The 50,226-nt window shown below is 50.1% G+C and carries 54 protein-coding genes; 24 read left to right on the top strand and 30 right to left on the bottom strand.

Features of this window, described 5'->3' with window-relative positions; genetic code table 11:
- Positions 1 to 125: 125 nt before the first annotated feature.
- A complete protein-coding gene (locus FTO68_RS11925; RefSeq protein ID WP_255332042.1) occupies positions 126 to 1,238 on the top strand; it encodes a cache domain-containing protein in 1,113 nt (370 codons plus the stop codon).
- An 84-nt stretch (positions 1,239 to 1,322) separates the two neighbouring features.
- Complete coding sequence (locus FTO68_RS03790; RefSeq protein ID WP_255332041.1) at positions 1,323 to 1,889, top strand: hypothetical protein; 567 nt, start codon at positions 1,323 to 1,325, stop codon at positions 1,887 to 1,889.
- A 47-nt stretch (positions 1,890 to 1,936) separates the two neighbouring features.
- Here the strand turns inward: FTO68_RS03790 and FTO68_RS03785 are convergent, their stop codons facing one another.
- The 4 genes from FTO68_RS03785 to FTO68_RS03770 form a co-directional block, all read right to left on the bottom strand.
- Positions 1,937 to 2,824: a DMT family transporter gene (locus FTO68_RS03785; RefSeq protein ID WP_255332040.1), complete on the bottom strand. Its 888-nt coding sequence runs from the start codon at positions 2,822 to 2,824 to the stop codon at positions 1,937 to 1,939.
- A 231-nt stretch (positions 2,825 to 3,055) separates the two neighbouring features.
- Positions 3,056 to 3,229, bottom strand: coding sequence for a hypothetical protein (locus FTO68_RS03780; protein ID WP_255332039.1), 174 nt, complete (start codon positions 3,227 to 3,229; stop codon positions 3,056 to 3,058).
- Positions 3,216 to 3,509: a hypothetical protein gene (locus FTO68_RS03775; protein WP_255332038.1), complete on the bottom strand. Its 294-nt coding sequence runs from the start codon at positions 3,507 to 3,509 to the stop codon at positions 3,216 to 3,218. Before FTO68_RS03775 ends, FTO68_RS03780 begins: the two co-directional genes overlap by 14 nt.
- A 204-nt stretch (positions 3,510 to 3,713) precedes the next feature.
- The gene (locus FTO68_RS03770) at positions 3,714 to 3,845 is read right to left on the bottom strand and encodes a hypothetical protein (protein WP_255332037.1); all 132 of its coding nucleotides are present in this window, start codon (positions 3,843 to 3,845) and stop codon (positions 3,714 to 3,716) included.
- Positions 3,846 to 4,038: 193 nt separating this feature from the next.
- Here FTO68_RS03770 and FTO68_RS03765 point away from each other — a divergent pair, with 193 nt between their 5' ends.
- Positions 4,039 to 5,715 carry a sensor histidine kinase gene (locus tag FTO68_RS03765; protein ID WP_255332036.1) on the top strand — a complete coding sequence of 559 codons (1,677 nt, stop codon included), beginning with the start codon at positions 4,039 to 4,041 and terminating at the stop codon, positions 5,713 to 5,715.
- A 4-nt stretch (positions 5,716 to 5,719) separates the two neighbouring features.
- Here the strand turns inward: FTO68_RS03765 and FTO68_RS03760 are convergent, their stop codons facing one another.
- Both FTO68_RS03760 and FTO68_RS03755 read right to left on the bottom strand, forming a co-directional pair.
- On the bottom strand, positions 5,720 to 6,535 hold the full coding sequence (locus FTO68_RS03760) for a potassium channel family protein (protein WP_255332035.1): 816 nt from the start codon (positions 6,533 to 6,535) through the stop codon (positions 5,720 to 5,722).
- A 21-nt stretch (positions 6,536 to 6,556) separates the two neighbouring features.
- On the bottom strand, positions 6,557 to 7,759 hold the full coding sequence (locus FTO68_RS03755) for an NAD(P)-dependent malic enzyme (RefSeq protein ID WP_255332034.1): 1,203 nt from the start codon (positions 7,757 to 7,759) through the stop codon (positions 6,557 to 6,559).
- Between the two features lie 86 nt (positions 7,760 to 7,845).
- On the opposite strand from FTO68_RS03755, the gene FTO68_RS03750 reads away from it, so the two are divergent.
- Positions 7,846 to 9,930 (top strand): SpoIIE family protein phosphatase, encoded by a 2,085-nt coding sequence (locus FTO68_RS03750; RefSeq protein ID WP_255332033.1) that lies wholly within the window; start codon positions 7,846 to 7,848, stop codon positions 9,928 to 9,930.
- Between the two features lie 2 nt (positions 9,931 to 9,932).
- Entirely contained in the window at positions 9,933 to 10,097 is a 165-nt protein-coding gene (locus tag FTO68_RS03745) for a hypothetical protein (protein ID WP_255332032.1), read from the top strand.
- Here FTO68_RS03745 and FTO68_RS03740 read toward each other — a convergent pair whose 3' ends face one another.
- From FTO68_RS03740 to FTO68_RS03710, 7 genes are all read right to left on the bottom strand, one after another.
- Positions 10,098 to 10,766, bottom strand: coding sequence for an amino acid ABC transporter permease (locus tag FTO68_RS03740; RefSeq protein WP_255332031.1), 669 nt, complete (start codon positions 10,764 to 10,766; stop codon positions 10,098 to 10,100).
- A gap of 10 nt (positions 10,767 to 10,776) precedes the next feature.
- Positions 10,777 to 11,523: an amino acid ABC transporter ATP-binding protein gene (locus FTO68_RS03735; protein WP_255332050.1), complete on the bottom strand. Its 747-nt coding sequence runs from the start codon at positions 11,521 to 11,523 to the stop codon at positions 10,777 to 10,779.
- Between the two features lies 1 nt (position 11,524).
- A complete protein-coding gene (locus FTO68_RS03730) occupies positions 11,525 to 12,202 on the bottom strand; it encodes an amino acid ABC transporter permease (protein ID WP_255332030.1) in 678 nt (225 codons plus the stop codon).
- 128 nt (positions 12,203 to 12,330) lie between these two features.
- Positions 12,331 to 13,107 carry an ABC transporter substrate-binding protein gene (locus tag FTO68_RS03725; protein WP_255332029.1) on the bottom strand — a complete coding sequence of 259 codons (777 nt, stop codon included), beginning with the start codon at positions 13,105 to 13,107 and terminating at the stop codon, positions 12,331 to 12,333.
- A gap of 147 nt (positions 13,108 to 13,254) precedes the next feature.
- Positions 13,255 to 13,623, bottom strand: a complete 369-nt coding sequence (locus FTO68_RS03720) for a response regulator (RefSeq protein ID WP_255332028.1) — start codon at positions 13,621 to 13,623, stop codon at positions 13,255 to 13,257.
- Positions 13,620 to 16,112 carry a PAS domain-containing protein gene (locus tag FTO68_RS03715; protein WP_255332027.1) on the bottom strand — a complete coding sequence of 831 codons (2,493 nt, stop codon included), beginning with the start codon at positions 16,110 to 16,112 and terminating at the stop codon, positions 13,620 to 13,622. The genes FTO68_RS03720 and FTO68_RS03715 overlap by 4 nt, the downstream gene beginning before the upstream one ends.
- 75 nt (positions 16,113 to 16,187) lie before the next feature.
- Positions 16,188 to 17,159 carry an EF-Tu/IF-2/RF-3 family GTPase gene (locus FTO68_RS03710; protein ID WP_255332026.1) on the bottom strand — a complete coding sequence of 324 codons (972 nt, stop codon included), beginning with the start codon at positions 17,157 to 17,159 and terminating at the stop codon, positions 16,188 to 16,190.
- Positions 17,160 to 17,254: 95 nt separating this feature from the next.
- Here FTO68_RS03710 and FTO68_RS03705 point away from each other — a divergent pair, with 95 nt between their 5' ends.
- Positions 17,255 to 17,932 carry a 2,5-diamino-6-(ribosylamino)-4(3H)-pyrimidinone 5'-phosphate reductase gene (locus FTO68_RS03705; RefSeq protein WP_255332025.1) on the top strand — a complete coding sequence of 226 codons (678 nt, stop codon included), beginning with the start codon at positions 17,255 to 17,257 and terminating at the stop codon, positions 17,930 to 17,932.
- A gap of 2 nt (positions 17,933 to 17,934) precedes the next feature.
- Here FTO68_RS03705 and FTO68_RS03700 read toward each other — a convergent pair whose 3' ends face one another.
- Positions 17,935 to 18,411 (bottom strand): hypothetical protein, encoded by a 477-nt coding sequence (locus FTO68_RS03700; RefSeq protein WP_255332024.1) that lies wholly within the window; start codon positions 18,409 to 18,411, stop codon positions 17,935 to 17,937.
- 126 nt (positions 18,412 to 18,537) lie between these two features.
- Here FTO68_RS03700 and FTO68_RS03695 point away from each other — a divergent pair, with 126 nt between their 5' ends.
- The gene (locus tag FTO68_RS03695) at positions 18,538 to 19,737 is read left to right on the top strand and encodes an SLC13 family permease (protein ID WP_255332023.1); all 1,200 of its coding nucleotides are present in this window, start codon (positions 18,538 to 18,540) and stop codon (positions 19,735 to 19,737) included.
- A 58-nt stretch (positions 19,738 to 19,795) separates the two neighbouring features.
- On the top strand, positions 19,796 to 20,542 hold the full coding sequence (locus tag FTO68_RS03690) for an MJ1433 family protein (protein ID WP_255332022.1): 747 nt from the start codon (positions 19,796 to 19,798) through the stop codon (positions 20,540 to 20,542).
- Positions 20,543 to 20,663: 121 nt separating this feature from the next.
- On the opposite strand, the gene FTO68_RS03685 is transcribed toward FTO68_RS03690, so the two are convergent.
- Positions 20,664 to 21,446: a response regulator gene (locus tag FTO68_RS03685; RefSeq protein WP_255332021.1), complete on the bottom strand. Its 783-nt coding sequence runs from the start codon at positions 21,444 to 21,446 to the stop codon at positions 20,664 to 20,666.
- 318 nt (positions 21,447 to 21,764) lie between these two features.
- On the opposite strand from FTO68_RS03685, the gene FTO68_RS03680 reads away from it, so the two are divergent.
- Genes FTO68_RS03680 through FTO68_RS03665 form a run of 4 tightly spaced genes read left to right on the top strand, consistent with a single transcriptional unit; the run spans position 21,765 to position 24,853 of the window.
- A complete protein-coding gene (locus FTO68_RS03680) occupies positions 21,765 to 23,264 on the top strand; it encodes a DUF2193 domain-containing protein (RefSeq protein ID WP_255332020.1) in 1,500 nt (499 codons plus the stop codon).
- A 16-nt stretch (positions 23,265 to 23,280) separates the two neighbouring features.
- Positions 23,281 to 23,487, top strand: a complete 207-nt coding sequence (locus FTO68_RS03675) for a DUF2180 family protein (RefSeq protein ID WP_255332019.1) — start codon at positions 23,281 to 23,283, stop codon at positions 23,485 to 23,487.
- Positions 23,488 to 23,503: 16 nt separating this feature from the next.
- The gene (locus FTO68_RS03670; RefSeq protein WP_255332018.1) at positions 23,504 to 24,247 is read left to right on the top strand and encodes an MIP/aquaporin family protein; all 744 of its coding nucleotides are present in this window, start codon (positions 23,504 to 23,506) and stop codon (positions 24,245 to 24,247) included.
- Positions 24,248 to 24,283: 36 nt separating this feature from the next.
- Complete coding sequence (locus FTO68_RS03665) at positions 24,284 to 24,853, top strand: flavodoxin family protein (RefSeq protein ID WP_255332017.1); 570 nt, start codon at positions 24,284 to 24,286, stop codon at positions 24,851 to 24,853.
- Positions 24,854 to 24,861: 8 nt separating this feature from the next.
- Here the strand turns inward: FTO68_RS03665 and FTO68_RS03660 are convergent, their stop codons facing one another.
- Positions 24,862 to 25,254 carry a DUF473 domain-containing protein gene (locus FTO68_RS03660; protein ID WP_255332016.1) on the bottom strand — a complete coding sequence of 131 codons (393 nt, stop codon included), beginning with the start codon at positions 25,252 to 25,254 and terminating at the stop codon, positions 24,862 to 24,864.
- A gap of 5 nt (positions 25,255 to 25,259) precedes the next feature.
- A complete protein-coding gene (locus FTO68_RS03655) occupies positions 25,260 to 25,988 on the bottom strand; it encodes a proteasome assembly chaperone family protein (protein WP_255332015.1) in 729 nt (242 codons plus the stop codon).
- 35 nt (positions 25,989 to 26,023) lie between these two features.
- On the opposite strand from FTO68_RS03655, the gene FTO68_RS03650 reads away from it, so the two are divergent.
- Positions 26,024 to 26,338, top strand: coding sequence for a DUF5611 family protein (locus FTO68_RS03650; RefSeq protein ID WP_255332014.1), 315 nt, complete (start codon positions 26,024 to 26,026; stop codon positions 26,336 to 26,338).
- A 6-nt stretch (positions 26,339 to 26,344) separates the two neighbouring features.
- Here the strand turns inward: FTO68_RS03650 and leuS are convergent, their stop codons facing one another.
- The 4 genes from leuS to FTO68_RS03630 form a co-directional block, all read right to left on the bottom strand.
- Positions 26,345 to 29,131, bottom strand: a complete 2,787-nt coding sequence (leuS, locus tag FTO68_RS03645; protein ID WP_255332013.1) for a leucine--tRNA ligase — start codon at positions 29,129 to 29,131, stop codon at positions 26,345 to 26,347.
- A gap of 27 nt (positions 29,132 to 29,158) precedes the next feature.
- The gene (locus FTO68_RS03640) at positions 29,159 to 31,069 is read right to left on the bottom strand and encodes a PINc/VapC family ATPase (RefSeq protein WP_255332012.1); all 1,911 of its coding nucleotides are present in this window, start codon (positions 31,067 to 31,069) and stop codon (positions 29,159 to 29,161) included.
- 421 nt (positions 31,070 to 31,490) lie between these two features.
- A complete protein-coding gene (hisI, locus tag FTO68_RS03635) occupies positions 31,491 to 31,844 on the bottom strand; it encodes a phosphoribosyl-AMP cyclohydrolase (protein WP_255332049.1) in 354 nt (117 codons plus the stop codon).
- Between the two features lie 8 nt (positions 31,845 to 31,852).
- Complete coding sequence (locus tag FTO68_RS03630; protein WP_255332011.1) at positions 31,853 to 32,635, bottom strand: A24 family peptidase C-terminal domain-containing protein; 783 nt, start codon at positions 32,633 to 32,635, stop codon at positions 31,853 to 31,855.
- 110 nt (positions 32,636 to 32,745) lie between these two features.
- Between FTO68_RS03630 and FTO68_RS03625 the strand changes: the two genes are divergently transcribed.
- Genes FTO68_RS03625 through FTO68_RS03610 form a run of 4 tightly spaced genes read left to right on the top strand, consistent with a single transcriptional unit; the run spans position 32,746 to position 37,690 of the window.
- On the top strand, positions 32,746 to 33,360 hold the full coding sequence (locus FTO68_RS03625; protein WP_255332010.1) for a hypothetical protein: 615 nt from the start codon (positions 32,746 to 32,748) through the stop codon (positions 33,358 to 33,360).
- A gap of 8 nt (positions 33,361 to 33,368) precedes the next feature.
- Complete coding sequence (locus FTO68_RS03620; protein WP_255332009.1) at positions 33,369 to 35,795, top strand: type II/IV secretion system ATPase subunit; 2,427 nt, start codon at positions 33,369 to 33,371, stop codon at positions 35,793 to 35,795.
- Positions 35,782 to 36,705, top strand: a complete 924-nt coding sequence (locus FTO68_RS03615) for a type II secretion system F family protein (protein WP_255332008.1) — start codon at positions 35,782 to 35,784, stop codon at positions 36,703 to 36,705. The genes FTO68_RS03620 and FTO68_RS03615 overlap by 14 nt, the downstream gene beginning before the upstream one ends.
- A 1-nt stretch (position 36,706) precedes the next feature.
- A complete protein-coding gene (locus FTO68_RS03610) occupies positions 36,707 to 37,690 on the top strand; it encodes a type II secretion system F family protein (RefSeq protein WP_255332007.1) in 984 nt (327 codons plus the stop codon).
- A 54-nt stretch (positions 37,691 to 37,744) separates the two neighbouring features.
- Here the strand turns inward: FTO68_RS03610 and yciH are convergent, their stop codons facing one another.
- A complete protein-coding gene (gene yciH / locus FTO68_RS03605; RefSeq protein ID WP_255332006.1) occupies positions 37,745 to 38,050 on the bottom strand; it encodes a stress response translation initiation inhibitor YciH in 306 nt (101 codons plus the stop codon).
- 121 nt (positions 38,051 to 38,171) lie between these two features.
- Here yciH and FTO68_RS03600 point away from each other — a divergent pair, with 121 nt between their 5' ends.
- Together FTO68_RS03600 and FTO68_RS03595 are read left to right on the top strand one after the other, a co-directional pair.
- On the top strand, positions 38,172 to 39,638 hold the full coding sequence (locus FTO68_RS03600) for a cobyric acid synthase (protein ID WP_255332005.1): 1,467 nt from the start codon (positions 38,172 to 38,174) through the stop codon (positions 39,636 to 39,638).
- Between the two features lie 23 nt (positions 39,639 to 39,661).
- The gene (locus tag FTO68_RS03595) at positions 39,662 to 40,006 is read left to right on the top strand and encodes a type II secretion system protein E (protein ID WP_255332004.1); all 345 of its coding nucleotides are present in this window, start codon (positions 39,662 to 39,664) and stop codon (positions 40,004 to 40,006) included.
- A 7-nt stretch (positions 40,007 to 40,013) separates the two neighbouring features.
- On the opposite strand, the gene FTO68_RS03590 is transcribed toward FTO68_RS03595, so the two are convergent.
- Complete coding sequence (locus tag FTO68_RS03590) at positions 40,014 to 40,280, bottom strand: hypothetical protein (protein WP_255332003.1); 267 nt, start codon at positions 40,278 to 40,280, stop codon at positions 40,014 to 40,016.
- Complete coding sequence (locus FTO68_RS03585) at positions 40,273 to 40,758, bottom strand: YkgJ family cysteine cluster protein (RefSeq protein ID WP_255332002.1); 486 nt, start codon at positions 40,756 to 40,758, stop codon at positions 40,273 to 40,275. The genes FTO68_RS03590 and FTO68_RS03585 overlap by 8 nt, the downstream gene beginning before the upstream one ends.
- 87 nt (positions 40,759 to 40,845) lie before the next feature.
- Here FTO68_RS03585 and FTO68_RS03580 point away from each other — a divergent pair, with 87 nt between their 5' ends.
- A complete protein-coding gene (locus FTO68_RS03580; RefSeq protein ID WP_255332001.1) occupies positions 40,846 to 42,024 on the top strand; it encodes a nucleotidyltransferase family protein in 1,179 nt (392 codons plus the stop codon).
- A gap of 78 nt (positions 42,025 to 42,102) precedes the next feature.
- Here the strand turns inward: FTO68_RS03580 and FTO68_RS03575 are convergent, their stop codons facing one another.
- The 3 genes from FTO68_RS03575 to FTO68_RS03565 form a co-directional block, all read right to left on the bottom strand.
- Positions 42,103 to 42,861, bottom strand: coding sequence for a CBS domain-containing ParB/RepB/Spo0J family partition protein (locus FTO68_RS03575; RefSeq protein ID WP_255332048.1), 759 nt, complete (start codon positions 42,859 to 42,861; stop codon positions 42,103 to 42,105).
- 340 nt (positions 42,862 to 43,201) lie between these two features.
- Entirely contained in the window at positions 43,202 to 43,690 is a 489-nt protein-coding gene (locus tag FTO68_RS03570) for an Hsp20/alpha crystallin family protein (protein ID WP_255332000.1), read from the bottom strand.
- Between the two features lie 77 nt (positions 43,691 to 43,767).
- Positions 43,768 to 44,220 carry a nitrogen regulation protein NR(II) gene (locus tag FTO68_RS03565; RefSeq protein WP_255331999.1) on the bottom strand — a complete coding sequence of 151 codons (453 nt, stop codon included), beginning with the start codon at positions 44,218 to 44,220 and terminating at the stop codon, positions 43,768 to 43,770.
- A gap of 112 nt (positions 44,221 to 44,332) precedes the next feature.
- On the opposite strand from FTO68_RS03565, the gene FTO68_RS03560 reads away from it, so the two are divergent.
- The 4 genes from FTO68_RS03560 to FTO68_RS03545 all read left to right on the top strand — a co-directional run bounded on the left by FTO68_RS03560 (position 44,333) and on the right by FTO68_RS03545 (position 47,340).
- The gene (locus FTO68_RS03560) at positions 44,333 to 44,590 is read left to right on the top strand and encodes a zinc ribbon domain-containing protein (protein WP_255331998.1); all 258 of its coding nucleotides are present in this window, start codon (positions 44,333 to 44,335) and stop codon (positions 44,588 to 44,590) included.
- A gap of 83 nt (positions 44,591 to 44,673) precedes the next feature.
- Positions 44,674 to 45,012, top strand: coding sequence for an STAS domain-containing protein (locus FTO68_RS03555; protein WP_255331997.1), 339 nt, complete (start codon positions 44,674 to 44,676; stop codon positions 45,010 to 45,012).
- 3 nt (positions 45,013 to 45,015) lie between these two features.
- Positions 45,016 to 46,632 (top strand): MBL fold metallo-hydrolase, encoded by a 1,617-nt coding sequence (locus FTO68_RS03550; RefSeq protein WP_255331996.1) that lies wholly within the window; start codon positions 45,016 to 45,018, stop codon positions 46,630 to 46,632.
- A 24-nt stretch (positions 46,633 to 46,656) separates the two neighbouring features.
- Positions 46,657 to 47,340 (top strand): PEGA domain-containing protein, encoded by a 684-nt coding sequence (locus FTO68_RS03545; protein ID WP_255331995.1) that lies wholly within the window; start codon positions 46,657 to 46,659, stop codon positions 47,338 to 47,340.
- Here FTO68_RS03545 and FTO68_RS03540 read toward each other — a convergent pair.
- From FTO68_RS03540 to FTO68_RS03530, 3 genes are read right to left on the bottom strand one after another with little or no spacing between them, the layout of a single operon-like run.
- Positions 47,324 to 48,442 carry a 3-isopropylmalate dehydrogenase gene (locus FTO68_RS03540; RefSeq protein WP_255332047.1) on the bottom strand — a complete coding sequence of 373 codons (1,119 nt, stop codon included), beginning with the start codon at positions 48,440 to 48,442 and terminating at the stop codon, positions 47,324 to 47,326. The two genes, FTO68_RS03545 and FTO68_RS03540, sit on opposite strands and share 17 nt — an antisense overlap.
- Entirely contained in the window at positions 48,430 to 48,918 is a 489-nt protein-coding gene (locus FTO68_RS03535) for a 3-isopropylmalate dehydratase small subunit (RefSeq protein WP_304364195.1), read from the bottom strand. Before FTO68_RS03535 ends, FTO68_RS03540 begins: the two co-directional genes overlap by 13 nt.
- 3 nt (positions 48,919 to 48,921) lie before the next feature.
- Entirely contained in the window at positions 48,922 to 50,178 is a 1,257-nt protein-coding gene (locus FTO68_RS03530) for a 3-isopropylmalate dehydratase large subunit (protein WP_255331994.1), read from the bottom strand.
- Positions 50,179 to 50,226: the final 48 nt, after the last annotated feature.

The raw sequence follows: 50,226 nt of genomic DNA, 5'->3' as shown, positions 1-50,226 counted from the left end.
TACATGAATTTTTGATAGGAAAATCATCAACTGTCAAATACTGTTTCCTGATGAAATTCTGGAAAAAATAGATCACGGTAGTGAATGCTGTCACTGGGTGGCTGAACCCAAAGTGGCAAACTTAGGTGACAGAAAACTATCCCCCCTTCAATTATTTGGAGGACGGCGTGGCAAAGGGCATCTCAGTAGATCTGCTGTACGCAGCATATGAGGAGATGAAAGATCCTATCCGATCAGACCAGATCGAGGTACGGTTATGGGCATATGCCTATGATAAAGCGTTATCAGAGAAGAATACCGTCATCTTCGGCACAATCCGTCTTCCAGAGAGGGAAGATGATTTCAAATGGGCAGGACCAATTATCTCAGAACAGAAAGTGATCTTTGCTGTGCAGGGAGAAACGCGTACGATCTCCGCTCCAGAGGATTTGAACAACTATCAGATTGGAGTTATTCAGGGAGATGCAGCATATGAACAGCTTCTTGCAATTGGTGTAAATCCGGATAATATCTATCCCACAGGAGATGTAGAAGGCCTTATTCTGATGACACAGGAAGGGATAATTGACTTCTGGTGTTATGGTGAGCTTGCCGGGCGACACTTCATCCAGGAGATAACCGGCAGCACGGACTCATATAAAGCCATATACACACTCAACTCCCATGACCTCTACTATGCCTTCAATAAAGAGACACCCGATACTGTCGTGGATGCATTCCAGGCTGCGCTTGACACCGTCAGGTATGCACCAGATGAGACTGGTGTAACCGAATACCAGCGTATACTGTACAGATATGCCGGAGTTTCATCCATACAGGATCCACCTGTAACTACAGAAGAAGTGACAGAACTGGTGGAGTTTACTGCTGGCGAGATAGAGAGGGATACGCCCGGCACAATCACCCGGATCAATGCTGGTGAACACCCGTTCTGGGACAGTGAGAACAGGGCACTCTATGTCTTTGTCTATGATACCGGTCTTACAATTGTTGCTGAAGCAGATAACCCGCTCCTTATCGGGGTGAACAGAAAAGGAAAGACCGACATTGCAGGCACACCGTACCGTGATCAGATCCAACAAATCGCCCTTACAGATGGTTCAGGCTGGGTGGATTACATCTGGATGATCCCCGAAAAAACAGGCATATACCAAAAATCAGCGTACTTCAGGCTTGTTGAGGGGAGCGATGGCAACCAGTACATCGTTGTGAGCGGGTTGTATACCCCCGGCCTGTGAGCAGGCAGGATGGGAACTGACTCAATTCACAAATTACCAGCACTTTTTTTATGCATGCAGAGACAGAGAGAGACTGGATGTAAGATGACTTCCCCGGTACTCTCCCAAAAGACATGCATAGGGAGAAGAGATGCGCTTATCCTTATGTTCATCTGCCTCTTTCTGGCATCCACAGGCTCAGCAGCCGACAATGGTACTCAAATGGATACCTACACGACGGGAGAGATGATCCAGATCTCCGGGACGACAAATCTGGCTGCCGGGAATGAACTGACCATCACAATTGTATCCCTCTCATTCCAACCAACTGCCAAAGAAAGACCATCCGGGTTCTCCGGAACCTCCGGTGTGGCGACCGTCGTCGAAGAGGGGGGCAGAAATATCTGGTCATTTACCTTTGACTCATCCGGATTTATGCCTGATGAGTACCTGGTCACAATCGAGTCGGTAGAGACCGGCCAGCAGATGCAGATGCAGTTTTTGCTCCTGGAAGAGGCACAGATAATCCCTGATACATCCACGAAAATCCCTTCTTCCATTCCCCTTTCATCAAGAGATGAGGAAGTTCAAAAGACACCTGGTGCACCGGGATTTGGGTGGATTCTGGTCATCACAGGGCTTGCTCTGGCTCTGATCTGCGCAAGAAGGTGATCTGCCATAGGAATATGCATATCACTTGAGCAAATTTTTTTCTCGATTTATCCAAACACTGCGATCATTCCGGCACCGGCTACCATGATGATCGCCCCCAGTATTCTTCCCCAGCTGAATTCTTCATGAAAGATCAGGAGACCAAACAGTACCGAGAAGACAATCGCAAGCCGCTTGACACTGATCACATACGGAACAATTGCCATTGTGTAGGCGAGGTTGATTAAGACAATCTCCCATACAAGCACAAACCCTACCGCCGGATAGGCGAGGAGGAGACGAAGAGGCGTTGCAGGTACAGCATCCTTCCTCCTTCTCCTGTCAAGGGCGGAAAGAGATAAAAACGCCAGAGCAAGCAGGAGGAAGACGAGCACCGATCCGAAGAAGGGATCGGAGTTCTCGACAACCTGCTTGTCAAAGTTCACCGAGATTGAGAAGAGGAAGGCGACACCGAGCATCGACTGCACCCCCCGGTCCGAAAAGAGCCTGCGAAATGGTGTTGCAAGCGCAGCAGGTCCTCTCTCAACCGGATCGAGATGAAGGATATATGCCCCGGCTGCAACGAGTACCATCCCGATGGCACCAGCAGGTTGTGGGACTTCCCCAAGGATCAAAAAAGATGTTACGAGGAGGAAAACCGGGGTGAATGCCAGCATAGGGACACAGAGAGAGAGATCGCTTCTGGTGAGTGCCCGGTAGAGCAGAATGGTTGCGATGATGTTGATGAATACGGTTCCAAGGACCGCAGGAGCAAGACCCGCCCCCGTTACCGGAATGCCCACAAAAAGGACGATTGCGAAGAGAAAAAAAGAGGCAGAGAGGAACGAATAGCCTGCCAGCGGATAGATCTGCTTCTCTGTGAGCAGACGTTTCACCATGCCGGCATAGGCTGCCTGGGAGACGGCACCCCCGAGTGCGAAGAGGAACCAGAACATACGAAAACCTGGATATACTCCTCTTCTCCCCTGAGAGGATGAATGTACCTGTTATTGCAGGGTGAACATTATCCGGGAAGGGAGGCCAGAGGCACCTCTTCCCAGTCCGCCTACTCACAGGCATGCAGCCAGATAGTCTTTTGTCTTTGGAACCGCAACAACCTGAAACACGGTTCCGGCATGATATGCACCGCCTTCTTCTATCGGAACCACCAGGTATTCCTGCATCAGTTACTGAGTGAAATGGCCCCTAAACGCTGTGGACTCTGCAAGAGCAAGCATATTGCCGTATCTCGGATCATCTTCTGCGGTTCGTGGCGGCCGAATCCAGGTGCTCCATTCCGGCGGATAGGGAGGAATGAAATGGTTGACCGCAATAATGAGCCCCTCGTCATCCGGATCCAAGACTCTGGCATCGAAAGTCCCCGCTCAAGCGAGACTGCTTTTGCGTGATCTGCAATATGGAGGTGTACGACAGATCCGCCGGGATACCCTGCAGCATCAGAACCACTTCGTCGACATCACGGTATTCTCTCAATACATCTATAAGCACAGAGGCTGTGTTCTGGCGATCCATATAATCAGTCGGATTCGAATGCACTCCATTATTCAGTTCGATGAAGAGACCGTAGTCGTTCATTCCGGTCTCAAGATAGACATTTCCCAGCGGATGAGGGGATTGCATTCGTCATTGAGCCATATGGTCAGCAGAAACGGCTCTCCACAGAAGGAACGGTCGGGATCTATTACTGGTAGTACCAGATATCAAAGAGAGAGGATGGATCTTCTCTCCCGGATAACAGATGGTTGGTCGTTCACATTATGCATACGCGACGAGCACGACACCCATCTTCTTTTCGATTGCACGGAGTTCTTCCAGATCCGCTGGTCAGAGTGACGCAACTGGCGTCTGCTTCTCGTGGGCAAGGAGGATAACCCCGAGTTCATCTTCAAGCTGTTCAATCTTTGCAACCTTTGCCGGTTCCAGGCGGGCATATTCAGAACAGGACATAGCGTTCACCACTCCCTACTTAACACAGCAGGAATATATATCTATTCCACCATTAAATTTATTTAATAAAAGTAATATTAATCTTACTATACTGAATTCATCTTTTCTCAGGAATCGCTAAAATCCCCTTCTCATTCAACTGCAAAGAAGGAAATACGAAGAACCTTTTTATTTATAAACATCAATCAGACAAAACAGAGTTATGATCCTCCAGTTCTCCATCCTCACCCCGGTTCTCCTGATCATTGCCATCATATGTGCCATATCGGCATATCATCTTCGTCTGACATGGAACGAGCAGCTGAGAGGACCTGTTACGCTTTTTATGGTACTTGCATCCATCTGGGCCTTTGGGGATGCCTGCATCTATATGGCAGCTGATCCGGGATCACAGCTTGTGATCACCACCATCTCATTCATCGGATTATCAGGGATCCCGGTCACATTCTTCCTCATAGCCTGCGCCTTTACCGGCATCCGGTGGTTTGCAACCACACAGAGGGCCGCGATACTCTTCATCATCCCGATCATAAACATCATCCTCGTCGGTACAAACAGCATCCACGGCCTCTTCTACTCCGGAGTTACTGAACAGTTTGAGCTTGGTACAATCGTCTGGGAAGTCACATACGGCCCGCTCTATCCGCTGCATACCCTATACTCCTACTTTCTGATCGCATGCTCAATCTGCATCCTGATCTACCGGTACACCGCAAGCACGCCCCGGGTCCGCGAGCAGCTATTTCTCCTGTTCATCGGAATCATCGTCCCCATTGTGTTCAATCTGCTGTACCTTTTTCGGCTCGACCCGTTTCCCGGCATTGATCTGACGCCGTTTGCACTCCTTCTCACAATCTCCCTGCTCATTATCAGTGGCAATACAAACCTGGGCCTCTTCAGAATCGTTCCTCTTGCACGGAAAACGGTCATCGAAACGATGAGTGACGGTTTAATTGTCCTTGACGGGAACAACCGGGTTGTTGATATGAACCGTGCTGCCACAATCGTCGTCGGCAGTACATTAGCAGAGATTGAAGGAACTGATGGCATGAATATTCTCAAGCGGTGGGGGATGCATGATATGGAACATTCCCACCTCATCCATCGTGATGATGGGGACGAGATATATGAGGTACGAACAGAGCCACTTACCAGTAAGAATGGGACAACAATCGGCACCACCATCTTCATCAGGGATATAACGGACTTATACAGGGCACGCAGGAGCCTTGAGGCAGCAAACAAAAAGCTCAATCTCCTCTCTTCGATCACAAGGCATGATATCTTAAACCAGATCACCGCCATCCTCGGCTATGGATCCATTATTCAGGAGGAGATTTCCAATGATCCTGAGATTCTGACCTACATGGGAAAACTAACTGATGCTGTCAGGACTATTCAGAGACAGATCACCTTCACAGCAGATTATCAGAATCTCGGTGCCCAGGAACCTGCCTGGCAACATGTTGAAACGACAGCACGGTGGGCCGAACAGGACATTATTACCGGGGAGATCACTCTTGTGGTGGGGACCGGCGATCTTGAGATCTATGCAGATCCTCTTCTCCTGAAGGTCTTTTCAAACCTCTTCCATAATACTATTATTCACGGGGAGAGGGCAACACGAATAACCATCTCATTTCACGAGGCTCAAGAATACGGAGTGCTGACTGTTGAGGATGACGGTATTGGTATTCCAGATGATATGAAAGAACGGATCTTCTCGCATATTAGGGGAAGCAAGATGGGGCTTGGGCTCTATCTGATCCGCGAGATACTCTCAATTACAGGAATGACGATCAGCGAAACCGGTACCTACAAGGAAGGGGCACGCTTTGAGATTATGATCCCAAAGAACGCGTACCGCTATCATCCCTGAATACTCATTCAATCTCGGCAGATGCATCCGGATCAAACGGATTTGTCCTTACTGAGAGTGAGAAGAGATATGGATAATGATCCTTTAGGTACTCCATATGCTCAAGCCACCCGGTCAAGAGCTGGCAATATGCCCGTTCGCAATCGCGTGACAGATGAGCGGCATCGTTTTTGGAGAGATGCACCAGATCCCGCCGTGCCGAGAGTTCCTCCTGAAGATGCGAGATCGCGGCGATCATATCCGAGAATGGCTCATCATCAAAGAGCATCGGATGCTGGAGGAGCTGTATCATAAAGCCACGCTTTTCTGAAAGGAAACAACCCAGGGCAACCCGATCAATCTTCATCAGATCAACGTTACAGGAACAGCCGGAAAGGCTCTTCCGTGCGGCAAGAAACTGTTTTTTGTCCCAGCCATCCTTCACAAGGAGCTCGTCATTATGCAGAAAAGATGGAGCACCCGGTTTGAAGAGTTGAATCATCGGAACACCGACTTCCGAGAAGAAGACCCCAATGATCATCCTAACCTTCCTCTGCCTGGATCTGAGATCATTTCTTGCGATCATCTGCTCAATTATGTAGGCAACAACCGTTAGAAATGTCCCAACCCCCGCAAGGATGATCACCATCACCAGAAAACGGCCCCCATCTGTTGTGGGGACAATATCACCATACCCGACTGTTGCCACCGTTACGATGATGAAGTAGATTGCATCAACAAATGAGAGGCCTTCAAGGATTGCAAGGCCGACAGATCCGATGATGAATACCAGCACCAGAACCAGAAGATTCAGAGGGAACTGTTTATTGCCGGTTTTCATGCTATAGAAAAATGGTTCTGATTAGATAAAAGCTTCCCTCGTACAGGAGACAGTCCAGGCTTCAGCAACCGCCGCTGCCACAGCCCGGCTCACACCACGATCAATGACCGAGGGGAGGATGTACTCCCTTGTAGGATGCGGAATATATGCAGCTATTGCATGGGCGGCTGCTATTTTCATCTCGTCGGTGATCCGAGCTGCCCGGACGTCCAGTGCCCCACGGAAGATGCCCGGAAATGCCAGGACATTATTAATCTGGTTATGATAATCGCTCCTGCCTGTCCCGATGATCCCCGCACCCGCAGCCTTCGCCTCCCCGGGCATGATCTCCGGCACAGGATTTGCCATCGCAAAGATGATTGGATGCTTCGCCATCGATTTGACCATCTCCTGCGTGACGAGAGCAGGTCCGGATACCCCGATGAACGCATCGGCACCAGCCAGCGCCTCGGCAAGCCCCCCTGTACGGTTGCCCTCGTTTGTCTCATGGGCAATGAGATACTTATGCGGAATAGAAAGGATATCACGCCGTCCCCTGTGGATGATCCCCTGCCGATCGCAGACGATGATATCCCGGACTGAGATACAGGTGGTATCGCTTACACCGACACATTTGAGAAGGCGGGCGATGGCGGTACCTGCAGCACCGGCTCCGCTGATCACGATCCTCAATTCGGCAAGGCTCTTCTTCTGCACCCTGCATGCATTGATCAATGCAGCAAGCACAACAACCGCAGTCCCATGCTGGTCATCATGCATCACAGGTATGCCGATATCCTGGAGGGCAGCCTCAATCGCAAAACAACGGGGGGCTGCGATATCCTCCAGGTTGATCCCGCCAAAAACCGGAGCGATATTCCTGATATGCGCCACGAGATCAACGTTTTTGGAATCAAAACAGATCGGAAACGCATCGATCCCTGCAAATTCTCTAAATAGGAGGGCTTTTCCCTCCATCACAGGAATCGCCGCATAACCTCCAACATCTCCAAGACCGAGCACCGCTGATCCATCGCTGACAACAGCCACGGTATTTGCTTTCAGTGTATACCGGTACGCAGATTCCGGGTCGGCAGCTATCTTCCGGGCCACCTCAGCAACACCTGGAGTATAGGCAACGCTTAGATCATGCCGGTTCTTCACCGGCACCTTGCCACGCACCTCGATCTTTCCCCGATGCAGCTCGTGGAGAAGGAGGGCCTCATCATAGATACTCTGACCCATATGAAAGAGAAGTGGTATCAGAAGATGATAAATTCAGTGCACTGCGAAGAAAGCACTTATATTCCATCCAGATGACTCTTATGAGGATGAACCTGCCGATCCCGCCGATGGCCGTCAGAACAAAGATTCTCCTGGCATTCCTCACCATTTCAGTTATATCTCTCCTTATCGCCGGGGGAATTGCATCCTCGGCAATCACCACCCTCGGCGGAACAGCCATCGAGCAAAGCGAGAAACTCGGCAGCCAGGCGGTTGAAGAGAGCACTGCGGCACTCATCGAGGATGCCGAAGAGTACCTCCTCAAAATGGCAGTCGATCAGGCAGAATACACCTCTCTTTATTTTGAGGATACTGAAAAGGCGATCCGGGCAGTTGCCATCTATACAGAAGACATTCAACCAGATACCATCTCCATCGCCTCTACCAGAACAAAAGAGGTGATCGCACCTGGCGCCAGCCCCGACATACAGGAACGGAGGGAGCTTGCAGCCCTTGAAAGGATCATGATCCCTGCACAGACCGCACATACAGACATCACCTGGATCTATATAGGAACCGGATCCGGGATCTTCAGATTGTACCCGCACGCAGATGATCTGCCACCTGAATTTGATCCCAGGATCCGGGAATGGTACCAAAACGCACTCAACCAGGATGGGATTGTCTGGTCACGCCCCTATGTCGATGCAGGGAAAACAGGCCTTACCGTCACCTGTTCTTACCAGATACCTGATCCGACAAAGGAATGGGTTATCGGTGCGGATGTCACCATCGAGACGATAAACCAGATGATCCTCGATACATCATTTGGGGGAGACGGGTATGGCATGCTGATTGGATCAGATGGCCATATCATCACGCGCCCCGGACTCACTGCCGAGGATCAGCTCTGGGATGAGTCTTTTACCACCGAAAACCTCCTTGAAGCGCCAAACCGTGAGATCAAATATGTCGCGCAGAAAATGGTACGAGGCGAGACCGGTATCAGCAGGATCTCTCTTGACAGAAAGGATGTCTTCGTCGCATATGCCCCTGTGAAAACGACAGGATGGAGCATCGCGATTGTCATGCCGGTCGAAACGGTCATCGAACCCGCTGTACTGACTGGTGAGAAACTCAGCCACCAGACGGCAGTTACTGCGGATCAGATCGACCAGCAGATCACCCAGTCAATGCATCTCTTCATCGTTACGATGCTCATCCTCATTGGAGGTGCAATCGCCGGTTCCGCACTCTTTTCACAGGTGATAACCCGTCCCCTGAAAAGGCTCTCCGAAGGGGCAGATGCCATCGGGAGAGGCGATCTGGCATTCCGTGTCCATACTGGAACAGAGGATGAGTTTGGCGAACTTGCAGGCAATTTTAATAAGATGGCAGAGGATCTCAGCGCGATGATAGCCGATCTGGAGAAGACGACTGCTGAGCGGGAGCGGCTCTCACGCGAGCTTGAGATCGCACGCAGCATCCAGGAAAGCTTCCTTCCGGACCGTGCCCCGATCATTAAGGGATTCGATCTTGCAGCAAAGAGCATACCAGCTCTCTTTGTCGGGGGGGACTTCTATGACTTCATTCCAATCGGCGAAGGCCGTTTCGGCCTTGTGATTGCAGATGTTTCTGGAAAAGGCGTCTCAGCCGCACTCTTCATGGCACTCTCGCGAACCCTTGTGAGGGCAAGCACAGCAGATGAACCATCACCCGCTGTGGCGATCACCCAGGCAAACAGGCTGATCTGTGAGGACTCAAAGACAAGCATGTTTGTAACCCTCTTCTACGCGATCCTGGATGCAAACGAGAAGACGCTCACCTATGTAAACGCCGGACATAACCCCCCGGTCTTTCTGCGTGGGGACGATCATTCCATCACACTCCTCAAGGCAGAAGGAATTGCACTCGGCGTGATTGAGGATATTGAACTTGAAACCGTTGAGTTACCCCTCCATGAGAACGATCTCCTCGTCCTCTATACAGACGGTGTCACCGAAGCCGAGAATGAGAACGAGGAGCTCTACGGGGAGGAGCGGCTTGAGGCAGTACTTAAAACCATCCAGAATAAAACAGCAGCTGCAATCATTTCCTCAATCGTCGAGGACATCAGTGCATTTGCAGGAGACCATCCACAGTCTGATGACATCACCCTGCTGGTGATGAAGACACTTGGGAAAGAGGACTAAGGATGGAAGACTGGTTCTGTCCCCATTGTGAGAACACCTTTGTTGTACTGGATACCTGTGCAACCTGCGGACCTGCCTGCAGGGATACGGCTGTCTGCCCCCGCTGCGGGGCAGTCCTCAGGCGGCCCCCAAAAATGGTCTTCTTTGCAGGAATGGAAGATGAATAATTACACTCCGCCGAACCCGGGGATTGCTATCTTCTTCTCTATCCTCGCAATGACCTGCCCGGCAATGGTGACAAGCGCCAGGTAGAAGATACCTATGATGATGAATACCTCAAAGAATGCGAAGTATTTCGCGGCAAAGATCTTCCCTGCACCAGTGATCTCAATCACCGTGATCATATAGGCAAGCGACGAGTACTTGATCAGATAAATGAACTCATTCGCAAGGCCTGGAAGCGATTTTCTCAAAGCCTGAGGGAGAATAATACTCCTGATCGCCTGCATCCCCGACATGCCGAGTGAAAGTGCGGCAGTCATCTGCCCTCTTGATACCGATTGTATGCCGCCCCGGATGTACTCTGAGTTGTATGCACCATTACAGAGGATGAAGCCTATTACAGCTGAAGTAAACGCAGTGAATGTGATCCCAACAGACGGGAGGCCGAAATAGATGATAAAGAGAAGGAGAAGGAGCGGACATCCTTTAAAGAAGAGGACGTACCCGTGGCAAAGCTTTGATACAAATCGGTTTCCATAAACCCTTCCAAGCGCAATTGCAATCCCGTTTAAAAAACCAAAGGGTGCCGAAACCAGGATGAGGGCAAGTGTTACAAGCGCCCCCTGGTAGAGGACAGGTAACAGGAGATCGAAATCAAACTGGAGTTGTATCATATGCGCCTACTCAATCATCATGGAATGTGCCAAGGAACTGCCGTGTACGGGCAAATGCGGGGCTCGTCTGAATATCGGACGGGGATCCCTGCTCCACGATCTTCCCATGCTCCATAAAGAGGATCTCATTTGCCACCGAGAGGGCAAATCCCATCTCATGCGTGACGACAAGCATCGTCATGCCAGCCCGTGCCAGCCTCCTCATCACCTCAAGTACTTCGCGGGTCAGCTCGGGATCAAGCGAAGAGGTCGGTTCATCAAAGAGTATCACCTCGGGATCCATCGCAAGAGCACGCGCTATTGAGAGGCGCTGGGCCTGGCCGCCGGAAAGTTCAGCCGGATAGGCATTTGCCTTATCCAGTAGACCAACCTGGCTTAGTTCAAGAAGAGCCTTCTTCCTCGCATCAGCTTTGTTCATCCCTTTCACCCGGATAAGGGCAATCTCGACATTCCCGACGGCTGTCAAATGATCGAAGAGGTTGAAGTTCTGGAAGACCATCCCGATCTTCTGGCGGAACTGGTTGATCAGGGGACCTGAATGGGTCACCTCCTCATCATTCAGCCATATGGATCCACTATCTGGAACGGTCAGCTGGTTAATGCACCGGAGCAGCGTGCTCTTGCCGGTTCCGGACGGGCCAATAAATACCTTTGTCTCACCGCAGCGGACATTGAATGAGACGCCATTCAGCACCTCGGTCTCGCCATAACACTTGTGGATATCCTCCACCCTGAGAATGATCTCGCTATCTGTCATCTCATGCATCACCATGCCCATATCCAGGTATTGTATACCGGTTCTCGATCCTGCCGAAGATCCACTGCCCACCATAATTCAAGAGGATGAAAAGGATTGCGACGATTATGTATACTGTCATCGGATCTCCGATTCGTGCCACGATCTGGTTGCCCCTTGTCAGGAGTTCGGCAACCCCGATTGCATAACAGACTGACGAGTCTGTGAGGAGGATAGGGTATTCATTTGTCCAGCCGGGGAGCGCCCGCCTCAGTGCCTGCGGGAGGATCACCGTGCGTATCGCGCAGAAACGTGACATACCAAGAGATCGTGCCGCCAGCATCTGCCCCTCACTGATAGACTGGATAGCACCGCGGAAGATCTCTGACTGGTACGCTGCAGTCCGGAATCCAAGTACAACCGCAGCAATCCAGAAAGGACCGACATCTGGTGCAAACATCGGGAATATACCGAAGTAGAAGAGGAATAGAAGGACAAGGATCGGAAGGCCGCGGAAGATCCAGATATATGTCCGGATACAATACTCAAGCGGCCTCGGACCATAGACCTGGATGAGCGACATAGGAATTCCCATCATAAGACCAAGCCCTAGCGCCAGGATCACAAGCCCGAGGGTTATGAAGATACCTGAGAAGAGGTAGGGGAGAGAATCAATGATGGCGGGGGAGAGAATGCTCAAACAGGATCACCACAGAAAGCCGGCCTGCATCTCGGGGATTTTGAGATCAGTTACCAATTGTATTGTTCCTGCGATCAGAAAAAGGTAGGGGAATGAATGTATCGGATGGAATACTGATCCGGATCCGTTTACTCAAGACCATACTTCTGTTTCAGCTCATCCCATTTTGGTGATGCCTGAAGGCGATCGATACCTTCGTTGATCGTGGCAAGGAGCTCGGTATCCTCTTTCCGGATTGCTACACCATATTCTTCATCAGTTTCAACAAGACCCACTTTCCTGAGACCTTTTTCCTGAATAAATTCATTGACGACCGGTACATCGAACATTACTGCATCGACACGCTCGTTCTCAAGATCGGCTACTGCAAGCGAGAAGCCGGTATATAGTTTGAAGTCATTTTCAGAAAGGAGACCTTTATCAACCAGATTTGTCTGGATATAATCTGCCGCAGTGCTACCACGCTGTGCACCCATAATTACCTTGCCTGCAAGCACATCCTCGATAGTCATACTGGAATCTGCACGTGCTGCAACTGCCTGGTTTACAATCCAGTAGGGATTTGAGAAACTGACACGCTCCTGCCGCTCCGGGGTGATCGTCATGCCTGAATAGACCATGTCAATCTTCTTTGTGACAAGGCTTGTGATGATGCCGTCCCATGCCATCGGCTGGATCTTCACATCAAATCCCATCTCTTCTCCAATCCACTGGATGGACTCAACATCAAAGCCAGCTGCCGAACCGTCAGATTCGATATAGCTGAATGGCTTGTAATCACCATCAATACCAACAATGTACTGTGGCCGGTCTGCTGGAGCGGGGGTTTCCCCACCCATGCAACCGGCTGCTAGCAATGATAACACAACTGCCGCAATGAGAGCGGCACACACCTTAGCGTTCATGAAATAGAGATTACGTTGAAGATCATATTTAGCCCTTATGAAATGAAACGGAGCGGCAGGGTTGCTGAGAAAAATATCAGGAGGAAACAATCCGGACTGCCTGTCAGGAAAAATGAATTAACGGAGATGGAAGAGACAGCAGAAGTATTACACGGCACTGAAGAACTCGTTCAGAGTCGCTTCGAGCTCCTTGAAGGAGACAGGTTTCTGAAGAATGAGGGTTATCTCACCCTTATAAGGTTCAATCTCCTCATCCTTGATATATTTCGCGGTAAAGAGCATCACTGCAAGCCCCTGCAATCCTTCTTTCCGTACCTCATCAAGAAACTGCCATCCATCTATCGGGGTCATCATCAGATCGAGGAGGATAAGATCCGGCCTCTCATTCTTTATCGCCGCGAGAGCATCCCACCCATTATTGTACGTAACCGGAGTGTATCCCAGTTTCTTTAAGAGAAGTCCCATCACCGTAAGGTTGGGGATATCATCATCGACCACCATCACCGTCTTTGTCATCGTACTATCCTCATGGGTATTCGTATGGTAAAAATACTCCCCTCACCAGGGACGCTTGTGACGGTGATCTCACCGCCATGAACCTGGACATAACGTTGTGCAATTGAAAGGCCAAGCCCCAGACGATTATACTCTCTCTTTAATTTTTTGAGATCTGCTATATGAAATGGTTTGAATATATTTTCCAGGGATGCAGCATCAATCCCCACACCATTATCGATAATTCTGATATAATGATCAGTCTCATCACTTTTATATTCAACAGATACTTCACGGGGGGGTTCATTGTACCTGACTGCATTGAGGATCATGCTGTTGAAGACATGGTAAAGAAGGTCAGGATCGCCCTTCAGGATAATGGATGGCGGCACTTCATTCCTCACCACAGCATCAGCACGGCAATTATACTCAATGATAAGATCCTCAATCATATTCCGAAGCGATATCTCCTGTACATGAGGCATGATCTTGCCGGAGTCAACAAGTGATAAAGCGATCATCCGATCGATGATCTTCCGTTCATGATCAATATGCTTCTGGCAGAGGGTCAGCATATCCACCACTTCAGACGAGAGTGTAAAGGCATCCGGGTCTGAGAGGATCAGATCCAGATACCCTACCACAGGCTGAAGAGGCGTTCGCAATTCATGGGAGGCAACCATAACAAAGTCGGATCTCCGCTCGATCTCACCCCTGAGGATCTCTTCAAGATGCTTCTGAAGCGAAATATCAATGAGAATCCCAAGATTGACCGGCTCACCATCTGAGGTAAATGCCCTCAGCTCCACGGTTCCATGAGACATCTGGCCATCTTTTCGCGAGAAGACAATCTCTGCCTGAGTGTTTTTTTGAGGAAGCTGATCCGCTTTTGAGAAGATTATTGAGATCGGCTCGCCCAGGAGTTCCTCCTCTGCATATCCGGTGATCTGGCAGAATGTAGGATTGACGAAGTTGAGTATACCATTCCCAAAGGTGAATATCCCAACCGGCACATGGCGTATCAGCTGAAGATAATTCGCCTCCTGCTCAAGTATCATATCGAGCATACGCTGTTCTTCAGTGATGTCAATGATTGAAACAACCCTGTGCCGGGTATCAGGTATCGGCGCTGTCAGGAGCATGCAATCACGCTCTTCACCCTGAGCATCTATGATCTTTACTTCATATTCCTCATGAGATTCATGGACGGAATCGGTCTGGAGACAGGCATGGATGATCGGATGAGCATTCTTTGGGAAGAGAAGCTGAACAAGATGCTTCCCATGAAGCTCCTCTTTCTCGTAGCCTGTCAGCGTGCAGAACTCATCATTGACAGATGTTATCGCACCGGCTTCATCGATGATGAGGATACCGGCACCGGCATTTTCAAAGATTGTCCGGTTTGCCGATTCGGATTTGCGCCATAATGCCTCATTATTCTTCTTTTCAGTGATATCGTTGATGATCACAATTGCAGACCCGCTATTGTGGCCTCGCCTGATTGGATTGATATGGATAGTATACCACTTCTTCACCCCGGACTCTTCAAAGAATACCTCCTTTTTGATCGAATTTCCCTTTGAAAAGACCATATCATGAAGATGAGGATCAGTTAGGATACGTGTACAGGGGAAGAAATCCACGATCTCTTTTCCGATTAAATCCACCACTCCCCTGATCTTTTGAGCCTGCCTGAGTGCTGTTCGGTTATTCAGAAGAATGTGGTGATCCGGCCCGATGACAATGATCGGATCATCTATCGAGTCAAGAGTCTCCTTATATTCGATGCGTGTATTCTGGCATGCCATCTCGGCATTACGCAACGGGGTAATATCAACAGCAGAGATCAATACAGACTCCTCATCGAGAAGCGAGCCGGACAAACGGACAACACGTTCAATTCCATCCCGTCCGATGAGCACCTCCTCATGATCGGTGACTGATACGGATCGCTCAATCTCATCAAGAAGGGCATCTGCCCTGTCATGATCACGCCAGAGGCTCTGCATCCCTGCTCCATGAAGCGAGTGGGGAAGATAGTCCAGCAAGCTGACACAGAGAGGGTTAATATCAATGATCCTTCGTGTCTTTCTATCCACAATCCAGTTGCATGACTCAGAGCACTCGAGCAATTTTGAGAATTGTCCGGTTTTTGTCCGGACATGATCCGCAATAACAGCAACAAATACCCCAAATGCTATGAAGACGATGAAATTCACAGTCGATGCATAAATTATCGATGCATTGTTCCCGGCAAGTGAAAAGACAAGTGCGAAATATCCAAGTGCAATAGCAACCGCAATGATCGTCTCACGTTTTGGGAAGAGAAATGGAGTAAAGACAATCGGAATGAGAAATAGCGCTGGATAAACATCATGAATACCATGCTGGATGCCATGATAAGTGATGAGATATGCAGTCACCGTTAAGGCGGAAAAAACCCATAACCGGATGAATAACGATGAATGCGCTCCCTTTCCACTATAAGAAAGGGTTTTCGTATCTCCCATACAATTATATATTGATCCTATAGAGCATTTAAAACTTCGCCTCATTTAACCCCCAAAATCCGCTTAAACGCGCATTCAGGGAAGTTTAAGGGAGCCAACGATACGGAGTTTTCCACCTTCGAGATAGTGAAGTACCACAATATCGCCGGGAAGATAGACAAGGGGCTTATCCAGCCTGATTGTCAGCCGCGGATGCCGGAAATCCCCGGCAGATTCAGCTGCGGTCACTTTTCCGGAGATAAACTGCATCCAGTGGCCGGAATAGAGCACCATCCCCTCGTGAATGTGCGATGGCCAGTACTTCACAAGTGTTGCATCAGCCTGAATTTCTTCAGTAACCACAACAGCCGGATCTGTTGTCAGCACGAACCCGCGATCCATATCCTCGGCGTCGATATTCTTCAGGGCAAGACCGACACGATCGTCCTTTACAGCATACCCCGAGTCATCATCATGTTTCTGGATAGACCGGAGCTGTGCAGTTCTCTCACCGGGAAGTACCTTTAACTGATCGTGCTTTCTTAAGCAGCCGTTGACAACACCCCCAAGCACAACGGTTCCGATGCCTTTGACATTGAAATGGTGATCAATTGCCATTGTGCCATGCGAAATTGACCCTGACGATGGCTCGCCGGATTCAACAAGAGCCGCACGTTTCAGGAGGAGTTCCTTCAGCTCAATCCAGTTCTCATCACAATACTCATACTCTTCAAGTACTGTCCCTGCAAAAAGCGGTTTTACCTGATCCTTCTGAAGATAATTCCGGAGCACAATGAAACCTTCTGATACTCCTGCTGAATCCAGCATCAGGATACATTCCCCCAGCTGCGGGGTTATCTCGTCGATTACAAGGATAGCAGCTTTTGCCATCGATACCGAGAAGAAGAGGGAAGCGAGCCTTTCGGGATACCGTGATGGCTCGATCAGGGTTATCGTATCTGTCTCCCGCTTGATATTATAAAAAGTAATATCCGATGAAGTGCCCTTCTTTCCAAGTTCACGCAGAATATCCGGGGGTGCAATCGCCGCAACTGTCAGATTTCCCATGATCATAATGTGCTGGGTTCAGGGAAAAATTCAACCCCCTGCTGATACGGTATGAGCAGGCTTTTATCATGCTTCATCCTCAAACAATCTTCCACATGCGACCATATATCATCATCAACGCCGCCATGAGTGCCGATGGTAAACTGTCAACACGGGAGCGGCGCCAGGTACGAATATCAGGTGCCGATGATTTTGCCAGGGTTGATCGGATGCGTGCAGACTGCGACGCAATTCTGGTCGGCATCGGAACCGTACAATCCGATGATCCATCCCTAACAGTAAAGTCACCTGCGCTCCGGGAGGAGCGTTTAGCACGATCGGGAGAAGAAAATCCAGTACGGATCGTACTTGATTCAAAGGCAGAAACCCCGGTCACTGCAGATATCCTCAGAAAGGGCGGAGGCGTACGGATCATCGCAGTCTCTGAAGAGGCTGATTTGGAAAAAGTCCGGGCACTCAGTGAGTATGCCGATATCATCACCTGCGGCAGGGACTCTGTCGATCTTCAGCACCTCATGGAAGAGCTTGGAAGAAGAGGGATCTCACTGCTCATGGTTGAAGGGGGAGGAACAGTCATCTGGTCTTTCCTGAGCCAGGGGCTCTTTGATGAACTGAATGTCTATATAGGATCGATGATAATCGGCGGGAAAACCGCCCCGACACTTGCAGACGGGGAGGGGTTTGTTGATGATACGATCTTCCCAAGGCTCATCCTCGATTATGCCGGGCAAATGGATGACGGGCTGCTCGTCAGGTGGAAAAGAAGAGAATAGAGTTATTTGGCAAATGCCTCTTCTCTCTGATATACTTTATCGCTAATAACAATTACCTCTCCGGTATTGTAATACGCAAGGATCTTCACCCGATCAGGAGCACCCCGTGTTCCGTCAAATGTGATTGATTTACCCAGAGATAATGGCCTTTCGATATACTGCTCCTCAACTCTTCCATCAGAGGAGTACAGGATAGCCTGAATTTTAGTGATAAAGGTCATTCCCTTTCCTCCATCAAACTGAACAGTTATGATATTATTCAGTGGATCCTTTCTCGCAGTAGCTGACACTTCTTTTCCAGCCGGCATCGTCCCAATCGGACCCGGCGTAAGGGACCAGCCTGAAGGAGTTTCAACAGGAGCCTGGGTTGGTGGGGAAGTAGTGACCGGCGGAGCTTCTTCTGGTGCCTGTGAACATCCGGCTGCACACAGCGCAGCAGTCAAAATGACTGCCATCAGGAGATAATGTATATATTTCATATGCCACAATAGGAGTATCTTCTATATGACGCTTTCGCATATCGGATCAAAGAGGCAATTGTTCATTATCTGGCAGGCATAATCCTGATCACGGACGACTCAACTCTCATTCTTGCAGCTGTATTGGTGGCAATCGCATGCCGCCAGGTAGGAAGAGTGAGGCTGCCCATCTGGAGCATCATGCTCGGGGGAGCCGGAACAGCCCTTCTGACAGGCTCAATCGGGCTGATTGCCGCCCTGCATGCGATCAATTGTGACATTATGCTCTTCCTCTTCGGTGTCTTCATCATCGGCGCTGCGATGGAGGAGAGCGGCTACCTCACCCATCTCGCAACCAGGATCTTCGCGTCGCAAAGATCGGTAAAAAAGCTAATATTTCTCTTTATCTTCACTATGGGAGCCTTTTCAGCACTCCTGATGAATGATACGCTCGCAATTATCGGAACCCCGATAGCCCTGGTCCTTGCCCGCAGCTGCAATATTTCCGATCGGATCTTCCTCCTTGCACTTGCAGGCGCAATCACGACCGGGAGCGTGGCAAGCCCGATAGGCAATCCCCAGAATCTTCTCATTGCCCTTTCAAGCGGCATGGCAAACCCTTTTCTTACCTTTCCCCTGTACCTCGCAGTTCCAACACTCATCTCGTGTTTGATCCTCTATTATATGGTGGTGCGCACCATCCCGCAGATGCCAAATTCCCCTTCACCGATCATGCAAGAGGCGCATATCCAGGATCCGAAGATGGCAGCCCTCTGCAAAATCTCCCTCGCACTACTTATTCTTCTGATTGCACTTCGCATACTTCTTGTATCGCTTGGCCACACACCATGGCCCGGACTCTCGGGTATTGCGCTCATCGCATCCCTTCCGATTATCATCTTCTCCCGGCAGCGGCTTGTGATTTTGAAAAAAGTGGATTACGCTACACTGGTCTTTTTCATCGCCCTTTTCATCCTGATGGCAGCAGTCTTTGAAAGTGGAGCAATCCAGTCGGCAGTTACCGACAATCAGATCCTTTCAATCCCTCTCCTGATCGCCGGGAGCCTGATAATAAGTCAGATCGTCTCGAATGTCCCCTTCGTTGCGCTGCTCATCCCGATGCTCATCGAGGCCGGAGCGGGAGACGCTATGTTCCTTGCACTCGCTGCGGGGAGCACTATTGCAGGAAACATGACGATACTTGGCGCTGCAAGCAATATCATCATTATTCAGAACGCAGAACACCGGGGTGCTACTATCACCTTCATGGAGTTCCTGAGATTCGGGATTCCGGTGACGATCCTCCAGGCTGTTGTGTTCCTTACCTGGTTTCTTATCATCACCTGAACGGACAGCATATTTTTTCCCTTCCGCAATCATCCATTAATCTGCAAGGTGCGGTACAATGCGATTAAAATGGGAGACAAAACTCGGCATAGCACTCCTCTGTTCAACAGCGATTATCTACGGGCTTAAGTTTCTGATCATCGGAGACGAAGGGGGGAGCAACACACTTACATACATCTTTAATGCGCTCGGTTTTTTGCCTGTGAATGTCCTCCTCGTGACACTCATCTTAAACCAGCTGCTCGCAATGCGATCAAAGCGTGAAAAACTTCAGAAGATGAATATGGTCATAGGCATCTTCTTCTCGGAAGTCGGAGCTACGTTGTTGAGGCATTTCTCTGATGCAGACCCAAACCTCGATGAGTTCAGGGGAAATCTCCTTATCAGGGATTCCTGGACAGATGCAGAATTTGATAGAATCCGGGAGCAGCTCCGTGGCACAGAACATACTGTCATGATCCAGAGGATTAATCTTCAGGATCTACGGGATTTCCTCATCCAAAACCGTGACTTTCTCCTCCGCCTGCTCGAAAACCCTGTCCTTCTGGAGCATGCAACATTCACCGAGGCACTTCGTGCTGTCTTCCATCTCTCGGAAGAACTGGAGAGCAGGAATGATATTTCAAATCTGCCTGAAACGGACATTGTCCATCTCACAAATGATATCAGGCGCGTATATGACAAGCTCACCCCGGAATGGGTTGAATATATGCGCTACCTGAAGTCACATTATCCATATCTCTTCTCGCTTGCGATGCGGAAGAACCCCTTCGATGAGGAGGCAAACCCGGTGATCGCCGGCTGATTGGGGAGGATGCTTCCCCATCAGGATTTGAACATTTGAGAAAGAGGATTCAGAAAGAGAGTTCTGGTATAGAGGGTGATGAGCCAGCAGTGAATGAAAAATCCAAACTGATAGATGATGATTAAAAACTATTCAGGGTACGGCTTTTCCCGATATTCTCATCAAGCTTGAGGATATAGCCGACGATATCATTTCTGTTATTTTTCCTCACCATAATTTTCAGGTGCACAGCCTTCCTCTTTCCCTTCCGCGTTGTGATGATGATATCGTGACCGGTGCCTATTACGACGCTCTCCCGGATTGCCTCCCAGAGAGAAGGGAATTGTTTCTGCATTTTTGTAGCCATCTCAAAGTTGTTGATGACCTTATCAACACTATGATAGAACCCCTGCTTGTGGGTGATCCCGGTGATATGTTCTGCGTAAGGGTTCATGAAGAGGACACGTCCCCCCGTATCAAGAAACATCACGCCCGCATCTATATGAAGCAGTTCCTTGAATTTTCTGGCATCTGTTCCCGAGGTCCGCGTCGAGAGATAATTATTGATGGCAATCTCAATGACGCTGAAGAGATCGCGATCGGTGAAGGGTTTTGTGATATAGCCAAAAGGCTGGGCCTGTTTAGCGACATTTATCACTTCACTTCCGCTATGGGCTGTGCAGAAGACAACGGGTATTGAGAAGAACTGATAAATTATCGTTGCAGCAGCAATACCGTTTGCCCTCCCTTCAAGCCCGATATCCATCAGGACGAGATCGGGTGTGCCCTCAATCGCCTGCATGATCGCCTCATCAGCAGATGTTGCAATACCTGAAATCCCATACCCGAGTTTCCTTAGCATGACAGCCAGCATCTCAACGATCATCGGATCATCTTCAACGATAAGAATCTGTATTGCTGCCATACGGATCAGGCCACCATCATCACATAGGAAGGTACCAGGGTCACATAGCCGGATCCACTTGAAACATCCCGGAAACCGGCATATCGCAGATGCAACCATGACACAAGTATAATAGTATTTGGATTGTTCTGTTATATGTGTTTTCTAAAAGGTAACGGAAAGGAAGCAGATTTCCGAAGAATCACTTGAGGCATATATATTATGACAGCATCTCATTTAATTGAGTTTAAATTAAAATTTTTCGAGCGATAGTGTTAAGTAAGTTAGAATGAATAGTCCAGTTTATCGGGCAGATGCCCGATTTTAGAGGTGTTACCAATGTCCGACCTATATAAAAAGATAATCGCAGAAGCGATGGCTGCCCAGCGGGCAGATGTTGAGACGATAAAAAAGAAGCGTGGAACAGCATTCTCTATCACCGATGCCGAACCCTATGTTGCAGCTGTCAAAAAGATGAAGGCAGCTTCAGGCCAGAGTGCAGCAGTTATCGACCTTCACAAGACTTCGGTCACTGCCCACTTTACCGCACTGAAAGGTCTGACAAAGACTATCCGGCCTGAAGACGATCCCTTTGTTGAACATTATCAGACACCAGTCGTACTTGAGATCCTCAGTGATGAAGATCCGAAATTCAAAAAGAGCCTGGATACGTTTGTCACTCAGATCGGAAAATCCGATGCGCTGATCGGGAGGGAATCCGCACGGAGATATGCAGGATTCTACGGACCCACCTGTGTTGTTGACTTTGCCATGATCCCGGGGAGTACAAGCAATGTTGTAAACCAGATCCTGAAGAAGACAAAAATTCCAGTAGACCACAAACAGACAATTCTTGCCTCAAAATCATGGGGTATGAACACATCGTACGGCGTCGGTGAGGTCTTCGCTACACGGGTTGAAGAGGGTGATTCTCTCGCCGATGCATCGAAGAAGGAGGTGCAGCAGGTTCAGAAGATCTATAAGACCCCGGTAGCAGCCCAGGCTGAACTGATGGATGGGGCTGGGCACGTATCCTTTGATGTCAGGAAGTATATGGATGAGTACCGCCGCCTCCTTACCCCGGCAGTGAAAAAGGCCGTGGATGATGGGGTGCATTATGGAAATATCGTCACCATTCCTGCATACTGTGTCGGGGATATCGCCCACCACATTGCCCAGTCCACATTCAATATGTGCAAGGACGATGTGATCATGGCAACGATCGAGGCTGTTACCGGTGTAATGGAGAAGACCCTCGACGCTGCTGTTCCAAAGCTGAAGAGCGAATATGATATTCTCTCTGTCGTCACCGGCGCATCCGCCTGTGCTACCGAATATATCCTCGAGCTTGACGGGTTCAATGCCCCGATGATCGTTGATCTCCTCACAAAAAGGTTCCATAACTTTGTCCAGCTCAAACCGACCCGTGGAGCTGCAGCTGAACTGCATAATTGCGACTTCATGGACATGATCTACCGCGGATGGAAGATCCTGGATCGTGCCCGGAGGGCAAAAGCCGGATCCGATGATATCCTCAAACCAATTGTTGCAGGATGTGAGATCGACCTCTCTCCAGTCGATCAGAACGAGGTTTTGATGAACCCGCAATGGTATGCATACCCGGCCTGTGCAATAACGGTCAGGGCATCTGCCCTGATGAGGCTTGCTGATTATCCATGCCTCTTAACGAGTGAGCCGGTGACCGCAACGATGATGACGAACATCATTGCACTTCACAAGGAGACCCCGGCTGCCCCGGTAAGAGCATGTAAAGACTGCGCAGCCGCATGCCTTGTTGACTTCAGGCACCAGTACTGTGAATACCGGGACGCGGTGTGAGCAGGAGGTGACAGATATGAAATGTTATATCTGCGCAGAAGAGGGGAAAGATACGGATGCTGTCGCAATCTGCATAGTCTGCGGCATGGGAATCTGTATGGAGCATGCGAAGAGGGAAGAGACTGAAAACTGGGAAGGAGGCTATCCCTTCCCGGCAAAAAAGCTGAAGCATAACATTCCACGAATCCTCTGTCCTCCCTGCTATGAGGCGTTCCATACATGATCGGAGGTGTTTGTGATTGACAATATCACTTGCCAAACGATGTGTGGCTGAGACCATCGGGACCTTCCTCCTCGTCTTTTTTGGAGCGGGAGCGGCGGCCATCACCCTGATGCTCTCTGCCGGAACTGAGCCGCTTACCGAGTTCAATATCGGGATAGGGTACTTCGGGGGTCTTGCAGACTGGCTTGCCATCGGTCTGGCCTTTGGGATTGCCATTGCCGGTGCCATCTATGCACTCGGCAGGATATCCGGAGCACATATCAACCCGGCAGTCACAATCGCACTCTGGGCAACAAAGAGGTTCCCGACATCCGATGTCGGCCCCTATATTATCGCACAGCTGATTGGAGCAGTACTTGCAAGCATTCTCTTCTTCGGATGCACCGGACCTGAAGCCGTTCTCATCGGTGGGCTTGGAGCAACCGCACCATTCCATGGGATCTCCTATACCGAAGCGATCCTTGTAGAAGCGATCGGGACTTTTCTCCTGATGTTCGTGATCATGGGGGTGGCTGTCGATAAACGGGCGCCGGAAGGATTTGCCGGGCTGATCATCGGTCTCACTGTTGCTGGCATTATCACAACAACCGGCAATATCGCTGGTTCATCATTGAATCCGGCACGCACATTTGGTCCGTATCTCGGAAACACCCTCCTTGGAGGGCAGAACTTCTGGGAGTTCTTTCCTATCTATGTCATAGGGCCAATTGCAGGGGCACTCATCGCAGTATTCCTCTATGACTGGCTCACCACAGAATAATCTTTTTTTATCAGCCGGATCAATCAGAAGAGCATCATGGCACGAGTAGTATTGATCAATGCAAGCCCCCGTGCCGGGGGCAATACCGAATATGCACTTGAAGAATGTAAAAAGGCACTCCATGCAGAGGGCGTCGAGACAGAGGATATCAGCCTCAGGGGAAAACAGATCGCCTCCTGTATCGCATGCTATTCCTGTAAGAAGACCGGTAGATGCGCAATCGACGACGGTTTAAATGAGATGATCGAAACTATCAGATCCGCAGATGGATTAATTGTTGGAACACCCGTCTACTTCGGGACTGCTCGCGGCGACCTGATGTCGGCACTCCAGAGGATTGGCATGATCTCCCGTGGAAATGACCAGTTCCTCTCCCGGATGGTCGGGGGGCCGATCGCTGTTGCCCGAAGAGGCGGACATACTGCAACCATCCAGGAACTCCTGATGTTCTATCTGATAAATGATATGATCGTCTGTGGATCCACCTACTGGAATATCGCCTTTGGAAAAGATCAGGGTGAGGTCCAGAACGATACCGAAGGGCTTGATACCATCCGCAGGTTCGGGGAGAATGTCGGGTTCTGTATCAATCAGCTGAAAAAATAATTACAGGATCATACCGCGTGGAAACAGGTGCACTTCACCACATCCACACGGGCTGCCTTGCAACACCCAAGATTCCCAACCTCCTTTACAATCGATGTGCCGCAATATCTCAGCTGTACGCGTGCAGAGGTTCTCTCCCGCTCCTCAAAGAAGCTGGCATGTGAATACTCAATCATACGTTTCATCGAGATAGAGACCATCTGCACTTCGAGAATAATCCCTGAATCACCCGGAGAGAGATCTTCTGGGGCAACAGATGTAAGAAAGATTGGATCGCCGGGATTTACTTCAGATAAGGTGATAATATTATGGGCACTCTGAAGTTCAATGGTTCTGGGTCTGCCAAGTTTGAGGTCAGCTATCACCTGTGGGGATATGCCAGTTAATGCCGCTACCATCATCTCGATCACCCGTACATCGGAAGATTTTCCTTCTTCTGTTGCGGTACGTCCGATCCCTGCACTTCCTCGGCAAGCCGCTGCATCGTCATTTCGATCTCCTCTGCCTGTTCGAGCAATGGTGCGGTATCGAGATTCAGGGAATAAAGATCATTTAAGACATTAATAGCCGACACCGCAGCCCGTGGATCGGGGTTATTAACTGTCTCTCCGAGAAGGCCGATACAGGGGATCTTCCTCAATTTGCATTCGGTCAGGAGGCTTGATGCGATACCTGATATGCTGCCCATCGGGAGGATGATCGTATGATCTGAGATCTTCGAGACAGCTTCCTCATCGCTTGCCACACCAAAAACCCTCTTTTCAGCTTCATTGGTCACGATCCCGGCGATGGTGACGATCTCTTTCACATCGTACTCCGCAAGCCAGTCGAGAATACCATTTGCTACCTCATAACAGATCGCAGGATGAATGGGAATATCCGCAACAAGTGCAGCAAAACCTTCCTTCTCATAAATCCTGACCGCTGCATGAATAACACCCTTCTGCATCATTGACATCGGGGGAAAGAACCGGCTGGTTATATCGCCGATATGGGAAAATTCCAGTTGATCAACCAGGTATTGAAGGGCGATACTCCCGACAAGCCCGGAACCGGGGAATCCCATCATCACAACCGATCCCTTATCTGTGAGATCGCGTGAGATGATTGTGAGATCACTAGATTCATTCGACATTAAAATTACATAGACGCCCCACCTACATTAATACTATGCAGGAATATCCAGTCAAAAGAGGGCAGACAAAAGACCTTGTAGAACGGATGAAACAGGGTTTAACTGATATCTTCGGAAGCGAGCCAGATCAAAAAGACGGCCATTACATCATCTCGTACAAAGCGATAAAAAGGCTTGAAGTCTGGCCTGGCGCCAACAATAAGACGGCATTTGTGGATACCGAATCAGATATCAAGGCAGCTGATGATGAGATCCTCGAATCAAATAAGAAATTCAGGCAATACCTCGATCTTCTCACCGGCTTTTCAACAAAAGAACGAGTAAAACGGGCAAAGCCAAAAGAAGAATAATTATTTTTACTCAATCACTATTGCAGGCTTGAAGGGGAGTGCCATCCCGGCTTTTGCATGGCCACTTGCCTCAGCATGCAGCACCTTAACCTTCACTGAAAACTCTTTTTCGATGAACGTGACGGCATGTGTGAAGATTTCATACTCATCCGGTGCCAATGAGGAAATGTCCTCTACAAGCTGCGGGGGGAGGCTGTGAATCAGCTTGATCACCTGTGAAATGGTGTTTGCCGCTTCTTTCCCGCGCTTTCTCATCGAGTCATCCTTCATCAGCTCTTTTGTCACCGAACGTTTATCTTCAGCAGCAGCAACCCGCCTGAATACCTCGTACTTCCATTCTGGTGCCAGCAGAATAGTCAGCTGGCCTGGCGTTACCTGGATGATCTTTATGATCGACTCGATATCCTCGATAGTCCGGACAATAAGCTCTTCCGCAAGCTCAATTTCCGGGTTAATCCGGGTCTGATCGGGGGCAGGCCATTCTGCAAACGAGACGAGCCCGTCATGCCCCATCTCACGCCAGAGCGATTCACAGGTGAAGGGTATGACCGGGGCGAGGAGCCTGACCCATGCATCTGACACTTCACCAAGCACTGCGCCACCGGGTGATCCGGCAGGCAGACGTCGGCGGTACCATTTCAGATCCGACTCGATCCCGAAGTACGCCTCCTGAAGCGCCTGCCGGGTCTGGAATAGCTCAAGTGACTCTGTCATTTTTGCGATCCGCCTTTGCAGACGGGATGAAAGCCAGGCATCAACATCGGTTGTTCCGGTTACCCCCCCTGATTCTGCAATATACCCGATAAACCGTTCAATCTGTTTCCTGACAGACGATACAAGCTCGTTTCTCCAGTCGAAATCCTGCCAGGGCTCGGCTGACCCGACCAGAAACATCCGTACAGTATCTGCGCCAAACTCCTCGGCAGCATCTTCCAAAAGGAAGACATTTCCTTTAGATGATGACATCTTCGCACCATCCAGAAGACCCATACCAAAGACGACCATCCCTTTTGGCTGAAGTTCATCGGGGAAGATGGCACGATGGTGGAAGAGCTGGAAAGTGAGGTGGTTTGAGATGAGATCTTTTGCCGAGAACCGGTAATTGTATGGGTACCAATAGAGGAACTCTGATCTGAGCGCATCCAGGGTGGTGCGATCGACATTCACTGGGTTCCCTCTCCCAAGGAAGATATAGTCGAAGACCTCGGGGGTGAGGGATTCTGCCGGTATCCCGCTGATCCGATGGGCAATCGTATAGTATGCCATATAGACCGTTGAGTCGGAGAGCGGCTCAAAGAGCCATTTCGGATCCCAGGGAACCCGTGTACCGAGCCCGACCCGCCGGGTGCATGCCCAGTCCTTCAGCCAGTCAACGGTGCGGTCAAACTCTGCCCGCACCTCAGGCGGGACGAGTGCGATCTTCTCTATCTGATCATGTACCTGCTGTTTCCATTCCAAATCACTGTAAGTGAGGAACCACTGATCATCGAGGATTCGTACATAGGCCCGGCTTCCACACCTGCATATGACAGGCTGCTGATCGAAATCATAGAACCAGATCGATCCGTACTCTGCCTCCATGACAGCGCCAACATCCTCACGTGCAACCCGGACAGGCTTTCCTTCATGCTCCCTGCAGCGTGCAAGGAGTTTCCCGCGTGAGAACTCAGCCGAATAGACCTCCTGGGTGACCTCATCCATCTTTGGATCATGCTGATCGACGATTCCATGCCGGATCACCGCCTCCTTCGCCGGTATCTCTCCATATCCATCAACCTTGATAAGCGATACCGGCTCAATATCGGTATACTCTCCCTTCTTCTGGAGATCCAGTAGAGCGATATAATCAAAGGGGGCATGTGCCGGAACACTCATAACAATGCCCGATCCCATGTCAGGGTCAACAAAGCCTGCAGGAAGAATTCTGACACTTCCACAGAGGGGATGAGAGACAGTCCTTCCGATGAGTTCAGATCCATCAACCTCGCCGGTGATTGCCACCGTATGCTTCTGGAGTGCAAGCTTCTCTGCTGCCTCACGCGAGAGGAGCCATGCGATGCCATCAACATCTGCCTTCACATACCTGACATCCGGATTGACCCAGAGATTGGTCACACCATAGATCGTTTCAGGGCGTAGTGTGGCACAGGGTATAATATAGCCGTCCATTTCAAAGTTGACGAAGATGAACCTGACGATCTCCGCCTTATCACCTTCGAGGAGATCGTGATCGCCAACCGGGTTGTCGCACTGCGGACAGTACTTGACAGGGTGTTCACCCCGGACTACCCGTCCCTGTCCATTTAAATGGCTGTACTGCCATTCAATAAATTTTGAATATTGGGGAAGGATTGTGGTAAACCTGCGGCGCCAATCGATCGAAAGGCCGAGCCTACTCATTACCCGCTGGTATTCATTTGAAAAATGATCGACTATTGCCAGGGGATCGGAGAAACGATCAATAACATCACTGGGCACTTTATAGAGATCACGATAAAGGGAAAGCGTCTTCGCATCTCCGCGAGCAATCCGTTTTGATATCCCGATAACCGGCGAGCCGGTCACATGGAATGCCATCGGATAGAGGACCTGACGCCCTCTCATTCTCCAGAACCGGGCTATTACATCCGGAACAATATAGGTTCTCCCATGCCCGACATGCATCGCACCGCTTGGGTATGGATATGCAACATTGATATAGCACTTCTCTTTCTCTGATGGATCGGAATGAAACGCAGTCTTCCATTCCTCTTCAACATCCGCCTCAGACAATCTCAGTTCCAAATCACCCACAATTAATCCCCTCATCATTTTTTTATGTTACTCCACCGGACGAACGGTTATCTTTTCACCCTCAGCATCCCGCCTGAGCATCTCCTGTGCAATGGAATTGTTCCGTGCAAGGAGGATCTCCCCGTTCTCTTCCACGGTTCCGGTAAAGAGGTATTCCTTACCGGAGAAGACATCGACGATCTTGCTGGCATGCTCAGGACAGGCAAGAATCAGGTATTTCTTATCTGTCCTGATCGTCACCCCCTCTGAGGGTTGAGCTTGAGCAGTTGGCTCTTCAATTCCTTTGACCAAAGAAGCATCCAGTTCCGAACGTGAACGGATATCAATTCCGACACCGACCTTGTTGACAATTGAAGCGATATTTTTCCCTCCTTTTCCAATTGCAGCCGGTATATCACGATCCTCGATATAGACAGTGGCTTTTGAATCCGAGATCATCCGGACATCCACATCCCCTTCCGTGAATCTGCCGATCTCTTTTAGGATCTCTTTTTCAATCATCTGCCACTGTGTTGGAACCTCAGGTTCTGATACTAATTCATCAGCAGCATCATTGCAGGGGTTTTCCATAGGAACAGCTGACTGATGTGCCGGATACACAATCGTCTCCCCGCCATAGCGGAAGATCTCAACCACAGGAAGGCCGGTCTCGTTATCTGCTACCGTAACGATCGGTGAGGGAGAGAGCTCCATTCCCAGCTGTTCAAGGCCAGTCGGATAGCCGATCGATAACGTAACCGAATAGACTTTTTCGATCTGACCTTCGGAGACGAAGATGATCGAGGGGATCACCTGAGGCAGGATACAGAAATCAATCCGTGAAAGGAGCCGCTGGATTGCATCCTGAACCCTGTGTGCATGAAGAACACCGATCATGCCAATGCCCGAAAGATGGAGATCGGCATAGATCGAGAAATCACCCGGTTTCCTGATCTCATCGAAGATGACAAAATCAGGCCGGACGAGGCTGAGAAGTTCTGCCGTCTGTTCCATGCTCCCATCCAGTGCCGTATACTGAGTGATATGATCCGGCACCTGAAGATCACGGGGTGTCTCCATCGTCTTCACGACGAAATTGCGATCCGCAAGGAATATAGCGATGCTCTGCGCCAGTGTCGATTTTCCTGAGCCTGGCTGACCGACGATGAGCGTGCCTGATCTCCCGCTGATGATCGATTCTTTAATCTCATCAGATCTGCTGTAATCTTCAAGCGAGATATCTGCGATCGGACGGATCACCGTGATCTCCATTCCATCAGAGAACGGGCGCCTGGTGATTGCGATTCGAAGCGATCCAATCTGTACAACCGTCACACCCTTCTTCTCAATCTCGATGAAGCCATCAGGATGGCGTTTTGCACGTTCGAGAATCTCCTGTGCCAGTTTCCTGAGCTCATACTCGGTCATCGGGGATTCGCGTATCTGTTCAAGTCGCATCTCCTTCAACCGCCCCTTCTTGGCATAGGGAGCTACCCGCTCCTTGAGATAGATGGCAACGGTATTCTCATCAAAAAAGTGATCGATCCCAAGCGGTGTGAAGTTCTCCTGCTGCGCCTTCATGAAGATGACGGGGATCCCTTTTGCCCGTGCAACCTCCGCCTGAACGATGTCGGAGGTCATAAATGAGGCTTCGTACTCAATGGCGGCATTCCGGATCATCGAATCGATTTCGCCGCCGCTCGCCAGTTTCACCTGCTCCAGCTTTGGACGTTCGCCCACAAATTTCAGTTCGATCAGCCCCTCATCCCGCATTCTGCAGAGTTCCTGGATCTCTGTCAGACCGGAAAAACCGATCTCCCGCCCGTGGTTTGCCTGTGCCTCAAGTTCTGCGAAAACAGCCTCAGGAATGATTATTGTTGCATCTTTGCATTCACCGGTTTTGATCATTGATGTTATGCGCCCATCAATGACAACGCTTGTATCAGGTACCAGTTTCATAAAAATTCTACCATTATCATCTCGGTTATGGATATCGGAGAGAAAATAGGCCTACCATTACCATTACCGGCAATAATCAGCCTTTTTTGTATTTTATCGCCCCGATATGTGCCATTATTCATATACGTTCCGATATGGAAGACCCCGGATCACCGCTAATATCGTATACGTCTGACCCGGGATCCAAGTCAGACTCTGCTATTCTATTTTCTGTTACGCAATAGCGTAAGAGATACTAGAATATAAACATCATGCGCATCGTACCGGCAGGAAAAGACTCGGAACCTGAAAGGCAGAGAAGTATTCAGATCCAACAATTTTGTTGCCTAAAAAACCTCATCAGCAGATCGCAACCCACCCGGAAAAACGATCCCAAAACCAGAGGGCTCAGGAAGGCTTCCTGAAGAGGGAGAAGGAGATATTATATGTACACAGTCTTTGGATCAATCATGCGATCGAAGAGGATCGTTCCATCAAGCGACCTGTAGAAGCAGGAGCGGTATCCCATATGGCATGCAGCCCCGGATTGTGAGACGAGATAGAGGAGGGTATCTGCATCACAGTCTGTCCTGATCTGGATGACATGCTGGAGATGCCCACTCTCCTCCCCTTTCTTCCAGATTTTCCTCCTGCTCCTGCTGTAGTAGTGGGCATAGCCGGTCTCAAGCGTCAGGGAGACAGCCGCTTTATCTGCCCATGCAACCATCAGCACCTCGCGTGTCTCTGCATCCTGCACAACCACAGGGATCAGCCCATCCTGAAATATGAGTTCAATCAAGCCAGTCACACCCCCATAAACGCCGTCATAAGGGTAAAGAGTATGTCGCCGATGAGGCATGAAATAATAAGTCCGGCTGTGATCGGGATGAAAAATGGAACCCCATATGATATCCAGACGGAACCAGCCTTCGAATACAGTGTAAGCTCCTTTTGGAACTCCTCCGGGTGTTCACGGAGATCCCGTGTATAGATACGATCATCCTTTGCCATTCTGCTGATCGCCTCTGTAAGCGGGATAAACCTGCGCTGCAAACCATCTGTTGTCTCTTCAAAATCCTCGATGATAAACCCAAAAACAGATCGGAGATCGTCTGAATGTACCGGAAATCCGATAAAGCGATATAATATAGGTGCCCGGTTTCCTTTGAGGGTATTATAGATGAAGAGGAAGAACGGTATGAAGAGGTTTAAAATCAGCGCATTGGTGAGGACGCTGAATGCAAAGATCGGAACAGGAGGATATCCAATAAGCGGTTCAAATGGGAAAAGCGGAATGAGAAGGGCAATAAAGATCAGCCCCCATGCATCTGCACCACCAAAAAGGCCAAAGTATGCAATTGCATACATCACACCGCAGAAGACCAGGGTAATAAGAACTACGATCAAAAACCATGAGATATCCCCCATAAAAAGAAGGTAGTAGAGATAACCCGTAAATGGGACCGATACAAGGATCATGGGGTACCATGTCCGGAATGGAACCCGGCGATCACGGATATCCAGCAGAGATCCGTACAGAAATGTCAATGCCACCGCAAGAAAGGGGATGGCCAGATATGGTATCATTACAAGAACTATTCTGGCTGATAGATTATATATGGCATGGCATAGATTCTCATGGTAATAAAAACAATCCAACCAGAGACATCGGTGCCGGAACAGGAGGAGCAGGAGAGATGCCTGAGGTCAAAAAGAAAGAGAGCAGATCGGGATCACTGGCAGACTGTATCCAAACGGCAATAGAGGAGAATTTCTCCGGAACCATCGGGTATCGGGCAGGAAACAGCCAGCTGGCATCACTTATCTTTGTCCGGGGAGAGCCTGCCGGCGCCGAATATGCCGATTCCGCCGGCACAATCTACGGTGATGTGGCAGTACTGAGGCTTCCGGTTGCACCAGGGTATTTTGCTTTCCCCCTCTCTGAAGAGGAGGCAATAAAACGTGCTGCCCGTGCGCGGATCTACCATCCGGAACGCTTGCTCGCCCACGCATCGGTAAAAGACCAAAAGAGCAGCATAACCGGAACAGGGCAGCCGGGCATCGGAGTGGTCACCATCATAGTAAAAGGTGGCACAGCTATAAAGCCAGGACTCAGGATCGAGCTCTGGAACGAAGGTCGTATATGTGCAACCGATGCACTTGATCAGCATGGGAGGGCTTCATTCCGCCTTCTGAAAGGGGAGTATGAATGCCGCCTGCGGGAGGGTATCAGGCTGGTTTCTACTACAACCATATCATATCCCGGGGGAGATATGGAGATCCCATTATCAATTGATGGAGCCGGAGGATGAGGAAGAGGATGCGGGACCGTATCTTCCCATTCTGGAAGAGAAAGAAGAAGCCGGATTCATCCGCAGAAATGCAGGAGACAAAAGGCATACCTCAGGGATCCCAAACCGGGATGGCGGCTTCCACAGAAGGAAAAGGATCTGCCACACCTGTTCTTCAGGATGAACATCCCGTCACTCCCTGGCAGCCTGATGAAGGAAGCCCTGTATCCATACCAGATTCCCAACCACACGATCAGTTCCCAATTAAGACAAAAAATAATCCGGAGAGGAGAGGAATCTTTTCATACCTTCGGAGAAAGAAGAAGCCAGCTTCTGAAAAGAAGATTCCTCTGATTGGAGACGAGGGCACCTCCGACAGGGAAGAAATATACCACCTTCCCCAGGAAGAGAAGAAATCCGGACCTGCTTCTTTGAAAGAAGTGCCGTATGGCTATGAGAGGGACAGCGAACCGTATGCCACTCATCCCGTCATTAAATCCGGTACAATACGTGATCGCTTTTTCCCGTTCTTTTCCGGGCCGAATAGAGAGACAGCACACAATGATATCCCGGAGGATAACGACAGTCTGGAAGAGCTCGTTGAAGAGCTGTTTGCTTCTACCCACGAAGATGGAGAGAAGCGGGATCACCCTTATGATACAGAGCCCCTCCCTTACAGAAGTCCGGGGTTTGAGGGTGATAAGCAGCCCCTCCCAATCGATAGAGAAGATCTGCATCATAAACCCCCTCATCCCATCCCCCTCCAGGATGTGGTGATCACAACTGCATCTCCAACGATTGCAGCAGGGAACCGGACGGAACCATCAGTCAAACAGAGAGAAGACGCCGGATTCGATGCAAGCAAAAAGAACACTTCCATCCTGCAAAGACTCTCTCCAAAGAAACGTTTGCGGGAGGACTATGATCCCGCCATACACGGGTCGCTGGTCGATCTTGGTTTCATACCAACAGCGGGTATTGAGGAGGTTGAGACCTATCCTGTTCATCCCCCCTATGCGTATATTCGCATCCTCTACGATGTGATCTCCCATGAGTACACGTACCAGGTGATTGAACCCCCCATAACAAAAGGTGAGGAGGAGCTCTACACCGAGATCAAACACCGCCTCTTTGAGAGCCTGGATATCAGTACGCGCGGTCTCTCCCGCGAAGAAACCCAAAGCCTCCTCCGTGAAGCCAGCCGCAAAATAATTGAAGATTATGATATCCACCTCAGCCCTGTAGAAGAGGAGAAGATACTCTATCGGATGGATTGCGAGTTTATTGGAGACGGGTTGATCGATGCCATTATGCATGATCCCTTCATTGAGGATATCTCATGCGACGGCCTGAATACACCAATCTTCGTCTATCATACCAGGTACGAATCGATGAAGACGACGCTCTGCTATACCGATTCTGCTGATCTCGATTCATTTGTCACAAAACTTGCCCAGAGGGCAGGAAAATATATCTCGATTGCTGAGCCGATCCTTGACGCCACAATGTCTGACGGATCCCGTATCCAGATGACCCTTGGGACCGAGGTGACCGCACATGGATCGACATTCACCATACGGAAGTTCCGTGAGGAGCCAATCACCCCAACAGATCTGATCGAGTGGAAGACCTTCTCACCCCTCTCGATAGCATTTCTCTGGCTTGCAGTCGAGAGCGGAAAATCCTGCCTCTTTGCAGGAGGAACGGCATCCGGAAAGACCACCTCCTTAAACGCAATCTCACTCTTCATGCCTCCGCTTGCAAAGATCATCACACTCGAAGACACCCGTGAACTGAAACTGCCCCATGCAAACTGGATTCCTAGTGTCACCCGCGATTCATTTGATACCGGGGGGCGTGGTGAGATCGATCTCTATGAACTGCTCAGGGCGGCGCTCCGCCAGCGGCCGGAATACCTCCTTGTCGGCGAGGTTCGTGGGCGGGAAGCCCTGACGCTCTTCCAGGCGATGAGCACCGGCCATATTACCTATTCAACAATACACGCGGACTCGGTGGCAAGTGTGGTGCACCGCCTCGAGAACCCACCGATGAATGTTCCCCGGAACATGTTATCCGCATTAAACCTCGTCTCGATCCAGGTGCAGGCGAGGGTCGGCGGGCAAAGGATCAGGAGAAACAAGCAGATAATCGAGATTCTTGATATCGATCCAAGGACAAATGAACTAATTACAAATGAAGTATTCCGGTGGAAACCATCCACCGACGAGATATCGTATCTTGGGAAATCCTATATCCTTGAGGATATCATGGAGGAGAGGGGCTGGGATGATACCCGGATTCAGGAAGAACTCAAACGGAGGCAGGAGGTGCTTGAATGGATGCGGATACGAAAGATACGGCATTACCATGAGGTTTCTGCCATCCTGATGGATTACTTCAGAAATCCTGACGATGTGATTATACGGGTACGAAAGGAACTCTATGAACAGCTATGAACTCTTCTGTTTCAACCTCCTCGGGGAGAGGATGAGGAATAAAAAAGAGAGTTACACCGAGCTGCATGGGAACCTTATCGCGTCCAGAAACAAGATTCCGTTCGAGGCATACCTTGCAACAGCAATCATCACGGCGCTGATTGCAGGTATCCTTGGCGGTGCCATTGCTGGAATCATCAGCTATATCTTGCAGATACCTCATCTGATCACCTACAGCGGATCACTCCCTGTCATCATATACCAGTATGCGGATCTTCTCCTGATCGCCGGGACGATTGCAATCACATTCTTTTCACTGCTGCTCATTGGGGGATCGACCTACTTCTTCTTCCTGATATATCCCTCGATTATGGCAGGCGAGCGGAAGAGGAAGATCGATACCAGCCTCCCGCATGCGATCAATTATATCACCGCAATGTCCACAGCCGGGATCACTCCTGCGGAGATCTTCCGCCTGCTTGGGGAATCTCCTGTCTATGGCGAGAGCGCCTCAGAAGCCCGCTACATAGCCCGTGAGATTGATGTATTTGGCCGTGATCTCATCGATGCCCTGAGGGTCGTCTCGACGATCACCCCCAGTGACCGGCTGAAAGAATTTCTGCAGGGCGCTATGGGAGCCATTTCGAGCGGTAGCAACCTGACTGAGTACTTCAAACTGAAAGCAAATCAATATGCAATCGAGAACCGCCAGCAGCAGAAGGCATTCCTTGATACGCTCGGCCTGATCTCTGAATCCTATGTGACAGCCCTTGTTGCAGGGACACTGTTTCTGGTCATTCTTCAATCGGTAATGTCTATGTTATCCGGGGGGGGCGATCCGATCTTCCTCTATGTGATCATCTACCTGATCATGCCGTTTGGGAGCATCATGTTCCTCGTAATGATCGATTCCATGACTCCGGAGGTGTAAGATGAGGTGGAGAGCGAAATCATCGGAGCCTGAGAAGAATCCCGATACAATAATTCATGAGCAGATTAAGAGGCGAAATAAGAGGGAAAAGGGGTTTTGGGGTTTTTTACAGCATCCTGTCCAGTCACTTATTCATAACCCTCTCCATTCCCTCTACCTGACAGTCCCGATCTCGCTCACCATCGCTTGTATCTGGTTTGTTATCGTATACCGCCAGTTCGGCCTGGATTTTGTGCTTGGAACAACCATAATCGACGATATACTGATCATTACCACGCTGCTGATCATCACCCCACTTGCCCTCCTGGATTTCTTCTTTGACCGGCGACAGAGAAGTCTTGAATCGGCACTCCCAAACTTTTTCAGAGATCTGGCAGGTATGAATGAATCCGGGATGACACTACCCGGTGCCGTGGCACTTGTCGCACGCGCAGAATATGGGGCGCTGACACCCCATATACGTCGCCTTGACCAGGAGATGTCATGGAGTGTCCCGTTTGTTCCGGCGATGCTCCGGTTTGGCGAGAGGATACGCACCCCACTGGCAACGCGGAGTGTCGATCTGATTGCAAAAGCGAGCAGGGCTGGAGGTGATATCTCAAATGTCCTCCGTGCAGCAGCCATCGACACCTACGAATTTGTCTCGCTCAAGACGGATCGGCTGAACAATATGTTCATTTATATCGTTATCATCATCATCTCCTTCTTCGTCTATATGTTCGTCATAGGCATCCTGACCAGTACATTCCTCGGTACAATGGCAGAAGCAGGCGAGGCAGCAGAGGCATCCGGAGCCGGTGCAGGCTTTATGGCATCAATAAATATCGATTTTTATAAAAGGATCTTCTCCCATGCGGTCATTTTGCAGGGATTCTTCTCCGGGCTGGTTGCCGGCCAGATGGGCGAGGGGAGGGCACTTGCGGGATTGAAGTTCTCTGCTATGATGGTCCTCATCGGCTGGATAGTCTTCCGGTTCGCCATCTAAGGCATTCAATAAAAAAATGAAAGAGATCGAATTGAGTTGATTTTGCTGGAGGCATTAATTTATATTGTCAATTTTATACCCCTTTTGCGAGAGCAGGTCTTTTACTCTGTCACGATGGTTTCCCTGCAGCTCGATGGTATTTCCTTTTACGGTTCCTCCGCAAGCCAGTTTGCTCTTTAGGAACTTTGAGAGATCCTCGAGATCAATCTCATAGGGATCAAGGCCATCAACAACGGTCACCTCTTTTCCATACCGTCGCCGGTTGATCTTTACCTGAATTCTCTGCTGTTCCTTGGCGACCTCCTCACAGATACACAGTTCCTGGGGAAGTCCACATTTTGGGCAGATGCCACTGTTCATTAACCAGTACTGGACGTTCATCTCTATTTATTGTATGTGGTTGAGTGGCAAAGAGAAACTTCATGGACAGGTCAGATCATAATGCCCATTTTTATCTCCATGAAGAGAGTACGTATGAACCATGTCGCTTCTGGTGCTTGGAACCGCCTCCCATGTAGGAAAAAGTGTCACTGTAGCCGGAATATGCCGTGCGCTCTTCAATCGCGGATATACAGTCGCACCCTTTAAAGCGCAGAATATGAGCCTGAACTCATATATTACAACAGACGGCAGTGAAATTGGAATCGCCCAGGCGATGCAGGCAATTGCCGCCTTCCGTGAACCTGCCGCTGAAATGAACCCGATTCTGCTGAAACCAAAAGCTGACAGCATCTCACAGGTCATTGTCCTTGGGAAGCCATACCGCGATCTCCCGATTCGGGATTACTACAAGGAAACTGATGCGCTCCTTGAAGTGGCTGTTTCAGCATATGAACGTCTTTTTGCTGAGACTGGTTGTGTCATCTGCGAAGGGGCAGGCGGGGCGGCGGAGCTGAACCTCTATGACCGTGACATCGCCAATATCCGCCTTGCAGAGAGGCTTGAAATACCAATCATACTTGTTGCAGATATCGAGCGGGGAGGGGTCTTTGCCCAGCTATATGGTACCATTGCCCTCCTACCGCCGAAAGTCAAAGTCCATGTTGCCGGTGTGATCATCAACAAATTCAGGGGCGATCCTGAGATCTTTGCATCAGGGATCAATATGATCGAAGAGATCTGCTCGGTTCCGGTTCTTGGGGTTGTGCCATACACCGATCTCGGCCTTCCGAGTGAAGATTCACTCTCCCTCTCCGATAAACGCGCATCTTCCTCCCCGATTACAATCGGGATCATTCATCTCCCCCGGATATCGAACTTCACCGATTTTGAAAGCCTTGAACGATCCGCAGCAGTAAGCTATGTACGGCCAGGCGATCCGCTTGCACCCTATGACTGCATCATCATACCGGGTACAAAGAATACTGTCGAAGATCTTCTTCATCTCAGGAGAACAGGCACAGTTGATGAGATCCTTGAAGCGCAGAAGAGGGGAGTGGTGGTGATTGGGATCTGCGGAGGGTACCAGATGCTTGGCAGGATGATTCATGATCAGGGGATCGAATCAGATCATGATGCGGTCTATGAAGGAATCGGCCTATTACCTGTTGATACCAGGTTCTCCGAGTACAGGAAAACAACGATCAGAGTCACACGTACAGCAGAACCGGTCGGGCCGATACTGTCTGCTATCGGTGAGGTGAGCGGATATGAGATTCATATGGGGGATTCGTTCAGAACAGGCGGTCTGGAGGCGTTTTCAGGGGAAGGAGCAGCCTCGGATGACGGGCTTGTCTTTGGGACATACCTGCACGGGCTCTTCCAGAACGAAAACGCAGTGAATGCCCTCCTCAGGTACCTGTACGGAAAGAAAGGGCTTTCCTATACGGAACAGAAATGTGTCGATCCCTACGATCACCTTGCCAGACACCTTGAGGCGCATATTGATATGGATACGCTCGTCTCACTCGCACGGCCCGTTATATCGGAGAGAACAAAAAATACGTGAAAATCAGATTTGGGAGGTAGAGCATGAGTATACGGATCTCATTTACCCTTGAGAACGATCTGGCACACCAGATTGAACAGTTTGCACAGGAAAAGAGGATTGAAAGGAACGAAGCGATTCTAAGACTCATCGAAGCGGGCATAGAAAAATATGCCGAAGACAGATCCTTTGTTCCGGTTCTGCGGGAGAGGAGCTTTGAGGAGGTGAAGGTGATCAATCGCTCACTGGAGAGCCTCACAGATGCTGTCAAGGATCTGAAGAAGGAGATCCGGGTAGTACACCATATCCTCGATCTGAAATGGCAGAATAATCAGCAGCCTGCGCCACAGGAGACCCGGAGATGGTGGGAGTTCTGGAAGGGGCTCTGATTCTGGATCAGCTGATAATCGACATGATACTCCGGTAGCCTTCACTCACCATATCATCGCACCAGACCCGTGTGACTGACTTCAGATCAACCTCATCTGTTGCCCCACTCCGTGAGCAGTATGCCCGTGCAGGTGAGGGCATCCGCCTGCCATGTACCTCAAAGTAACGCGAATGGGCGCAGAAACGGCACCGATCAAGGGTCACCGGCTTTCCGGGGAGGCAGGGCACTGTGCTATTGTGAACCTCCAGGATCCGCATCCCCTCCTCACCCATAGAAGACCACCTCGTATCCTGATGCGGCCAACGCCTTGCTGACCTCCTTCTTCCATTCCAAATCGGGCACACCCCCGTACCGCTCCTTCAGGCCAATCCAATCATCCTGAAGGGCCGGATCATCGGTTTTGAGATCGCGCCTCCCTTTCATCTCGCCGCAGAGGGCATCTTCCCGCATCACTTTCCCGGTACAACAGATATAGTCCCGGCAGAAACGTGGGCGTGACCGGTAGATGGTGCAAATGACTCTATCTTCGTCTTCTCTCCTGAGGAACGGACAGGCATGAGGATGCTCGTTCTGGTATGAAGTATCTGCAAAAAGCGTGGATCTGCCCGGATCAAGCACAGCCATGAAAGATTCTTTTGTGAGGGAGAGCGTTACGGAGTATGCCCCTCCGATCTTCTGGTTAATCGTAATATACCGCCCAAAACCATTGCAGCATCTGCCGCAGAAGGTACAGGTGAACTCAGAACCCATACATTCACTCTTTTGCTGATGAGTGATAAGGGTATCCGGGGAGCAGATCAAACTCATTTAATTGATACCGGGTTATATATCCTTACCATGAAAGTCTGCATCATGTGCGGGGGTGAGGGGACACGCCTCCGTCCGCTGACATTTGAGCGGCCAAAGCCCTGTATACCAATAGGAGGAATCCCCTCCATCCAGCATCTTGTGATGCACCTCGCTAATCTCGGATTCACCGATATAGTCATAACGATCGGTTATCTTGGGGATAAGATCAAAGATTCACTTGGCGACGGATCGCTCTTCTCCGCAGAGATCAACTATGTCGAGGAAAAGACAAAACTGGGTACAGCAGGATCAGTGAAAAATGCACAGGAATATCTCGACGGGATGCCTTTCCTTGTCGTCGGGGGGGACCATGTCACCGATATTAACCTCCTTGAATTTTATCGGGAACATAAAAAAATGAATGCGATCGCATCTATCGGGCTCATCGGTATCGATGATCCCTGTGAGTATGGGATCGCCGAACTTGATGCCACCTTCACCATCCAGCGGTTCAAAGAGAAGCCTGGGCCCGGAGAAGTCTTCTCAAACCTTGCCAGTACCGGAATGTATGTCTGCAATCCCGAGATTTTTGATTATATCCCTGAAAAAACCAAATATGATTTTGCCCGCAATCTCTTTCCCGACCTGATGAAGAGAGGATATCAATTGAAAGGATGGCTTGCCAGAGGTAACTGGACAGATGTCGGATCCCCGTCTATGCTCCGCCAGGCTGAGAGATGGAAACTGAATGATGTCGGAATCACGACGATACAGGGAAACCTGAGTGTTACCGACGCCCAGATAACCGGCCCTGTCAGGTTTGGTGATTCGATCACTCTCGGTGCACGTTCCCGCGTCATTGGGCCGGTTTCCATAGGAAAGGGGGTGGCTATCGGAGAGGATGTTATAATCGGCCCCTATACATCCATCGGGGATGATTGCTGCATCAGAAGCAGGGCAAAGATCTTCTCCTCCTCGCTCTATTCGGGCGTTGCAATCGGGGCAGGCTCCACTGTCAGTGGGAGCATCATCGACAATGACGTTTCCATAGGAGGAAACTGTTCGATCGAGCATGATACTGTGATTGGACCCCGTGCAAACCTTGGAGATGATGTCGTCATCCATTCGCGCACCAGGCTCTGGCCCGAAGTATCGATTCCGGATGGTGAAGTGGTGAAAGAGTATGTCCTTAATGATTCATTTGACACGACATGGGATGGATCATAGCCTCAGGGTAGATTTCAGGCAGAACCACCTCATCAAGGTCTTCGACACAAGAAGAAGATATCAAAAAATGTGAGTGGTTCAGTCGTGTGGAACCAGACGGTGTGTGATTGCAACGAGAGGATGGCGTGCGTAGTCCATCACCTGGATATCATCAAGTGAGTGGAGGTTCATGCTCTCTGCGGTCCGTTCGAGCCCCAGCTTAATGTCATCATTAATGACAATGATATAGGCATCGAGGTTTTTGATGCCAAGACGCTTTGCTGCAATGGCACGGTGGTGGCCATCGACCATGATCCATCTCCCGGATCGTTTCACGACAATAACCGGTTCTGCAAGCCCTTTTTTGATCTCGTACATCCGGCCTTCAAGTTCGTCCTGGTAGATCTTCCCCTGTGTTGGCCTCAGCCTGTCAACCGGCACATTGCCCCGCTCAAGAGCTGGTTCGATCCCATAGAGTTTTTTCAGGGTCGACATGAAGTTGTAGACTTTCCCTGGAGAGACATGCTCAATCTGGGATCTGATCACATCGGCATTCGAGATGATCCCGACAAGTTCATTCTTCTCATTGACAACAGGAAGCTTCTGAATACCTGATCGGAAGATTACACGGGCAGCATCAGTTATGGGCATATCGGGATCTGCAACGATTAAGTGGCGGGACATGATCTGCTCGATCCTAACCGATGGATGCACTCCAATTATATCGCGAGCTGAGATATAGCCAACAACCTTATTCCCGCGAAGGACAGGGAAACCGTCATGCTGGGTCGATCGGATATGATCGATCACATCCTTTATCATGCCGTCTGCCTTCACAGAGACGACATCGTAGGTCATGTAGTCACGGACCTTTTTCTTGTCTAATGGCACGCTCTTTTCCACAAATCACCATCGGATAGTCGTTAGAATGAAGATATCTTCCCTGCAGAGAGAAAAACCTGCATTGTTCATGAGATTTATGTATATATCTGATCAACAGGGTATATCAGATCACCCATTCCCGCAGCCGGGGGAAGAATGTATCAATCCTTCCCCATGCAACAGACTGCGGGGGCGCAGATACTGTGAAGCGGTGCAGGTAGAGGACTGGTTGCTCTACCGGGCATTACATAGCAGAGGAGTTGTATTTCATGTATAGTCATGTAATGATCTGTGTGATGTTTCTGCGCAACACTTTCTATTCGATCTGAATCGCACGCACTGAAGGCGCCTCGGTCTTCTTCAGGTGCACTTCAAGCACGCCGTTTTTAAAGGTGGCCTGAGCACCGTCTTCTGTGACATCGACCGGGAGGCGGACCATCCGGCGCATCGATCCATACATCCTCTCCCTCATATAATAGTTCTCACGCTCATCCTTCTTCTCAGTGCTCTGCCGGGTTGAGATCTCAAGTGTCCGTGGATCATAGAGCTGGACACTGACACCTTCCTTCTCAAATCCCGGGAGATCTGCTACGATGACGACTTCATCTTCGTGGTCGCTGACATCAACCCTGAAATCGCCACGGATGGCAGGCATGAAGCGATCGGCAACCCCACCGCCTGATTCGGGCAGGAGGTTGCGGCTTCCCGAGAAGACATCCTGGAAACGTGCCTCCATCTCTGCCATCATCTCATCGATCTCCTGTCCGATCGATCCAAATGGATATCTTCGTCTTTCCCATACCATAGTCTCATTCCTCCTATGCCACACAACGTGTGGCTAACCTTTCGTTAGGGATTTGTACAATATATAATTTTCTATCATCATACCATCCCCGCCTGAGCCTTTTTATCAGCCCTTGCAGGCAGATTGACCAGCTCATCAAGTTTGAGGACATAGCCGATGATCACTCCACGGTAATCCCTCTTCCTGATTGCCTGAAGACGGATGTCCTGTTTTCTCCCGCCCGCAATCCGAATGGTCAGATCAGTGCAGGTTCCAATCAGATCTATCATGGTATTCCGGGTGATACAATCCCAGATCGAGAATTCTTCATCCATCATTGATACCACTGGTTTACAATCCATAATGTCATCGATATGCAAAAAGAATGCCTCATTATGTGAGAGGGCGGTGAGATACTCAGCAGAGGGATTACTAAAGAGCACCCTGCCATCTTTATTCAGGAAGAGAATGCCGGTTTCAAGTGAAAGGAGTGCATGGAGCCTGTATCCCAAAATGCCAAAACGCTTCATGAAGAGGGCATGTGAGTTCACTAATATTCTCACTGTAAATTACCGGAAACCTGATGATAGCCCGGATGGAGATAACCGATAATCCCAAAGCGATTGGCCGGATCAAGCGTTCAGAAACTGCAGCACTGCGTGTATGCGATATGATCCGGCATATAAATCGCATAATTGTTCCAGATATAGTGTGAGAGGTCAACGGCGAGGAAAGGAGTTTACGTGTCCGGTCTGCGGGCACGTTGACCATGCTGATCTGAATGCAGCATTCAATATCGAACTCCGTCAAAAAAGCATGGTTGATTATGTACAGAAAGAGATGTATACGATGGGAGCACTGATACCCCTCGACGCAATGCTTGAAGAATGCCAGGCAACGTCAGAGCCCCACGTGTTTTAGCCGTGGGAATATGTCAGGTCACAGACAAAAGAATATAACATTTTTACCTCCCAACTCCTATCAGATAAAGAGCGTGGATAATAATGATGGAGATTACAATAGCAGATAGCCAGGGGGTCAGGTTTGCAGATGTTTCCGGAAGAATAGATTCGAAAACTGCACCTGAAGTAGAGAATATACTCAGATCATTTACCGGAGAGCAGGAGGGGAATGTGATTGTGAACTGTTCCGGTCTTGAATATATCAGCAGTGGGGGGCTCCGCGCACTGCTCATTATTGAGAAAGAAATGAAGGGATCTGGCCGCCATTTGATCCTCTGCGGACTCAGAACTGATGTCGAGAAGATATTCCGGCTGACCGGATTTACATCAATTTTCACCATCGAAAAGACCGTTGGCGATGCAATTGAGCATCTCCGGTGAGATATGCAGGCTCGGGAATGGATCCGTTTTGCCGGGGGAGGAGAATTTTCCTTCTATCCGTTGATCAGGAAGATCGATATCCTCTCATCAAACTCCTATCTCATCGGATCAGAGGACGACCTTATCCTGATCGATCCTGGTGCCATCCCGGGGCAGGCAGATACAATACTCTCTGTCATCTCGGATCTCCCCGGGAGCCGGCAGTTAACCAGCATACTGCTGACTCACACCCATATGGATCACTGCCATTCGCTCGTCAGCCATCCTGTTCTCTCATCGTTTGCAGACCTCGCCTACTCGCATGTATCCGGCTTCGAAGCCCTGAAAACAGAAGATTATGGAGTGACCCAGGCAAAAATCCTCGGTAAGAGGTTATCTCCGACACTCATTGGCAACCCCCTCTTCACAGGGAATCAGGAAGCTGGAAGATACGGCCTTTTTGAAGAGACGATACCATGCTCAGGTAATCTTGAGATCACCGCCTATCATACGCCGGGACACAGCCCGGAGAGTATATGCTACAGGATCGGAACAAGCCTCTTCATCGGGGATACGCTCTTTGCAGGATCCCCTGGTATTGCAGGGATAATCGGTTATTCGCGTAATGATCTGCTTCATTCCCTGAATGGGCTTAAACAGATGATTGCTGGCGAGAATATAACAGTCTGCTACTCTGGCCATGGGAACCCGATCCCGGCTGTGGATGCCATCAGGAGTATTGATCTCGTTTCAAAGCAGGTAGAGGAACTAAACGGGATCGAGACCCAGACACCCGAGAGGATGAAAGAGACCGCACTCTTTGCCGAGGATTTGATGGCGGAGATCGATGAGACCCTCACCATCATCTCGGGCAGGATCACGTTTGTATCTCATATGCTGGAGGAGCTGGAGGAGGGGGATTCTGCCGGAAAGATCTCATCTGTAATCGATTCAGCGGCAGTCGATGACCTGCTTGCCAGATATAACAGTTTTGCTGAGGAATACCGTAGGGGTGCCCATCAGCATATCCTGCTTGCATTGAACGCCGCTAATATCGCAGGAAAACTCGAACGGCTCATCGATCGGGGAGGGCTGGGTGCAGTAATCGAGCCCTGGCTCCTCGACCATCTCGATGAGCTGATAAACGATTATATGACTCTATTCCGTGGATTCAGACCTATTGCAACGCTTAAAGACTGTAATACAACCGAAATCTGCCGTACTGTTTCAGATTCGCTTGATCCCCGCAGTACCGATCAGGTCCTTGAGACTATATCCATGGAGGATTTCACTGCCGCACTTGCCCTCAGGATGGGGAGGGTGCGGGTTGTGAACGAGGACTCGATCATCGTTTGCGCTGGGGCAGAGCCAATCGCCGCGATCATGGACCCTGTCAGGTTTGAACGGGCTGCCCATACCCTGATCACAAGGTGTGCTGCGTATGGCGCCGATAAGATGGCACTAATGATCAGCAAAACAGATGAAGAGACTGTAACAATCACTATTTCTACCGGAGAAGAAATTTTTGAGGATGGGCAGATGAGGTACCTCAGAAGAGCCTTCGCACTCTCCGGGGGTACTGTCCGCAGGATCGATGACGGGATCACTGTCGCATACCCTGCCGGACGAACAATTATCTAGATCACCGGACGAGTATAGCATGCTATGCAGATCCTGACATCTATCCTGATTATTGGAGGGCTTCTCTGTCTTGCCCTCTGTATCCCTCCTGCCGCAGCAGAGCCTACCGGAACGATTCAGATCACCTCAGAGCCGGATGGTGCTGAAGTATATATCACCAATGTCTTTCGTGGATATACGCCGCTCACCGTCACTGATCTACGTGCAGGCATGATAAGATTCCAGCTGAAAAAAGCCGGCAGTTATCGGAACTGGAACGGAGTTGCCTACATCATGCCCCAGGAGACGGTCAGTGTGCATGCAGTTATGGCACGGGGCGAAACACAATTCAACGATTACGGCAGTATTGTCATCAACTCAGATCCAGGCACCAGTGTTTTTCAGAACCAGAACTTCGTCGGCACAACAGATGACGCAGGATCCTATATCATCTCACGGGCAGATCTCGGTCTTCACCTGATCAATCTTCAAAAAGAGGGATACCAGTCTTATTCCGAGCTCGTTTCAGTTGAGTCAGGAAAGACAAGCGGTGTAACAGCGGCACTGATTCCCACGGGAGCAGCACCAGTACAGGTTCCAGCTCAGGCAACCCAGGTTCCTGCCGCACCACTCCCGACAGCACCGGAGCAGAGTGCCGGATCCACAGGCATTGTGATCTCGGGCATCCTGCTCGGGGTTGCCTGCCTTCTGATTACTCGCCGGACCTGATTTTGTCTGCGATCCAGTCGCCGACACTGCTCGTTGACTGGGAGCCACCCATATCTTTTGTGACATACCCTGCCACAATTGAGGACTCAATACCTTTTAAGACAGCATTTGCTGCCTCTCTCTCGCCAAGCGAGTCCAGGAGGAGTGATCCCGCCCAGATGGTTGCCAGGGGATTTGCAATATTCATGCCCTTATATTTGGGTGCAGAACCGTGGATCGGCTCGAACATCGAGATCCCATCAGGATTTATGTTTCCTCCAGGTGCCAGCCCAAGGCCGCCCTGGATCATCGCACCGAGATCGGTGACAATATCCCCAAACATATTCGGGGTGACAACGACATCGAACCATTCGGGATTCTTGACAAACCACATCGTCACTGCATCTACGAAGGTAAACTCAGTTTCAACATCGGGGTATCCTTTTGATACCTCGGTATAGACCTCACGCCAGAGCCCGTAGATATCAGAGAGGACATTTGCCTTATCAACAGACGAACACTTCTTCCCCCGATCCGCTGCCCGCTCAAAGGCATACCGGATCACTCGCTCTGCACCTTCACGGCTGATCAAGCCTATCTGGTATGCAACCTCCTCGGCATCGCTCTCGACATCGACTCCGAACTTGATGGAATAGAGGTTCCTGATCACTTCAAGGCTCGTCTTCTCAGATCCCTTGAACCGGGAGCCAATTCCGACATAGAAATCCTCGGTATTCTCCCGGACAACCAGAAAGTCGATATCCTCAGGCTTCTTGTTTGCTAAGGGCGTCTGGACACCATGCAGGAGCTGGATCGGGCGAAGGTTGATATACTGGTCAAAATGGAACCGGAGCGCAAGGAGGATCCCTTTCTCAATAATACCCGGCTTTACACGGTCATCGCCAATCGCGCCGAAGAAGATCGAGTCGCAGGCTTCAAGCCCCGTAATGTCCTCTTCTGTGAGGAGCTCGCCGGTTCTGAGGTACCGGTCAGACCCGATATCAAAATCAACCCATTCGATATCAAAGTTGTATTTCTCGCCTGCTGCATTCAGTACAGATCTACCTGCATTGATGATCTCAGGCCCGATTCCATCTCCTCCAATTGCCGCTATTCTGTGCATGTCTTAACCTCCGGGTGTGCCCGTGCATATTCAACAAGTCCGCCAGCCCTGATGATCTCAAGGAGAAATGCCGGAACCGGGTCAATTGGATACCGCGTCCCATCAGATTCTATATAGCCCTCCACTGTGTCGACAGAGATGACTGCACCATCCTGGATCTCTTTTGCTGCTGACGATGTCACCGGCAGAAGGCCGGTATTGATTGCATTTCTATAAAAGATCCTGGCAAAGGATTCTGCAATGATCACCCGGACACCCGCACCGCGGATCGCAAGCGGAGCGTGCTCGCGTGATGAGCCGCATCCAAAGTTCCTGCCTGCAACAATGATATCTCCATCTGTTGCCTTTTGCGAGAACTCGTCACGGGTTCCCTCAAATGCATGGGTTGCAAGCTCTTTCTCATCATAGATTGTTAAAAACCGGCCCGGTATGATTGCGTCGGTATCAATATCATTTCCAAACTTCCAGACCCGCATCGACTACACCTCCCTCGGATCGGTGATCTCACCATACAGTGCACTTGCAGCGGCAGTTGCCGGTGAGCAGAGGTAGACCTCAGCCTCGGTACTGCCCTGCCTGCCACGGAAGTTCCGGTTCGAGGTGGAGAGCGAGACCTCACCCGGCGCAAGGAGCCCGAATGCTCCACCCATACATGGTCCGCAACAGGGTGCTTCTACAAGCGCTCCTGCCTCGACAAAACGTTCGATTAAGCCTGCCCGGAGGGTCTTAAGATATTCGTCGCGGGATGCCGGGATGATGATCACCCGCAGCTTCTCAGAGAAGGTATCGTCTCCGAGCACCTCTGCTGCCTCCTTCATATCCTCAAAACGTCCGTTTGTGCACGAGCCGATGAAGACCTGGTCGACTTTCCGCCCGGCAACCTCTTCGACAGGTGCAACATTGTCGACATTATGCGGTATTGCCACCTGCGGGGATAGCGTGGTAACATCATATCCCCGTTTCTCAAGATAGGTGGCATCAGAATCAGGAGCAATATCGACAGGATCAAACGAGCCCCGATCCTTCAGGTACTCCATCGTGACTGCATCCGGCGGGACAATCCCGGCTTTGCCACCCATCTCGATTGCCATATTGGAAACTGTCATCCGCCCTGCCATATGCATGGATGAAAACGCCGATCCACCGAATTCAAGTGCCCGATAGGTGGCGCCATCCGCCCCGATATCCCCGGCCATCCGAAGAACCAGATCCTTTGGACCAACCCGCCTGCCAAATGTCCCGACAGCATCCACCCGGATCGTCTCCGGCACCCGGAAGTAGAGAGCACCATATTTTAAGGCAAAACCCATATCGGTCGAGCCGATACCGGTTGCAAATGCCCCGACCGCTCCATACATGCAGGTATGCGAATCGCTGCCAACGACGATGTCGCCGGGGGCAACACGCCCCTTCTCAACGGCAACCTGATGGCAGACTCCCTCGCGGAGATCATAGTTTGTGATACCCTGCTCTTCAGCAAACGCACGCATCATCACGTGGTTCTTTGCCGCCGGAATGGAGTCGGCAGGAATCTGGTGATCGAAGAGGAGAATAATCTTCTGTGGATCAAAGACACGCTCCCCTCCCATCTCCCAAAACTGGGTGATGGCAAGGGGCCCGGTGATATCATGGATCATCGCAGCGTCAATTCCTGCCATGACCACATCACCCGCTCTAATCGTCCTGCCGCACTTCGATGAGAATATCTTCTCAGCAACAGTCATTCCGTTGGCCATAGCTATACATATGGATCTTTTTAATATAGGATAGTTTGTATGGCCCGG

The organism is Methanocalculus taiwanensis (assembly GCF_024372745.1).
GTDB classification, from domain to species: domain Archaea; phylum Halobacteriota; class Methanomicrobia; order Methanomicrobiales; family Methanocorpusculaceae; genus Methanocalculus; species Methanocalculus taiwanensis.
This window is presented reverse-complemented; position numbering and strand designations above follow the sequence as displayed.

Coding starts and splice junctions, on each gene's coding strand:
- FTO68_RS03765 (WP_255332036.1), top strand. CDS start 4,039: ATGATCCTCCAGTTCTCCATCCTCACCCCGGTTCTCCTGATCATTGCC.
- FTO68_RS03650 (WP_255332014.1), top strand. CDS start 26,024: ATGCAGGAATATCCAGTCAAAAGAGGGCAGACAAAAGACCTTGTAGAA.
- FTO68_RS03590 (WP_255332003.1), bottom strand. CDS start 40,280: ATGGGTGAGGAGGGGATGCGGATCCTGGAGGTTCACAATAGCACAGTG.
- FTO68_RS03760 (WP_255332035.1), bottom strand. CDS start 6,535: ATGAAAACCGGCAATAAACAGTTCCCTCTGAATCTTCTGGTTCTGGTG.
- FTO68_RS03735 (WP_255332050.1), bottom strand. CDS start 11,523: ATGACAGATAGCGAGATCATTCTCAGGGTGGAGGATATCCACAAGTGT.
- FTO68_RS03745 (WP_255332032.1), top strand. CDS start 9,933: ATGGAAGACTGGTTCTGTCCCCATTGTGAGAACACCTTTGTTGTACTG.
- FTO68_RS03775 (WP_255332038.1), bottom strand. CDS start 3,509: ATGCAATCCCCTCATCCGCTGGGAAATGTCTATCTTGAGACCGGAATG.
- FTO68_RS03550 (WP_255331996.1), top strand. CDS start 45,016: ATGCAGGCTCGGGAATGGATCCGTTTTGCCGGGGGAGGAGAATTTTCC.
- FTO68_RS03660 (WP_255332016.1), bottom strand. CDS start 25,254: ATGATGGTAGCGGCATTAACTGGCATATCCCCACAGGTGATAGCTGAC.
- FTO68_RS03700 (WP_255332024.1), bottom strand. CDS start 18,411: ATGAAATATATACATTATCTCCTGATGGCAGTCATTTTGACTGCTGCG.
- FTO68_RS03715 (WP_255332027.1), bottom strand. CDS start 16,112: ATGGGAGATACGAAAACCCTTTCTTATAGTGGAAAGGGAGCGCATTCA.
- FTO68_RS03600 (WP_255332005.1), top strand. CDS start 38,172: ATGTCGCTTCTGGTGCTTGGAACCGCCTCCCATGTAGGAAAAAGTGTC.
- FTO68_RS03570 (WP_255332000.1), bottom strand. CDS start 43,690: ATGGTATGGGAAAGACGAAGATATCCATTTGGATCGATCGGACAGGAG.
- FTO68_RS03720 (WP_255332028.1), bottom strand. CDS start 13,623: ATGACAAAGACGGTGATGGTGGTCGATGATGATATCCCCAACCTTACG.
- FTO68_RS03710 (WP_255332026.1), bottom strand. CDS start 17,159: ATGGGAAATCTGACAGTTGCGGCGATTGCACCCCCGGATATTCTGCGT.
- FTO68_RS03580 (WP_255332001.1), top strand. CDS start 40,846: ATGAAAGTCTGCATCATGTGCGGGGGTGAGGGGACACGCCTCCGTCCG.
- FTO68_RS03640 (WP_255332012.1), bottom strand. CDS start 31,069: ATGAAACTGGTACCTGATACAAGCGTTGTCATTGATGGGCGCATAACA.
- FTO68_RS03555 (WP_255331997.1), top strand. CDS start 44,674: ATGATGGAGATTACAATAGCAGATAGCCAGGGGGTCAGGTTTGCAGAT.
- FTO68_RS03625 (WP_255332010.1), top strand. CDS start 32,746: ATGCCTGAGGTCAAAAAGAAAGAGAGCAGATCGGGATCACTGGCAGAC.
- FTO68_RS03540 (WP_255332047.1), bottom strand. CDS start 48,442: ATGCACAGAATAGCGGCAATTGGAGGAGATGGAATCGGGCCTGAGATC.
- FTO68_RS03585 (WP_255332002.1), bottom strand. CDS start 40,758: ATGGGTTCTGAGTTCACCTGTACCTTCTGCGGCAGATGCTGCAATGGT.
- FTO68_RS03675 (WP_255332019.1), top strand. CDS start 23,281: ATGAAATGTTATATCTGCGCAGAAGAGGGGAAAGATACGGATGCTGTC.
- FTO68_RS03620 (WP_255332009.1), top strand. CDS start 33,369: ATGCGGGACCGTATCTTCCCATTCTGGAAGAGAAAGAAGAAGCCGGAT.
- FTO68_RS03740 (WP_255332031.1), bottom strand. CDS start 10,766: ATGATACAACTCCAGTTTGATTTCGATCTCCTGTTACCTGTCCTCTAC.
- FTO68_RS03560 (WP_255331998.1), top strand. CDS start 44,333: ATGCGATATGATCCGGCATATAAATCGCATAATTGTTCCAGATATAGT.
- FTO68_RS03575 (WP_255332048.1), bottom strand. CDS start 42,861: ATGACCTACGATGTCGTCTCTGTGAAGGCAGACGGCATGATAAAGGAT.
- FTO68_RS03595 (WP_255332004.1), top strand. CDS start 39,662: ATGAGTATACGGATCTCATTTACCCTTGAGAACGATCTGGCACACCAG.
- FTO68_RS03725 (WP_255332029.1), bottom strand. CDS start 13,107: ATGAACGCTAAGGTGTGTGCCGCTCTCATTGCGGCAGTTGTGTTATCA.
- FTO68_RS03705 (WP_255332025.1), top strand. CDS start 17,255: ATGCGACCATATATCATCATCAACGCCGCCATGAGTGCCGATGGTAAA.
- FTO68_RS03655 (WP_255332015.1), bottom strand. CDS start 25,988: ATGTCGAATGAATCTAGTGATCTCACAATCATCTCACGCGATCTCACA.
- FTO68_RS03755 (WP_255332034.1), bottom strand. CDS start 7,759: ATGGGTCAGAGTATCTATGATGAGGCCCTCCTTCTCCACGAGCTGCAT.
- FTO68_RS03630 (WP_255332011.1), bottom strand. CDS start 32,635: ATGATACCATATCTGGCCATCCCCTTTCTTGCGGTGGCATTGACATTT.
- FTO68_RS03535 (WP_304364195.1), bottom strand. CDS start 48,918: ATGCGGGTCTGGAAGTTTGGAAATGATATTGATACCGACGCAATCATA.
- FTO68_RS03530 (WP_255331994.1), bottom strand. CDS start 50,178: ATGGCCAACGGAATGACTGTTGCTGAGAAGATATTCTCATCGAAGTGC.
- FTO68_RS03690 (WP_255332022.1), top strand. CDS start 19,796: ATGCGATTAAAATGGGAGACAAAACTCGGCATAGCACTCCTCTGTTCA.
- FTO68_RS03545 (WP_255331995.1), top strand. CDS start 46,657: ATGCAGATCCTGACATCTATCCTGATTATTGGAGGGCTTCTCTGTCTT.
- FTO68_RS03610 (WP_255332007.1), top strand. CDS start 36,707: ATGAGGTGGAGAGCGAAATCATCGGAGCCTGAGAAGAATCCCGATACA.
- yciH (WP_255332006.1), bottom strand. CDS start 38,050: ATGAACAGTGGCATCTGCCCAAAATGTGGACTTCCCCAGGAACTGTGT.
- FTO68_RS03785 (WP_255332040.1), bottom strand. CDS start 2,824: ATGTTCTGGTTCCTCTTCGCACTCGGGGGTGCCGTCTCCCAGGCAGCC.
- FTO68_RS03680 (WP_255332020.1), top strand. CDS start 21,765: ATGTCCGACCTATATAAAAAGATAATCGCAGAAGCGATGGCTGCCCAG.
- FTO68_RS03615 (WP_255332008.1), top strand. CDS start 35,782: ATGAACAGCTATGAACTCTTCTGTTTCAACCTCCTCGGGGAGAGGATG.
- FTO68_RS03685 (WP_255332021.1), bottom strand. CDS start 21,446: ATGGCAGCAATACAGATTCTTATCGTTGAAGATGATCCGATGATCGTT.
- FTO68_RS03750 (WP_255332033.1), top strand. CDS start 7,846: ATGAACCTGCCGATCCCGCCGATGGCCGTCAGAACAAAGATTCTCCTG.
- FTO68_RS03665 (WP_255332017.1), top strand. CDS start 24,284: ATGGCACGAGTAGTATTGATCAATGCAAGCCCCCGTGCCGGGGGCAAT.
- FTO68_RS03790 (WP_255332041.1), top strand. CDS start 1,323: ATGACTTCCCCGGTACTCTCCCAAAAGACATGCATAGGGAGAAGAGAT.